This window comes from Flavobacterium gossypii, from assembly GCF_014138495.1.
Classification (GTDB): domain Bacteria; phylum Bacteroidota; class Bacteroidia; order Flavobacteriales; family Flavobacteriaceae; genus Flavobacterium; species Flavobacterium endophyticum.
The window spans coordinates 1834591-1892261 of record NZ_JACJIS010000001.1 but is presented as its reverse complement, the minus strand read 5'-3'; the positions used below and the strand labels follow the sequence as shown (position 1 = coordinate 1892261).

The following is a 57671-nucleotide window of genomic DNA, read 5'->3' as shown; positions in this document are numbered from 1 at the left end:
TTTTGGAGGCTACAACTATCCAGGAATGGAATGGGCTGTTGAAAACTGGGGTGTGAATCCTGCTAATGTGATCGGAATCATAGTATTGTTTATAAAAATCTGTTTCTTCATCTTCTTCTTCATGTGGGTAAGATGGACAATTCCGAGATTCCGTTATGACCAGTTGATGCGCTTGGGATGGAAAATTTTAATTCCGTTAGCGATTGCCAATATTGTAGTAACCGGAGTTGTAATTTTATTATTTGACAGCTAATTAGTTAAGATTAATATAAAGATTGACGGAAGTTTACTTCCACAAAATCTGAAACCATATATCAAAATGAGTATAGAGACTATATCATTATCGGGCAGAAAGAAAGAGGTTTCCAACAAAAAGATGACCTTTTTAGAAAGCCTTTATCTTGTAGCGATCGTGAAAGGATTGTTTATTACGATCAAACACTTGTTCACGAGAAAAGTAACCATTAAATATCCAGAGCAGGTTCGTCCAATGAGTCCAGTGTATCGCGGACAGCACATGCTGATGCGTGATGACGAAGGCCGTGAGCGTTGTACTGCTTGTGGTTTGTGCGCTCTTTCTTGTCCTGCCGAAGCTATTACGATGAAAGCAGAAGAAAGAAAACCAGACGAAAAACATCTTTATAGAGAAGAGAAATACGCTTCAATCTATGAAATCAACATGTTGCGTTGCATTTTCTGCGGTCTGTGCGAAGAAGCTTGTCCAAAACAAGCTATTTACCTGACTACATCTAAAAAGATTGTAAAAGCAGACTACGACAGAGGTGAATTCATTTATGGAAAAGATAAATTGGTGATGCCTTTAGAGCAGGCTTTGAATAACACTAAATTGAAAACGGCTAATTAATATGTTGACAACTGTATTTTATATTTTATCCGCGATTACTTTAGCAACAGCGTTCTTGACGATTTTGACAAAGAATCCTATTCATAGCGCTATTTATCTAGTAATCTGCTTCTTTTCGATAGCCGGACACTACCTGCTTTTTAACGCACAGTTCTTGGCGGTTGTACATATTATAGTATATTCTGGAGCCATCATGATCCTGTTGCTCTTTACGATAATGTTGATGAATCTCAACAAAGAAGATGAACGGCATAAGAGCGGGCTCACTATAATTGCTGCAGTGGCTTCCTTCTGTCTTGTAGCCTTTGTACTTTTGGCGGCTTTCTTAAAATCAATGCCGATCATAGAAGAATATTATGTTTCAGGCGAAGATTACCAATCCATCAAAGTCTTAGGCCAAGTCTTGCTTGACGAGAAAAATGGCTTTATGATTCCGTTTGAATTTGCTTCGGTATTATTACTAGTATCCATGATTGGAGCCGTATTGTTGTCTAAAAAAGAAGAAAAAATAAGCTTATAGTTATGCAGAATGTTTTACAACAAATAGGTATTGAAAACTACATTTATCTTTCTACACTCTTATTTTGTATCGGGATATTTGGTGTTTTGTTCAGAAGAAATGCCATCGTAATGTTTATGTCAATCGAAATCATGCTGAATGCAGTAAATCTTTTGCTGGTTGTTTTTTCGACCTATCATCAAGATGCTTCAGGACAAGTATTCGTATTTTTCTCTATGGCTGTTGCTGCCGCAGAAGTTGCTGTAGGATTAGCTATTTTGGTCGGAATCTACAGAAACATTCATTCGATTGATATTGATAAATTAAAAAATTTAAAAGGATAATCCCTAATGGAGACAAGCTTACTCTTACTTTTATTATTGGCCCCATTTGCAGGGTTTCTATTTAATGTATTTCTAGGAAAAAAGGTCAGCCGCAATGTTTCTGGAACAATTGGGACAATCGCTGTTGCCATTTCTTTTGCAGTTGCATTAAACTTTTTCTTTCAAATAAATAACACAAAGCAGCCTATACAAATTGATTTATTTCATTGGATGACCCTTGGAAATTTCAATGTTAATTTCAGCTTCCTATTAGATCAGCTTTCAATTCTTTGGTTGCTATTCGTAACAGGAATCGGAACGTTGATTCATATCTACTCTATAAGCTATATGCACGATGATGAAAATCTGCATAAGTTCTTTGCCTACCTTAACCTATTTATCTTCTTCATGATAACATTGGTTACAGGTTCTAACCTATTGATCATGTTTATCGGATGGGAAGGCGTTGGATTATGCTCTTACCTCCTAATCGGATTCTGGTATAAAAACCAAGACTATAACGATGCGGCTAAAAAAGCATTCATCATGAATAGAATTGGAGATTTAGGATTCTTAATCGGAATCTTCACGCTTGGATATTTATTCAGTTCTGTTGATTTCGCTACAATCAAAACCGCTGTCGCTACTGGAAAATCAGTTGATTTAGGATGGTTAGGTTTTGGAACATTATGTCTTTTCATTGGTGCATCTGGAAAATCAGCGCAAATTCCATTATACACTTGGTTACCTGATGCGATGGCCGGACCGACTCCTGTTTCTGCGTTAATCCACGCTGCAACCATGGTAACTGCCGGGATTTTCATGATTACTCGCTTAAACTTCTTATTCAATCTGACGCCAGATATCCAAATGGTTATTGCTATTATTGGTGCCGTGACTTCTTTGGTTGCCGCATTAATAGCTTTAGTACAGAATGATATTAAAAAAGTATTGGCCTACTCTACCGTTTCACAGCTTGGCTTGATGTTTTTGGCTTTAGGTCTAGGAGCTTATGAAATTGCCGTTTTCCACGTAATTACGCATGCTTTCTTCAAAGCTTGTCTGTTCTTAGGTTCTGGTTCTGTAATCCATGCCATGCACGGAGAACAAGACATGAGAAAAATGGGCGGCTTGAGAAAATACATGAAAGTGACTTACATTACTTTCTTGATTGCGACATTAGCGATTTCTGGTATTCCGATTTTTGCAGGTTTCTTCTCTAAAGACGAAATCTTGATGGTTGCTTTCCATGAAAATAAAGCCCTTTGGGTGATTGCTTCTTTAGCTTCGATCATGACGGCTTTCTATATGTTCCGTTTGTTGTATTTGACTTTCTTCAAAGAATTCAGAGGAACAGAAGAGCAAAAACACCATTTGCATGAATCTCCAAGCCTCATTACTTTTCCATTAATCATATTGGCAATTCTTTCGACGGTAGGAGGTTTTATCAGCTTCCCAGGACATAGCTGGTTGAACGAATATCTAAAACCAATTTTTATCGGAGCAAGAGAAGAGCATCATTTAGACGGTACCACTTATATGTTGATGGGAATCGCAGTTGTTGGTGCCTTGATCGGTATCGGAATTGCGTATTCAAATTACATCAAAAAATCTCAAGTGCCTAGCGAAGACAGCGAAATCACTGGATTTTCAAAAGTTTTATATAATAAATTTTATGTAGATGAAATTTATATGGCGGTAATCGTGAAGCCTATCTATGCTATAGCCAGCTTCTCGAAAAACTTTATTGAAACAGCCTTGTCTGGATTTATTTTCGGATTAGGAAAAGTGACAAATATGGTCGGGACACAAGGAAAAGTACTCCAAAACGGAAGCGTTGGGTTTTATCTTTTCGCTTTCGTAATCGGAACTGCTTCAATTATCGCTTATTTATTTTTAGCACAATAATTCATCACTAATGGACGTATCTTTATTATTAATTATTTTATTAGTCGGAGCAATTGCTACTTTTCTATCCGGAGACAAATGGGCTTCTAAAACAGCTTTGCTATTTAGCCTTGCCGCTTTCGGCGCCTCAATATATCTTTTGACCTTATATAATTCAGGACAAAACATCAGCTTGATGCTACAATGGGTAGCAATGCCTAAAATTTATCTGGCACTTGGTTCTGATGGCTTGTCTATGGCTTTGGTTCTTCTTACTACTGCCCTGACACCGCTGATTATATTTTCGTCTTTTGGAAATTCATACGCTAAATCCAAGAATTTTTACGCCTTGATCTTGTTCATGGTTTTTGCCATGGTCGGAACTTTCTTAAGTGCTGATGGATTCTTATACTATATTTTCTGGGAACTTTCTTTAATTCCTATTTACTTTATCGCCTTGATTTGGGGAGGCGGCAATCCGCAAAGCAGAAAAAAAGCAGTCGTGAAGTTCTTTATTTACACTTTCGCCGGATCTCTGTTCATGCTGGTTTCATTTATCTACCTCTATCAAAAAGCGGGAAGCTTCCTTTTGAGTGATTTGATCAACGTAAAATTGACTTCTCAAGAGCAGTTATGGATATTCTTAGGCTTCTTTTTAGCATATGCGATAAAGATTCCGCTTATTCCTTTCCATACATGGCAGGCAAAAGTATACCAAAAAGCACCAGCCGTCGGTACCATGCTTTTATCAGGTATTATGCTAAAAATGGCGCTGTATAGTATCATCAGATGGCAACTACCTCTTGCTCCAATTGCAGCAAAAGAATATTTATTCTATTTTGTAGGGTTGAGCGTAGCAGGCGTAGTATATGGTTCTATTGTTGCCTTGAAACAAAAAGACATCAAAAAACTATTGGCCTATTCTTCTTTAGCTCACGTTGGGTTAATTGCAGCCGGAACGTACACTTTGACTTTAGACGGTTTGAGAGGAGCGGTCCTTCAGATGCTTGCGCACGGTTTTGGAGTAGTCGGCTTGTTCTTTGCCGCAGAAATTATTTCTAGAAGATACACTACAGGAAAAATTTCCGAAATGGGAGGTATCAGAATACAAGCGCCAAAGTTCACTTCTATGTTTATGATATTAGTGTTGGCTTCTGTGGCATTGCCAGGGACCTTTAACTTTGTCGGAGAATTCGAATTGCTTTACAGCTTGGCACAAAGAAGTGTAACCATTTGTATTATTGGTGGAACAACAATCATCTTGGGAGCTTTTTATATGCTGAGAATGTTCCAAAAGGTAATGTTGGGAGATAAAAACGAAAAGTTTTTTGCAGATATCAATGTCAATGAAGGTATTGTAATGGTAATAATTATCGGTGTCTTATTATTTTTCGGATTGTACCCGAAACCGATTATCGATTTGATTACGCCAAGCCTTCAAGAGGTCATAAAAGTTATAAACAGAATTTAATTTAGTCAGATATAAAATGTATACATTAATAGCTATTGCCGTATTAGGGGTTTTATGCCTTATAGCTGAAATTTTCAACGTAAGAAAAGCAATTGTTCCTGTAACAATTATTGGCTTGCTTGCTACCTTGGGACTAACAGCGACTGGATTAAATGGATCAGCAGATACTTACAATAATATGATTGTTGATGATAACTTTTCAACTTCATTTTCTTGCCTGTTTATTTTATTGACAGTGTTTCTAATAGCCTTGACACCGAGCTTTCACGAGAAACAAATACACAAAATATCCGATTTCGTTTCTATAAAATTGTTCCTTTTGACAGGAGCCATTGCTATGGTTGCTTTCGGGAATCTCGCAATGTTCTTCCTTGGAATTGAAATCCTTTCCATCTCTTTATACGTTTTAGCAGCAAGCAATCGCTTGAGCTTAAAAAGTAACGAGGCCGGAATGAAATATTTCCTGATGGGAGCTTTCGCTTCAGGTTTCATTTTATTCGGAATTGCCTTAATTTATGGTGCTATCGGTTCATTTGACATGGCAGTTATTCAAGAAGCAGGAACTTCTGCTGATGTAGAAGACTGGTTTTATATTGGAGCCATCTTATTGAGTATTGGTATGCTTTTCAAAATCGCAGCAGTTCCATTCCACTTTTGGGCTCCTGACGTTTATGAAGGTTCGCCTGCCTTGACAACGGCTTTGATGAGTACGTTGGCAAAAGTGGTTGCAATGGCCGCTTTCTTCAAATTGGTACGAGCAATGAACGTCAACCTGCCAGAATCTTCACAAACAGCTTTGATGATTGTTTCTATCCTTTCGATGACTATCGGAAACATTATGGCATTAAAACAGACAAATGTGAAAAGAATGCTGGCTTTCTCAGGTATTTCACATGCAGGATTTATGTTGATGGCGCTTTTGGCCGTTTCCACTTCTGGAGGAATTCTTCTTTACTATACTTCAGCTTATGCCTTGGCAGGAATTGCAGCATTCTCAGTAGTGCTATATGTTACAAAAAACAAAGACAACGAAGATATTTTCAATTTCAACGGACTAGGAAAAACGAGTCCTTTATTAGCAGCAATCCTAACAGGAGCTTTGCTTTCTATGGCTGGAATTCCGATTTTTTCAGGATTCTTTGCTAAAGTTTTCTTGTTCGGACAAATGCTAAAAGCCGGGCACATCATCTTGGTAATCATCGCTGTCATAAACTCTATCATCAGCGTGGGCTACTATTTCAAATTGATTCTTGCCATGTATACTAAAGATGCCACAGAAAATGCAAAATCTGTTCCTTTTGTATATAGCGCTGTTGCTACAGTTGCTATCTTATTGAACATCGCATTAGGACTTTACCCTTCTTTCTTGCTAGATTTACTGACATAGAAGCTTAACAATACATTATACCGAAAACCATCAGTTAGTTCTGGTGGTTTTTTTTATATAATTTCTTACGATAATTTTTTCAACATTAACTTTTGTCAAACAGTAGTTCTTAGTCGTTTAGGTTAATTTTGTACTATGTATGCATTAGTCGACTGCAATAATTTTTATACTTCCTGCGAAAGGGTTTTCCAGCCACAATATAATGGAAAGCCAGTTGTCGTCTTGTCTAATAATGACGGGTGCATCATATCTCGAAGCGATGAAGCAAAAGCTTTAGGTATCCCCATGGCAGCTGCTGAATTTAAGATACGAGAAATGCTAGCTCAAAATAATGTAAAAGTATTTTCCTCTAATTATGCCTTATATGGAGACATGAGCCAGCGTGCCATGGATGTAATGAGAGAATTTACTCCGCATGTTGAAGTATATAGTATTGATGAAGCTTTCCTAAATTTCGAGGGGATGAATATCTCTGACTATGATGATTATGGAAAACAGATCAAAACTAAGCTTATGAAAGGCCTCAGCCTGCCCGTTTGTATTGGTTTTGCTGCAACTAAGGCATTATCAAAAGTCGCCAATAAAATTGCACGAAAATACCCAGAAAAAACCAATGGAGTGTATGTGATAGATACAGAAGAAAAACGTATCAAAGCACTAAAATGGACCAAAATAGAAGCTGTTTGGGGCATCGGTTATCGGATGAAGAAAAAAATGAAGGCCAAAAACATACTGACTGCTTATGATTTTACAGAACCATTTCATGAAAATTGGATAAAAAAAGAAATGGGCGTCATAGGCCTCCGCCTTAGAAAAGAACTATTGGGAGAATCGGTCTTAACGATAGAAGAACCTTCCGATAAGAAAAGTATCGCTATTACCCGAAGCTTTCCGAAACAGCTGACCGATTTTGATTCGTTGAGGGAACGGATTTCGACTTTTGCTTCAGTCTGTGCCGAAAAGCTGAGACAGCAGAATTCGTGTTGCCATACTATAATCGTTATGCTTTCAACCATGGAGCACAAAACGCCAACAACGAAGGAGTATTACCATCACGCTGTCACACTGCCTTTCGGGACCAATTCTACGCTCACAATAAACCAAGCGGCTCTGAGGATTCTAGAAAAGTTATACGAAGAAAACAAAGGACAGCGATTTCAAAAAGCCGGCGTAATCGTAACCCAGCTGATTAATACAAACGAGAAGCAGCTTCATCTATTTGAAGAAGAAAACCCAAAACACCACCTGTTGATGAAAGCGATTGACAACATAAACACCAAAATAGGAAGCCGCAAAGTCAAACTAGGGATACAAGATTCCCAAACATGGAACATGAAACAAAATATGCTTTCTCCGAAATACACGACCCAATTCGATCAAATTCTAGTAGTAAAATGCCATTAGAACCCAAACATACAGATAAGAAGCTCATTTTTTTTAAGCCTGATCTCGAAAGCGACATCAGAATACCTTATGTCTCTCAAGGAGTTTCAGCTGGATTCCCCTCTCCTGCATTAGATTTCCTAGAAACTTCTATCGACTTGAACAAAGAATTGATTGAAAATCCAACGACTACATTTTATATAAAAGTTGAAGGCCATTCCATGACGGATGCCGGAATAAATGACAAGGATATCTTAATCGTTGATCGAAGCCTAGAGCCGGCGGACAAAGAAATTGCAATTTGTTTTATCGACGGAGAATTTACGGTAAAAAGATTAAAGCTCGAAAAAGATTGCTTATATCTGATGCCTGAAAATCAGAAATACCAACCCATAAAAGTTTCGGAAGAAAATAATTTTATAATCTGGGGCATCGTTACTTACGTAATCAAGAAGATATAAAAAAAACCTCTGATTTCTCAGAGGTTTTACTTTAAAGTACCTGGAGTGGGAATCGAACCCACACACCTAAGTACACGAGTTTGAGTCGTGCGCGTCTACCAATTCCGCCATCCAGGCAATTGATGTGTTTCAATTGTGGGTGCAAATGTAAAAAAAATAATTTCATTTAAAACAAAAAATAGTTAAAAATATTCTTTCAGAGTTGGATTTTATTCCTAAATTTGCACCTCGTTTACACAACACAACACTAACTAACTACTAAACAACATTTTAAAATGCCGCACCAAGAACCAGAAGCAAAAATATTTGCATGTTCTCAAAGCGTACATTTAGCCGAACAGATAGCTAAGAGCTATGGCGTGGAGCTAGGTAAAGTAACGTTCTCTAAATATAGCGATGGCGAGTTCCAGCCGTCTTTCGAAGAATCAATCAGAGGATTGAGAGTCTTTTTAGTTTGTTCCACTTTTCCAAGTGCAGACAACCTGATGGAGCTTTTGTTGATGATTGATGCCGCTAAAAGAGCTTCAGCCCGTCATATTACGGCTGTAATTCCTTATTTTGGCTGGGCTAGACAAGACCGAAAAGACAAGCCACGTGTGCCGATTGGAGCGAAATTAGTTGCAAAACTATTAGAAGCTGCCGGAGCTACGAGAATCATGACAATGGATTTGCATGCCGACCAGATTCAAGGTTTCTTTGAAAAGCCAGTAGATCATTTGTTTGCATCGACTATCTTCTTGCCTTATGTTAAGAGCTTGAATTTAGAAAATCTTACGATTGCATCTCCTGACATGGGAGGTTCAAAAAGAGCCTATGCCTATTCTAAATTTTTAGAATCGGATGTTGTAATCTGCTACAAGCAGAGAAAAGCAGCAAACGTGATTGAAAGCATGGAATTGATTGGAGAAGTGACAGGAAGAAATATTATTCTTGTAGACGACATGATCGATACCGGAGGAACTTTGGCAAAAGCTGCGGATTTGATGATTGAAAAAGGAGCATTGAGCGTAAGGGCAATCTGTACTCACGCTATTTTATCAGGCGAGGCTTATGAGAAAATTGAAAACTCGCAATTAAGCGAGCTGATTGTTACCGATTCTATTCCGTTGAAGAAAGAATCGAAGAAAATCCGAGTGGTGAGCTGTGCGCCTCTTTTTGCAGAAGTAATGCAAATGGTACAACACAACAACTCTATCAGCGGTAAATTTTTGATGTAGAATTTTTTTATTAATTATATATATTTACAATGAAATCGATTACAATTAAAGGATCAGAAAGAGAAAGCGTGGGCAAAGTAGCTACTAAGGCCTTACGTAATGCTGGAATGGTTCCTTGCGTTTTATACGGAGGAGATCAACCAGTGCATTTTTCTGCAGAAGAAAAAGCATTCAAAAACTTGATTTACACTCCAAACGCTCACACAGTTGTGATCGAACTTGAAGGTGGTAAAACATTCAACGCAGTATTGCAAGACACTCAAGTGCACCCTGTTTCTGACAGAATCTTGCACCTTGACTTCTTCCAATTACACGATGACAAAGAAATCACTATGGAAGTTCCAGTGAAAGTAACTGGTGTTTCTCCAGGTGTACTTTTAGGAGGTGTATTGCGTTTGAACCAACGTAGACTGAAAGTAAAAGCGCTTCCAAAAAATCTTCCAGATTTCGTAGAAGCTGAAATTTCAGGTCTTGAAATGGGTAACAAATTATACGTTACTAAATTAGTTTCTGACAACTACAAATTGCTTCACCCAGACAACACAGTAGTTGCACAAGTGAGAATCTCACGTGCTGCTATGAAAGCTGCTCAGGAAGCTGCAAAAGCTGCAAAAGCTCCAGCAAAAGGAAAGAAAAAATAATTTTCACCTTAGATTATATCAAAAGCATCAGCCAAAAACTGATGCTTTTTTTATGTAATAGAAATTCGGATAGAAAAACTATTTTTACGAAATGAAAAATTGGATTTTCAACATCTTTAAAAAAGAACACAAAACAAATTCAGACCCAATGAAAAAATTTCTAATCGTTGGCCTTGGTAATATTGGCGCAGAATATGTAAACACAAGACACAACATCGGATTTAAAGCAGTGGATCATTTGGCCAGAAAGGAAGGTCTTGATTTTCAAACCGTAAAACTTGGTGCAATGGCCGAATACAAACTCAAAGGAAGGACGATTTTTCTTTTAAAGCCAAATACCTACATGAACCTCAGCGGCAAGGCTGTCAAGTATTGGATGGACAAAGAAAACATTCCAGCTTCCAATATTTTAGTAATCACCGATGATTTGAATCTTGCATTTGGAACCGTACGAATCAAGCCTAAAGGAAGCGATGGCGGGCACAACGGACTGAAAAGCATACAACAGACGTTAAATTCATCAGACTATCCAAGATTCCGATTCGGAATTAGCGACGAATTTAAAAAAGGAAAACAAGTAGATTATGTGCTCGGAGAATGGAACGAGGAAGAAAAAGCAAAGCTCACGGAAAGACTTGACCTTGCGGCAGAAATCATCCAATCGTTTGCTTTGTCAGGGCTCGACAATACCATGAATTCTTTTAACGGAAAATAATGGCTTTCTTTTTGCTATCTTTAATACAATAAAACAAAACACCATGAAAAAATCCATACTTTTCCCGATGATGATACTGACAATCTCATGTTGCAGTACAAAATCTACTACAACTATGGCAAACGGTAATGAAAAGACAAAAATAGAAAGTCCTTGTCCCGAAAATGGAATTTGTACTTTTGAGATACTTCAAAACAAAAGCATGAATGTAAAAACGGACGGCATTGGCAAGACCTATTACGAACTGGTAGAAAATCCAGATAAAGTTGTTTTTCTTTACAAGTATCGAGAAAAAATAGAAGACACCACGTTGCAAGACGCAGGCTATAGAGAAGAAATTGTTTTTGAAATGAATAAAGATTATTCCGATTTTACTTTCTCAAATAAACAACTTCAAAATACCAAAATGCTTTTTGGAGTGTTCTGCTTCTGCAAGGGCAAGGCTGGAAATTACAAAGTAACCGAAGGCAGTCTCACTAAAAAGAATTCTACATTGCAAATCGATTTGCCGAAAATTGTAGATAATCAGATAATTCGAAACGTAAAAATAAGTTTATAAAAAAAAGGGAACTCAATGAGTTCCCTTTTTAATTTTAGCAGTATAAGAAAATTATTCAATAACGATTTTCTTAACTTCTTTTTTATCTCCGTCTTGAACAGTTACAAGATAAATACCTGCTTGTGTATTATTCAACTCAAGGCTTTGAGAGAATAATCCTGAATTTTGATATGATTTTTCAAAGATTTGTCTTCCTCTCATATCGTGTACTCCTACTTTAATTTCGTTGCTTGAATCTGAATCAAACTGAATATTGAAAGTACCATTGTTTGGATTTGGATAAATTTTGAAATCTTTTAATCCGAAATTTGGAGCATTTAAGACAGCTGTTTGTCTACATACTTCAACTGACCACGAGTTTAGGTTTCCTGTATCGCCTAGGAAGAAATCATTTATCTTCAATTGCCATTCGCCGGCCATTGGTTTTCCATTCAACGTAGAAAGCGCTCCAGTTGGCCTGAATGTTCCAGAAGTAATAGGTGCTGCACATACAATATTTGGCGACCCATCGTTAAAAAGGATATTATATCCAAGTTGACCATTACAAATTCTACCTCCAAGAATTACTTCTGTCCCGTCAGGATGTCTTACAAGAGAAACCAAGTCTCTAATCCATGTATGAGTTACATTAACCCTAACATTCACATCAGTTATATTTCCCGTATCCGCAATAGTAATTGGAGAAGTTACGTATGGACCAGGCGTTGAAACATCTGGATTTGGTCCATCAGGTATAGGCATTACAGTACTGTTTGTATATGTCGTACAAACGTTTTCTATCGTATATCCAATAGCAAAAGGTCTAGCATTTAGTGCATAATAAATATTACCTACAGCTTCAACCATAATTCTACAGAAAGGAGCTGCAGTATTAGGAACTGTAATAGCCTCACTTCCATCATTAGGAGTATTAGCTAATAATGTAGAGTATGTCTGTCCGCCATCGGTAGAAAGCAAGATATTTACATTTGCTGTATTAAATGGAGCAGCAGTAGTTGCTCCTACATTCCAAGTAATCGTTTGTGTTTGACCTTGCGTCCAAGAAACTCCATCTACATTTTGTGATGTTACAGTAAAAGGAGCAGATGCTGTACTCGTTGTAACGGTCATGTTACGTCTTGCTGTCTGTCCTCCATTTGGAGTTCTGTTATCTCTAACAGTTAATGCAAAACTCATTGTTTTAGCAACTGTCGGAAGTACTTCCCAAGTTCCGTAAGTATTCAACAAAGAAGGGAAATACCTGTTTGGTGATGTGGTCGGCGATAATGACCTAAAGTTTGGATTCGCAGTTGAAGTCGCATTAGGTACGTCTGTAGTTGATCCAGCATTTGTTTGTTCCCAGCAGTAAGTAAGCGCGTCACCATCAGCATCTGTTGCTGATCCTCTCAAAACGAAAGGAGTTCCGGCTGGAATCGTATAGTTTGTCAAAACTGGAATTACAGGAGCCGCGTTATTATTTGGCACATTTACTGAACATGTTCCTCCTGTAGTCACAAAAGAAAACATCTGAGTCAAACTTACTGTATGGAAATAAGCATCAGAGTTATTTTGAACATCAGGAGCACAAATTCCTGCATACCCCATGATCGTACTAGCACTACCTGGTTCAACCGCAGTAGTTGCTGTTCTATTACAATCGTTATTTTGAGTATGTGTAGCTCCAAATTGGTGACCCATTTCGTGGATTACATAATCAATATCAAATTGATCGCCCACTGGATTTGGTTGTCCTGTTACACCTCTTGCTTTATTAGCACCACAAACAGAACCTAATTGAGCAATTCCATTATCAGAAGTACAAACACCGTGACCAATATCATAATTAGCTGCTCCAATATTTGCATCCACAATCGCCTGCATTTCATTAATCATTACAGGAGGATTGTTAGTAAAACTATCAGCATCAACGAAAATTACGTTTTCATTAGTTGCAACCAAAACTAATTTTAAAGACATATCACGCTCAAAAACAGAGTTAACTCTTGTTACCGTAATTGCCATTGCTGCTAAAACCGCAGCTTTCTTTTGGGCTAATGTTGCTGTTGGGCTCAAAGTTCCTGCTGCTACTGCTGCATTGACATGAAAAGCGGCATACTCGATTGTACACGCCATAGCAAGTCTATACGTTCTAAATGTTCCGTCGTTTGCAAATGCTGCATTCGAAAATTCATGTCCTCTGCCTTCTAAAGCATCTTCTGTAGTTCCGCACTCAAAGCTTCTAGTTGAGCTAACACTAGATCTGTTGTAAACAATATAATTATTCAAATCCTTTGTATAAGGATCGATATATTTTGTTCCTTTATCAGACATAATCATAGCATGTACTCCAAAAATTGTCGTACTGAGATGAATGGTAGCATTAGGATTATCTATTCCTTGTCCAACATACGATTGGATTTCAGAATGTCTTGCTGCTAATTCTTTTTCCATTACAGAAGATTGATAAATTCTGTAATTTTCGAATTTACCTTCAGCATTTGGAAAAGCAATCACAACATCGGATGTTCCCATGTTTTCTCTAGATGGAGCCGCTTGAAGCTGTGTTTTCAATCTGGATACATCCAACTTATAGATCTGATATTCTTTTGGCATGGTGCTTCTGTCAGCCTTTTCTAAAGCATTCAAGCTCCCTGCAGAGGCTTTTGTCCAAAGCGGTGACTGTGCATAGCCCACAGAAAACGCAAAGACAAAAATGAGTAAGAGTAGATTTTTTTTCATAATATATTATTGGTTATCAAACAAAAATAATGATTTATATGTATAATCTAATTATTTAACAATAAAAAAAGGAGACACTTAACAGCGTCTCCTTTTTATCTAACAGTTTAGAGTTCTACTCTATAACTATTTTTTTCACTTCTTTTTTGTCACCATCTATTACATTGACAAGATAAACGCCAGACTGAACATTATTCAACTGAAGGTTTTCAGAAAATAATCCAGTGTTTTGGTAGGATTTATTGAAAATCTGTCTACCGCTTATGTCATAAATCGCAATCTTGATCTCATTGTTTGATTCAGAATTAAACTGAACATTAAAGTTTCCTTTATTTGGATTCGGATAAATCTTGAAATCAGCAAGGCCAAAGTTTTGAGTACTCAAAACCATAGTCTGCGAACAAACTTGAATCGACCAAGAGTTTATTGTTCCTGTTTTGGTTGCAAAACCATCACCTACAAGCAATCTCCAGTTTCCGTTAGCAGTCTTACCGATAAATGGAGCCAAAGGCTGTAAAGGCTTATAGGTTCCAACCGTTGGATTAGTACAAGCTAATGCTGGAGCACCATCTTTAAATGTAACATTCATAGCGCCAACAAAATTTGTCGGAACATAGCAGTTATATCCCCATACGATTGACTGTGTTGCATCAGGGTGGTTCAATGCAATAATCCAATCTGAAACGTCTGGATGAGTTCCGTTTACAGTTACTGTTACTTCAGAAATCGTTACCGCACTTGGAACGTTAATTATAGAAGATGAAATAGGACCATTACCCGCATCGGTAGTTCCGCTTCCGTCAGCAACATTAAAAGGAGTATTATTTGTATATGTATTACATGTAGTAGTTACTGTATAACCAATAGCAAAAGTTTTAGCGTTAACTGCATAATAGATATTGTTTGCAGCCTCAACCATAATTCTACAGAAAGGAGCCGCAACATTAGGAACTGTAATAGGTTCGCTTCCATCGTTTGGAGTATTGGCTAATAATGTAGAGAACGTAAGACCTCCGTCAGTAGACAATAAGATATTTACGTTAGATGTATTAATCGGAGCTCCTGTAGTTCCAGCCACATCCCACGTAATCGTTTCTGTTTGACCTTGAGTCCAAGAAATTCCATCTGTGTTTTGAGATGTAACTTTGAAAGGACCTGTTGCGTCGTTAAACGTAACCGTCATGTTTTGTCTTGCTGTCTGTCCTCCATTTGGAGTCCTGTTATCTCTAACTGTTAATGCAAAGCTCATTACTCTCGCTACAGAAGGAATGACTTCCCATGTAGGAGTCAAATTTCCGCTAAGCACGCTTGGCAATGCAGGCATGTATCTGTTAGGAGAAGTAGATGGAGATACCGATCTAAAGTTAGGGTTTGAATCTGTTGAAGTAGCACTAGGATTTACAGCAGTAGCTCCTACAGTAGTCTGTTCCCAGCAATACGTCAATGCATCACCATTAACGTCAGTTCCGTTCCCTTTTAATACGAAAGCAGTCCCTTTTGGAATTGTATAACTTGTCAGTGGGCTAATTACCGGCGGATTATTTCCATTATTTACACCCGCAACACAATTTCCAGTTCCTGCTATATGAGCCACCATTTGACTTATGCTCACCGCATGGAAATAATCATCAGAATGATCTTGAACATTTACCGCGTCGCAAATTCCGGCATACGCCATTACAGTAGTTCCACTACCTGGCTCAACAGCAGTAGCCGCATTACGAGTACCTGGATCACCAATACTTGGGTCTGGAAGTGTACAGTTTCCTCCTTCACCGTTAAATGTATGAGCAGCTCCAAACTGGTGGCCCATTTCGTGCGCCACAAAATCAATATCATAAGCATCAGCTACTGGTTCTGGCGAACCTGTAATTCCTCTTGCTTTTTGACCTGTAACACAAACAACTCCTAATCCTGCAAGACCTCCACCACCTGTACTTACAGTATGCCCGATATCATAATTCGCGTTACCTATTGCAGTATTGATTACGCTTTGACTTTGTGTTATTAACTGTCCCGCAACATCATTAGTGAAATTATCTGAATCTACGAAAATAATACTCTCATTGTTTGCAACTAGTTGCATTCTCAAAGACATATCTCTTTCATAAACACTATTTACACGAGCAACTGTCACGTTCATAGCCGCCAAAACAGCTGCTTTCTTTTGAGCAAGTGTTGCTGTTGGGCTTAAAGTTCCTGCTGTAACCGCGGCATTGATATGAAAAGCGGCATATTCAATCGTACAAGCCATTGCCAAACGATAGGTTCTAAATTTTCCATCGCTAGCCGCTGTAGAAGGAGGAGGCACCATTGCATCATTATCCTCTACATGACATTCAAAAGCTTGTCTTTTAGGCAAGCTAGACTTATTGTAAACGATATAATTTTTAGAATCGCTGGTGTAAGGATCTATAAAAGAAGTTCCTTTTCCTGACAAAGTCATCGTATGCAGACCAAAAAGCGTGGTCGTAAAATGAATTTTGGCAGTCGGGTCATCAATTCCTTGTCCAATATAAGATTGGATTTCAGGATGTTTTGCCGCCAATTCTGGCTCCATTACAGAAGATTCATAAATTCTGTAGTTTTCCAATTTTCCTTCAGCATTTGGAAAAGCAATCACAACACCAGAAGACTGTGTATTTTCCCCAGAAGGAGCATACTCAAGTTGTGTTTTCAATTTAGAATAATCAAGCTGATATAGCTGATATTCTTTTGGCATAGAGGTTCTAGTCGCTTTTCTCATAGCGTCTAGGCTCTGTGCAGATGTTTTTGTCCATAGCGGCGATGACTGCGAATAGCCCGCAGAAAACGCAAAGACAAAAACGATTAAGAGTAAAATTCGTTTCATAATATATTTAGTTTATAATCCAAAATTAATCATTTATGCGTATATTCTAATTATTTAACAATAAAAAAAGGAGATACTCAAAAGCACCTCCTTCTTATCTAGTTGAATTTAGATTTTTATTCTATGACAATTTTTTTCACTTCTTTTCTGTCGCCATCGATTACGTTGACAAGATAAACTCCAGATTGGACGTTATTCAATTGCAGCTTTTCAGAAAACAATCCTGTATTTTGGTAGGATTTATTAAAAATCTGTCTGCCGCTTATATCATGAACACTAATCTTGATCTCATTACCTGATTCAGAATTAAACTGAACGTTAAAGTTTCCTTTGTTTGGATTTGGATAAATCTTGAAATCAGCAAGACCGAAATGATCAGTCCCCAACATCATGGTTTGCGTACATATAGTAACTGAAAATGAATTCATGGTACCTGTATCTTGAGCGCCTAAATCAACAACTCCTAATATCCAGTTTCCTTGCGAGTTTTGCCCATTGAAAGAAGACAAAACATCTTCTGGCAATACATTTCCAAGAATGGTAGTCGAGCAAACAGCGCTAGCTCCATCTTCGTCAAATACAGCATTGAGGTTGTCTGTAACTCCGTTATTGGAGCAGCCTTGGTTGAACAAAGTAACGACAGTTCCTGCTGGGCTCACTACGGCAATATTTAAATCTGAAAGCCAAGTATGCGTAGCATTCACTGCAACTTTAACGTCTGCTATTTCTCCCGTAACAGGTACATTTAACTGTCTTGTCGTATAGCTGTTCCCGTTATCTGGAATCGCAAAAGGAGTCGTAAAACTATACGTCTGGCATGAAGTCGTAACATCATATCCTATTGCAAACGGCTTCGAATTAACCGCATAAAATTTATTATTCGTAGGCTCGATTAGCAACCTGCACTTTGGCACAGAAGTCCACGGAGCTGTAACAGTTGCTGTACCGTTATTAGGAACATTTGATGCCAAAATAACCGGAAAGGTCAATCCACCGTCGGTAGAAAGTTTTATGTTAACATTTTGGGCTCCCGGCAATGTATTCGTATTGTTTACTGCCCAAGTAATGGTTTGTGTAGAACCTAATGTCCAAGATTGACCAACCGTGTTTTGTGATGTAAATTTAAAGGGACCTATGGAATCGTCAAAAGAAACAACCATATCATCACTCTTATTTGCCGCTCCGCCAATCTCGTTATCTCTAACCGTAAACCTGAAAGTTAAATCACGAGAAACTTCCGGAACCTTTTGCCATTTATCGCGCTGGATTCCTTTTTGAACAACAGACTCAAGACTAGGGAAATAGGTAGTCGGAGATGCTGATGGAGAAAAGGACCTAAACATTGGTCCTTCTACACTTGTAGCTTCTGGAAACATCTGGCTTTCATCAGTTGCAGAATCCATCTGTTCCCAAACATATGTCAGTCCATCAGAATCCGTATCTGTACCAGCTCCTGTCAAATAAAATGCCGTTCCTATCGGAAGAGGAATATCCGCACCTGCATTTGCTGTCGGTACAGCATTGTTGATTATTGTCGTCGTCGGACACGTTTTTGTCTTTATATTGGCTGTCACTTGCTGAATGCTTGCCGCATGAAAATACGGATCGCTATGCGGCTGAACATCTGTAGCAGGACCTGTAATTCCTGCATAGCCCATGATGGTCGTTCCGCTTCCAGGCTCCACATTTACATTTGTCCCTTCTATAGCAATAGAATACGTATGATTAGCCCCAAATTGGTGCCCCATCTCATGCACGACAAAATCAATATCGAAATTATCTCCTGTTGGAGTGACACTGGTAGTAAAACCAGTTCCTTTATTGCTGTTGCAAACACAGCCGATACATCCTGCATTTCCGTTATTTCCAATGGCGCTCATCAAATGTCCAATATCATAATTAGCAAGGCCTATGTTGGCATTTAACGTATTTCTCAATGCCGTTGCCCAAGTATTCTGTGCATTGTATGGATCTGTAGCTGCGTTTAAAAAAATAACTGAATCATTGTTGGCAACCAATACCATATTAAGCTTGAAATCATTTTCAAACACGCCATTGACCCTTGTCAGTGTTGCATTCATGGCGGCATTTACCATTGCTAGCGTTCCTCCGTGAAAAGTAGAATACTCGCCACTAACAGAAAGTGCCAATCTGAATGTTCTTAACATATTATCATCAGCGTCCAACAACTGGTTTTCTTCAGAAAAACTTCTTCCCAAATCCATAGCCTCATCTTCGGTAAGGCATGTAAATGCTTCGCCGCCTCGTATCGATTTGGATTTATTAAAAACCAGATAAAAATTGTTGTCAGAAGTATACGGATCAATGATGGTTACTCCATTACTACCTGAACGGATCATAGCGCTCAATCCCTTTTCAGGCGAAACACTAAATCGAATAATGTTTGTAGGATTCTTAATGGCTTTGGCGACATACGAACGGATTTCAGGATACATGGCCTGAAGTTCTTTTTCCATTACTGGAGCTTCTAGAACTCTATAGTCTTCCATCTTTCCTTCATGATCTGGAAACGAGACTATAGTAGCAGAAACACCATTAAACTCGCTTCGCAAAGGAGCATCTTGCAATTTAGCTCTAAGTCCTTCTAAGTCTAATTTATAAATTTTGAATTCTGAAGGAAGCGAAGATCGCTGCACTTTTTTAAATACCGCCGTGCTGGCGTCGTTTGAAATTGCCCATAAATCTTTGGACTGGGCAAAACTGCCTAAGCTTGTCAGCAAGGTCAGTGCTAAGAGTAGTATTCTTTTCATGGTTGTGTTGGGTAAATTTTCCCAAATTTACTATATAAAGTTTTAGGACGGAAGTTTTTCTACTTAAATCACAGATACTCTAAATTTTACCATAAAAACAATCTATCCAAGAAGTTTTTTTTATTGCCCATATACCTTAATTTTGCAGAAAAGATAATCCCACCATTTTGAATATTTTCCACAACATACAGGATTTCAACCCTGACAAACATACCATCGCGACCTTAGGCACTTTTGACGGTGTTCATTTAGGGCACAAAAAAATAATCGAACGTCTGACTCAAGATGCCAAAAAAAGCAATAATGAAAGTCTCGTACTGACTTTCTTTCCGCATCCGCGAATGGTACTCCAAGGCAATTCCGAAATACAGCTTTTAAACACCATAAAAGAAAAAGCAGAGTTATTGGAATGCATCGGCTTAGAAAACCTCATCATCCATCCTTTCGACCAAAGCTTTTCACAATTAAGCGCAGAAGAATTTGTCAAGACCATCTTAGTAGACCGATTCAACATCAAGAAAATAGTCATCGGGCATGACCATCGCTTTGGAAAAAATCGTTCTGCCGACATCCATGACCTGATTGCTTACGGAAAAAAATATGGCTTTGAAGTAGAACAGATTTCTGCAGAAGAAATTGACGAAGTTTCGATAAGTTCTACAAAAATCAGAAAGGCCTTGGCAAGCGGAGACATTCAATTGGCGAATGATTATCTGGGCTATAACTATTTTCTTTCCGGAATTGTTGTTAAGGGAAGGCAGTTAGGACGTACGATCGGCTTTCCTACTGCGAATCTGAAAATTGAAGAAAACTACAAGCTTATTCCTCTAGATGGCGTCTATATCGTAAAAAGCTATCTAGATGGGAAAGAAGTTTTTGGGATGATGAACATCGGCACGAATCCAACTGTCGACGGAAAAGAAAGAACCATAGAAACCTACTTTTTAGATTTTGAAGGCGATTTATACGATAAGGAAATCCGAATCCATTTTCTGCATAGAATTCGTCCTGAAGAAAAGTTCGACTCGCTCGATGCTTTAAAAGAGGAAATCAAAAATGACGAAATCATCACCCGAAATTTTATAAAAGATTTGAAATGAAAAAGCTTTTCCTGCCAATAGACAATTCTCCGTTGATTATTTTTCGGATTTTTTTCGGATTTCTTCTGGCAGCAGAAACTTTTGGAGCAATTCTTACCGGTTGGGTAAAAGAAAATTTCATCAAGCCACAATTTACTTTCAGCCATATCGGAATGGAATGGCTGCAGCCGCTTCCGGGTTATGGAATGTATTTTTATTTCGCCACCATGGGAGTTCTTGGCATCCTCGTGATGCTGGGCTGGAAATACCGATGGAGCCTTTCTGCCTTTACGTTATTGTGGACAATCACTTATTGGATGCAAAAAACATCCTACAACAATCATTATTACATGCTTATTTTGGTCTGCCTGATAATGATTTTCCTTCCTGCTAACAGATATGCTTCGATTGATGCAAAACAGCATCCCGAAATGAAGACTTTGAGCATGCCTTGCTGGTGTTCGGGAGTGATGATCCTTCAGATTGCCATTGTCTATTTGTTTGCTACCCTATCTAAGTTTTATCCTGACTGGCTAGACGGGACTTTCACCAAAAATCTTTTGACCAACAAATCACCTTATCCTTTTATTCAGGAAATTTTCAACCAAAAATGGTTTTATCTTTTTATTGCCTATTCTGGAATTGCATTCGACATGCTTATCGTTCCGATGCTGTTGTGGAAAAAAACAAGAACCATCGCATTTATTGCTTCCTTGATCTTTCACCTTTTTAATGCCATAACCTTACAGATAGGCATCTTTCCGTTCTTTGCTCTGAGTTTTGCCGTATTCTTTTATCCTCCTGAAAAAATAAGAGCGTTGTTTTTCAAAAAGAAGCCTGTACTTGAAGAAAGCGAGCCGATTTACCAAAACAGATCCGTACTGTTCTATTTTTTTATTCCTTATTTCCTAATCCAGATTCTCTTGCCGATCCGTCACTGGTTCATCAAAGGCGATGTGCTTTGGACGGAAGAAGGCCATCGCTTGAGCTGGAGGATGATGCTTCGTTCGAGATCGGGCTATTCTAATTTCAAGATTATTGACAAAAAAACAAAGCAGCCTATTCCTTATAATATTAATTCAAAATTGACGGACAAGCAATTTAAAATGGTTGCTGACAAGCCGGATGCTATTTGGCAATTGTCACAAAGAATCAAAAAAGAATTTGCCGCTCAAGGCAAAGATGTCAGCGTTTTTGTGAACTGCCATGTATCAATCAACCAAAAACCGTACAAGCAACTTATCAATCCAGATGTGGATATGGCATCTGCAGAATGGAATTACTTCTTACATAACGACTGGATCCTGCTCTATGACAATGAAGGCCATCTCGTCAAATAATCAACTTCTTCATTAATCAGAAAAAACTTAATTTATTAAAATTTTACTAAAAATTCAATTATAAAATAAATAGCCTGCGAAAACTCAGATAATATTTGTAATTTTAATATATAAATCGAATTGAAGCATTCCAATCAAATCGTTTTATAGCATTCAAAACAGTATAAACTACAAAACCGAATATTATGAAATTTTCCAGATTATTCATCAACGGACTGATTATTTTTATAGGGCTAGGATTATACTTCTTGCTCATCGAAGCACTAGACCTAAAAGACCATATTTATCTAAGACTCGTCAATTTTGTCTTTGTGATTTATGGCGTAAACAAAACCATAAAGTCCAATTATCATGATGGCATAAACGGCTATCTGACCAATCTTCTTTCTGGTTTCCTGACCGCTATGGTCGGACTCATTTTAGGACTGGTCGCATTTATGGTGTATGTCGAATATAAAGGTGGCAATGCCTATCTGGAAACTTTTGCAGACAGTTATATCTTCGGCGGCGGAGATCCATCGCTCTATCAGTTCTGTTTCGGATTATTCATAGAAGGATCGGCAGCATCCATGATTGTTTCTTTTGCCATGATGCAGTATTGGAAAGACAAAGTAGAAAAAATCAACCATGTAGATTAACCTTACAATATAACTTTTAAAAAAAAGGGATTGGCAAACTGTCAGTCCCTTTTTGATTTAATCAACAATCATATGTTTCTAACTTTAGAGAAAAGATTTTTCAACTTATAGCGGAATTACCTACTTTTGAAGCAAAACAAATAAGACTAACCATTATGAGTACAATAAGACACGATTGGACCAAAGAAGAAATCATTGCGGTATACAACAAGCCGATGATGGACTTGTTATTTGAAGCCGCATCGGTTCACAGAAAAAACCACGATCCAAATGTGGTCCAAGTATCTACTCTCCTTTCTATAAAAACAGGCGGATGTCCGGAAGATTGCGGTTATTGTCCGCAAGCCGCACGCTATCATACCGGAGTCGAAGGCAATGACCTGATGACCGTTCAACAAGTAAAAGCCCAAGCTTTAAGAGCCAAATCTAGCGGTTCTTCTAGAGTTTGTATGGGTGCTGCTTGGAGAAACGTCAAAGACGGCCCAGAATTCGACCAAGTTTTGGAAATGGTACGAACCATCAACAAGCTAGACATGGAAGTATGCTGCACGTTAGGGATGATTACCGAAAACCAAGCACATCGTCTAGCAGAAGCAGGATTGTATGCCTACAATCACAATCTAGACACTTCTGAAGAATATTATAAAGAAGTAATCTCAACGCGCGGCTACGAAGACCGTCTTCAGACAATCGAAAACGTCCGCAAGACCAACGTAACCGTATGTAGCGGCGGAATCATCGGAATGGGCGAAAGTGTTGAAGACAGAGCCGGAATGCTTGTGGCTTTGGCTTCCTTAAGTCCACAGCCAGAATCAGTACCCATCAATGCGCTCGTTGCTGTTGAAGGTACACCGCTAGAAGAAGAAAAGCCAGTTGAAATCTGGGAAATGATACGAATGGTTGCTACGACAAGAATCGTAATGCCAAATACGCAAGTGCGACTTTCTGCAGGAAGAACCAATATGAGCCGCGAAGGACAAGCAATGTGCTTTTTTGCAGGCGCTAATTCTATCTTTGCAGGCGATAAATTGCTGACTACTCCAAATCCAGACGTAAACGAAGACATGAAAATGTTCGAAATGCTCGGCTTGAATCCGCAAAAGCCATTCACAAAAGTTTCGCAACCTAAAACTGTTGAAGCGGAAGATTCTCAATACCAAGCTTTAGGAGAAAAACCGAAATGGACACGTCCATCGCATAAAATTGAAAGAAACCTTGAAGCTTCAGGCAAAAAGGCATAATCAAAAAATATAAAACAAGACCAAAAGCTTTTCCCTAACCGGAAAAGCTTTTTTTATTGCTTTTTCTCTATCCTGTCACGCAACCATTTGTGCAATACTTATTCTTATATTTGAATAAAAAATCTTCCCCGATGCCTAAAAAAGTCTGCCGAATCAAGTCCGCTTATCTCACGTTCTTGCTATGCCTTCTTTTTATGCCTAAAATTCAGGCCAATACGCAGGCCCATTGCGATTCTCTTATCGTTTCCGGAATTAATTACATGTGGAAAAAAGACCATGTCAAATCGCTTGAACTGCTTACCCAGGCTAAAAATCTTGCCGACAAAAACAGATGGTACAAGCAGCTATTTCTCGCGACAAATAATATCGGAGCCAACTATTATACCATGCTCGATTATGGCGAAGCCTTAAATCATTATCTCGAAAGCTATACGATTGCCGTAAAACATCTGGAGCCTAAATACGAAATGGTCGTCTTGAACAACATTGCTATTTTATATTCTAAAGAAAAAAATTACGAGAAAGCGAATGAATACTTCAAGAAGGCTTATGATATAGCCCAAGAAAACAACGACAAGCTTAAGGTCGGCCTCTACGCCATGAATCTCGGGAATGTCGCCAACGAAACAAACAACCTAAAGGAAGCACGAGCCTATTTTAACGAAGCGCTGCCTTTATTAGAATCACAGCCGCAGCTTCATATCTTGGCCAGGATAGCGATTGCAGAAAATGAAAACCTGCAAGGAAATTCAACACAAGCGCGAACCGTAGCCGAAGAACTCTACAAAACAACCAAAGACTTAGAGTATAACGATATCGGCATTTCCCTGCTGATGATTATTTCCAAAAGCTATCTGAACGAAAACAACCTCGATCTGGCGAGCCATTATGCCAATAAGATTTTTGAAAGAAAGCCCAACCTCGAAACAAAAATCAATATTTTCAGGCTTTTGTCTGATATCAATTTCAAGAAAGAAAAATACGGTCTCGCTTTAAATTATAGAGATTCCATCATAAAAACTGAAGGAGAACTCAACGAAATCAAAAACGGAAAAGTTTTCGAAAACAGCAGAGTCAAGTTTGAGATTGAAAATTACAAGAAAAAAATAGCCGAAAACGAATCGAAGATAGCCGACGAGCGCAAGCTTTTTTATTCGATAATCGCGGTCATCTTTATAATCGTAGCCTTTATAGTTTGGGCATTGAGAAATCTATCCATCAAGTACAAACAGAGAAAACTGATTGCCGAAAGAAACGAACAAATCGTGCTTTTGGAACTTGAAAAAGAAAAAAGCGACAATCTTTTGCTCGAAAAAATGTTCAAGGAAAAAGAAACCAGCGCCCTGCTCGAGCAAGAACGCCTAAAGAACGAAATCGAACTTAAAAACCGAAAACTTTCTGCAAAAGCACTTTATCTTTCTGGACGGAATGAACTTATAGAAGAAACGCTACAATCCTTATCAAAACTTCCTGAAATTTCCAAAGACCCCGCTTTGGTGAATCATATAAAAACCTTGAAAGAACATCTCAAGACAGATGATGAATGGGACAGCTTTATCACGCATTTCGAAGAAATCAACCAAACTTTCCTAAACAACCTAAAAGAAAAGCATCCAAAGCTGAATTCAAACGATATCCGCTTTATAACTTACATCTACATGAACCTGAGCACCAAAGAAATTTCTTCCATGCTGAACATCACCGCCGATGCCTGCAGGAAAAGAAAGGAGCGAATTGCTGCCCGAATGGAACTACCGCACGATATTCATCTATACGATTATTTATCAACACTTTAGGATACTAAATCACACTTTGTCCTAAAGAGTGTCACACTATGTCCGCGTGATTTTTTTGATTTAGCATTTGTTTTTTTGAAAATTTAGAAAAACAAAAAATGTCTATTATGAAAAAAATTACCATTGCTTTACTGCTTCTTTGGAGCTTTGCAGGCCAAGCCCAAATCAGTTATGAAGCTTCCACGAATTTCGGAAAACTAGAAGACCTGACGTATGATGCGACCGTCGAAAATAGAATCTATGCCCTTACGCAAGGAAACCATATCGTAACTTCTATAGATAATGGATTGACTTGGAGCGTAAAATATGCTTTCCCTGACCCAAGCGCCACAATAACAGATATGAAACTATTTGGCCAATCGGCATTGAGTTTTGTAATCATAAATGGCGGCACGCAAGACGGTGTTTATCTTTTTGATATTGCTACAAATGCCATTACCCGTTTTTATCCTATCCCGAATCCGATGGATAATGCGCAAATCATGTCGTATTCTTTCTATGATACGACAGGTACTGATTTGATCGTACATACTTCCTATTCCGAAGGATTTACGGCAAGAACAAAAGTTTTTCACACGAACAACGTAGGGTCGACATGGAATATGATTTATTTCAGCGCAGATCACGACGATGTGCATATCAATAATGTTGCCTTCAGTCCTATCTCAAAATCTAAATTTTATATGGGAAGATCGCTTGGGCCGAACGGAATTAACGGAGGCTTGTATATTACAGAAGATTTCGGCACTACTTGGACCGAAAGACTGCCTGGCTTTACCTTCAGCGAAATCACTTTCAATCCACAAAACGGCAATGACATCTTGATCGGAACCAGCATCGGCTTCGGAATTCATGCCGAACGTGTCTATCGTTCTACAGACGGCGGAACTACTTGGACAAATCTTCCTATTACTTGGACTGACCAGACGTTGAATAATATTACCAAAATCGCATTCCACCCGACAAATCCAAACTACATCATCTTGCTGGAAGAAAACGAAATCGTGAAATCTACCGATGGCGGATTGACATGGACGAATACTTTTTATCCAGAAGGCTCTACTTCTTATTATTACGGACTGAATGCTTCGTACAATCCATTCAACCTAAATCAAGTGGCTATTACTACCGATTTGTTTCCGCAATTCTCTAATGACGGCGGTACTACCTTGACTCAAATCAGAGCGCCTTATTATAATGTAATAAGCGTTACGCATGCCAAATATGCTACCAACAAGCATTTGTTTTATGGTTCCCAAGGCGGAAGGCTGCACAAAAACTTAGGAACAGGAGTTGCTTCTATTTATGATATCGAGCCGCCAACGTCTTTTAATCCAAAAAGAAATTACATGATAGCCGATCCTGTAGTAGCCGGTCGTGTTTTCACCTATGCCTCAATGGGCTTTTTCGGAAGCACTCTAAATGTAAGCACTGATTATGGCGCAACAGCGACTTCTTTGATGAGTGCTTTTGCAGACGACATGCAAGACTTGATTGTTGATCCTAGCAACACGAATATTATCTACGTTTCATTGAGATCGGGAGAAGGCGGCAATCTTACCAAAATCAACTTCACCGATTTAGAAAATATTGTTACGGAAGAAATCACAACTCCAGAAGTAAGCGAATTCGGCTACGGAGTCGTTACAGGAATCTCTGTTTCTGCAGCCAATTCAAACGAAATGTATATCGCAAAAGGATCTAAGTTCTTTAAATCTACAGACGGCGGAGTTACGTGGGTTGAAAAGATAAACGGACTTACCATCACCCAAGGCAACGATTTGATTTGGGATATGGCTAGAAATCCTCTCGATCCAAATCATTTTACAGTAACAACCAACTTAGGTGTGTTTACAACACCCGATGCCGGCGAAAACTGGACACAAGTCTTAAGCGGTGTTGATGCCAAAAGAATCAAATATTCTCCTCTAAATAACGGCGTGATGGTGGCAGCTGTACATAGCGCTCAATTTTCTGATGCCTCTATTTATTATACGGTAGACAACGGCACAACCTGGACGCCTATAACATCACAGCAATTAAACTATGTTCAGTCGTATTCTATGGATTTTGACTTTGATGGTACCACAATCAACGCTTATCTGGCCACAACCGATTTAGGTGTTATCAAATATCCGATACTGAATCTATCATTAGGAACGCATACGCCAGAAATCGCTCAGAATCCGATTTTTATTTATCCAAATCCGGCAAAAGACATCCTGAACATAGGCGTTTCTGGAAATGAATTCGAAATAAAAAGCACTTCTATCTATTCTATCACAGGACAAAAAGTTTTAGAAAGCACGAGCACTGCCCTAGACATATCAAAACTAAGCAACGGCGTTTATGTCGTAAACGTAGCTGTACAAAACGGAACAATATTTTCTCATAAATTGATTAAGAGGTAATTTTTTCAATGTTCCTATTTTAAGATGCTGCAGGTCACTTTTAGGCCTGCGGCATTTTTTTATGGCAAAATTTAAGACATTGCCCTTTACAGTTTCATAATCCTTTAGTAACTTTGTTATAAACCATTATCTCAAACCATCTATTGTATGCCGTTGCATTTGACAGAAATTGAGCGAGTAAAAACGATCTCAAAAGAAGATTTTTATACTAATTATGTAAAAAAACAAAAACCTTTGGTCATTGAAAGGCTAACGGAAGATTGGCCAGCATACGAAAAATGGAGGCTCAATTATATTAAGGATATTGCCGGAGAAAAAACGGTACCGCTGTATGATGACCGTCCGGTAAACCACGAAGACGGCTTCAATGAGGCACATGCCAAGATGAAAATGGCAGATTATATTGACTTATTGCAGTCTAAGCCGACGAACTACAGAATCTTTCTTTATAACCTGATGAAAGAAGTGCCATCTCTAAAATCAGACTTTAAATGGCCTGACATTGGGCTTAAGCTGGTGAAACAGCTTCCGATGCTCTTTTTCGGCGGAGAAAACTCCAAAGTATTTATCCACTACGACATTGACTATTCCAATATTCTGCATTTCCATTTCCACGGAAAAAAGCAATGCATTCTTTTTGCGCCCGACCAGACCCCTTATCTGTATAAAGTGCCGCATGCTCTAATCTCTAGAGAAGATATCGACTTCGATAATCCGGATCTAGAAAAATGGCCGGCGCTAAAAAAAGCAAAAGGATTGATCTGCAATCTAGAACATGGTGAAATGCTCTACATGCCCGAAGGCTATTGGCATTATATGAAATATATGACTCCGGGATTCTCGATGAGCCTTCGCGCCTTTCCAAGAAAAATAACCAATCTGGGGAAAGCGGCGTATAACATCTTTATCATGAGAAACTTTGACAACCTGATGCGTAAGTGGAAAGGACAAGCTTGGATCGATTATAAAAACGAACAGGCAATTGTTAGGACACATAAAAATTTGAAGATTTCAAGCTAAACCAGCAGAGAGCTGGTTTTTTTTATGCTTTTTGACGTTTATACTAGCGAAGAGCAATTTTACGAATGCTTATTATTATGATTATAGCCGTTTGAAAACGGAAATTTCTATTTATTCAAATGCTCCAAAATTTGAATTATCTCCACCACATAATTTATTTCTAAATTCAGGCTGCTATTGCCATTGCATTTAATTTCTACGGCGTCTTCCGTTTCGTTATAGTGTAATAGAAGCTGTGAAGTCTCAATTTCCCAGTAATATTCGTTTCCGTTTTTTTTATAAAGCGGATTGGTATAGGGTTTTCTTTTATAATCAGGGTCTTCCCAAATCTGTTTTGAAATATTGGTTAACAATTCAATTATTTCGTCTGTATCAGAAGGCGTTAGTAGGCAATAGTCTCCCTTCTCGTAGTCCAATTGCAGCGCAATACAATATCCGTTTCTTTGAATACGAATAGTTCCTTTTTTCACCAACCAATTATAAACCTGATTTTCCATTTTTTAGTTGTTTTGAGGTGTCCACATTTTTAGGTATTTAAATTTTTTGGGATATTCCTCTCTTGGGCAAAAAGCTAAGCAGACTTCCTTGTTGTCAAGTGAAGATTCCGTCAATAAAACAGAATCGGCCTCGTTTTTAAAACTGTCAAAACTAATTTCATCGACAACACAAACTACTTTTTTAAATATTCCATTGATCCATTTTATCATATCCTCATTGTTTTCGAATCTTTTATAACATGCCAATGAAGCGTGCGCGCTTATTACCGGAACTAATTTGTCTGGAATAGTGTCTTTTATGATAATGTACATTTTCATACGATGTTATCAATATTGCATTTAACATTCCTGCACAAGCACCTGCTTGGGGCTATATGTAGTTATTAGCACGGGCGCAAATCCGCGTCATCCAGATTAATGAAAATATTTAAGTCCAATTAGGTTCAAGATATTGTTTATTATTTGTTTTGTCAATAAATACAAAATTGCAATAATAATAACTCGAATAATTAATTTGTATTTTTTTAAACCAAAAACAGAAAAGTACTGATAATAGAAAATCAGTACATACAAAAAGGTTAGTCCAGCAGCAAGATAGTTTACAGAAATTAGAAAATCTTTGTTATCAGTAAGAATCAAACTAGTTGTTAGTAAAAGACTTATTGTTAATGTCCCGCATAACAAATACATATTGAGGACTAGATTTTCTGTATAATTCTGCTTGCTTTTTCTAAAAAACAAGTAACTCACAATAGAAATAATGGGTACGGTCAGAAAAACTGTAATTTTTGAATAATCCTTTAGTACTTTTAAAAGTCCTTCTACTGTTTTTTTATCGTCATATAAAACAGTAGCATCAACTTTTGCCCATTTTTTCATAAAATAACCTATGGTTATCAGAATAATTATGGTTGAAAAATAATTAAAGTGCTTTACTCTTTTTCCTTGTACATATTCTCTGATACTGTGTCCGGGTCTGGTAAATAACTCTTTTATTGTATAGAAAAAGCCTTTGTCAAAGTGAAATATTCCGTGAATAAAATCGTGTTGAAAAACGTGAGTTAACGAAAATCTATGAGTAGATGCTGATTGGCTACAGTTATCACAAAATTTTCCTGTTATTACTTTATTACAATTTAAACAGTTATGGGTCATTAGTCAGTTAAAATAGAGAGTCAGATTTATATTCTTTGTTATCGTCTGTTGGTAATGCTCATTTTGCACGAGCATTATGCTCGCCAGCGGGGACTAAATTACCAAAATTCCTTTTCAATTTTGAATTCGAACTCAATATTATCCGAAGTTTATTATTAAAATAAGCCTTTTGCAAACGGCTTATTTCTATTTAGCCATAAGCTTTTAGATTTCCATTATTTATTCTACCATAATCTTTTTAGTCACCTCTCCTTTATCTGTCTTTACTTGAAGGAAATAAACGCCTTTAGAAAGTCCAGAAACTGAAATTGAATTTTCTTTTGTAGTGCGTAAAAGCTGTCCAAGCAAGTCGTAAAGCAATAATTCCGATAGGTGGGCAGCTGCACCGGTACGCACAAAAACGCGTTCTGAAGCGGGATTAGGATAGACACTCACACTTTTAGATAAAAAATCGTCTGTACCCAAAGGATTTGCGAGCTTTACCACCCAATAATCAAAACCGCCGTGATTGCCGGAAACATCGCCATCATTCGATTTTGAATATCCCGCAAATATATATCCCAAATCTGTTGTTTGCTGAATTGAATGCGCGCCATCTACTGCATCGGGAATAGCGTTAAATCCTTCTTGACCACTGCCTCCTAATGCTTTTTGCCACTCGATACTTCCCTGACTGTTGAGTTTTACGATCCAATAATTCATATATCCGTTATTTCCAGAAACATTGCCATCATTACTTGTTACAAATCCAAATACTATGTAGCCTCCATCTGCTGTCTGCTGGACCGATTGGGCAAGATCATTGCCAAAGCCTCCTAAGGCTTTCTTCCACTGTATTGCTCCTGTGCTGGATAGTTTCACTACCCAATAATCATCAAAAAGAGGCCCATGGAAACCGGAACCTGCAATATCTCCGTCTTGCGAATATACATGCCCTGCTATAATATAGCCCCCATCTGTGGTTTGAACCATAGAAGTAAGTATATCCGAACCGGTACCTCCTAATGTTTTTTTCCATTGGACTTCTTCTATATTATCCAGTTTCACCACCCAATAATCATAACTGCCGTGATTTCCAGAAACATCGCCGTCAACAGACATAGTATAGCCGCCCATGACATAACCTCCATCTGCTGTTTGTTGTACAGTGCGGGCAAATTCCTCGCTTCGTCCGCCTAAACACAGGCTCCAGGCTATGCTGCCTGTTGAAGTCAGCTTTACGATCCAGCAATCGGTCCCTCCGTTGTTTCCGATAATATCGCCTGTATTTTCAGATATCGTATAGCATCCCACAATATACCCTCCATCTGGCATTTGCTGCACAGAAGTGGCCGCATCAATATGACCTCCGCCAAATGTTTTCTGCCATTGGATAGTACCTGCATTATCAAGCTTTATTACCCAGGCATCGCTATTGCCTTGGTTTCTTGTAACATCTCCGTCATTAGAATAGGTAGTTCCTGCAATAACATATCCTAAATCTGCTGTTTGCACAACATAAGAAGCCACCTCGTTGCGAGAGCCGCCAAACGTTTTGCTCCATTCTTTGTTACCCGCTGCAGTCAATTTTACGACCCAGATATCGTCGCCTCCGTGATTGCCCGAAACATCACCATCATTAGAAGAAGTGTATCCTGCAACAATATAACCTCCGTCTGCCGTTTGGTGAACGGAGTTGGCATAATCATTACCAGAGCCGCCTAATGATTTTTGCCACTCAATAATTGGCGCTTGCGCCATTCCGAAAAAAGGAAGTAATAGAAAAAAATAGAAGTGTTTCATAAGCCTGCTGTTTTAAAAGGTTCTATTGTTTTGTCCAATAAATTGCATTAGGTTCTTGAGGCTGCGAGTGTTTTATTTAGTCTGCTATTATGATTTTATGATTTGAAATTAGTTTTCCGTTTTGCATTAGTTGAGCAAAATATATCCCACTAGTTAAGTTGTCTCTTTTAATAATTATATTTTCTCCATATAAATTATTTACTTCTTTTGCCAACTGTCCGATTGAATTAAATAGTTTTAGCGTTGCATTTTCAAAATTAGATTTTGTGGCTATTAGAAGTTCTGTTTTGAAAGGATTAGGATAGAAGTTAATTTCATGAGTGAAATAGTTTATGTCCTCTGTACTTAACATAGAACAATCGGTGGGTGTTGATTGCCCATTAGCTATTCCGTGGTTATATATATTTATGCCATTTTGTGCACTACAAGTCAAATAGATATAGGGATCGCTCATAAACATTTCATATTTCGGTTTTAAAGGATGTCCGTTACTACCAACACCTTCAATCCAAGTTTCGCTATTTCCAGGAAAAGTTCCAATATAATGGATTAAATAAAACATTCTTCTTGTTCCGCCATTTACATTTATGTTTGTAATAGACTGAACCGTATAATTCTTGCCATCACTTAAAATTATATTATCAGAAACTTGCAGGCTAAAGTCATAAAGCAATTGATCTACACCTCCAACATTTCTGTATACTCTTTTGGCAGCAACATCTTCTCTTATGTAATTATCAGAGCTATAAACACTTGGATCCGTAAATTTTTTATAAGTATAAGAGCCTATAACAACATCTGTTCCTGGGCCAATAACTAAATTTTGACTGCCCCCAAAGCTAGCACTAGCAATATTCCAAGAAGAATTGTTTAACAATGGAATATACGCTTGAGAAAAAGAGTTTTCAACTAAAAAGATTAAAAAGACAAATGCAAAAAGTAATTTTGTTTTCATAGTTAGTTTATTAAACTTTCTGTTTTAGTTTTCTTTTGGTGGCAATTCTGCCAGCTCTTAAATATGCGAAAGCCTATTATTATTTTCCTTCAATCAACTTCTCCAACCTTACTATCATCTCATCCTTCTCCTTCAACATACGCTCATACAAAGCAATCTTTTATTCATGATGAAATGATACAGGTTCTTTATGTCCTTGTTTTAAGAGTTTATTGTCAACCAAATATTGCATCCAATAATTCGCACGATCTTGCGAGTCGCAGCCATAAATTCCATTTGAGTTACATATTTTTTTCGGATAACCTAAAGTTGTTTTATGAGTTAGCTCTAATAACTTGACAATAGAATAAACCTCGTTATCCTTTTTTCCACCTCCCCCTCCTACAAATGCTACAACTACATTGTATTTAAGAGCATCATAAATTTTATCATAATCCAATAAATTGTTTTTCATAAAGTAATTTAATCCTGCTTTCATTAGCATATTTTTATAAAAATCAAATTCTGAAAATTTATTGTAATCAACAATAAATTCTTTTCTTGTAGTAATCGTATCAAAGTTGTCGTAAATAAAAAATCCAAAATCTCTTTCAAGAAATGAATATTTTTTCCATTCAGACTCCAGAAATTTAATATTCTCTATTTCTTTCATTGCTTTTCCAATTTGCTTATAATTAATTTGTGACAGCAACTCGGTTAAAGAATCTTCCATTTTTTTTTGATTTTTCATCTTGTGAATTCCACGAATAATCTTTTTTAAATTGCCAACATGAAAATCTTTGTTTGCATCGTTAATTTTTTTAGTGTCATTCGGAACTTTTATAGATGTGTTGCAAAAAGACTTAGCTTTTTCAATTTGTGTTTTTATTTCTTGGTCAGACGTTTCTAAAGAGTTTAATTTCTCTAACCCTATCTCTTTAAGGTTAGTGAATTTTTTTAGGTAATTATTGCATACTCCAATAATTCCTAGATGGTTAAATAATGAAGATTTTTTCAAGTATATATTCAACTGTTGGGAATTGTTGAGTATTTCAATAAAATGATTTGAATAAAATATATCCAAAATTCTACCTGATGAATATGTGCAATTCCAAGAGCTCTCATTTATTAAAGCCCAATATTCAAATGAAGAAATGTCGTTTAATGTTAGTTGATTGATAATTTCATTTTCCAAGCTTCTTCTTTCCTTAAATGACAAATCAGCTTTCAAACTATCTATATATTGCTTTACTTTAGGATTAGTATTATAATTTATTCCGTATTGTTTGTATATTGAAACTAACTGAACTAATTGCATTAAAAATTTATAAGGAAAGATTCCTATAGCATAATTATGCTTTATACCTGCTTCATTATACTCCTTCGCAAGTTTTATAACATTTACAGGATCACAATTAGTCAATTGAGTAAAAGCATCTAATGCAATTGCGTCATCTGTATTATTTAATAGTTGGAAAAGCGCAGTCTCTTTGTCTGTTTTAGATACTCTGATTTTAGGATTTACAAAAATCTCTTTTTGAGTATCCCATGCAAAGTCTTTATAATTAGAAGCAAAGTAAATTAGCAAATTTAATGAGGATTCAGGGTAAAAGTCTTTATTAATATGCCAACTAATTGTTTGCGTATCATTTGGAACTCCAATTTCTATATGAGTTAGTAAGCTCAATAAATCAATATATTCGTCTTTGTTAAAATGGTATACATTAAAACGATAACGTATCTTGAAAAGCTCTGAAGCAATTGTAAGTAAGCATTTAGAATCTTTATGTTGTAATTGTGATTTAATGCCCGCAGAATTAACCCATTCTTGATTTAAAAGCTCAGACTTGTTGTTGCTTAATTCTTGTTGTTTGACATCAGTTACTTCTCTAAATTCTGTTTTTACTGCTCTTTCCTCAAGTGGTGTAATGAGAAATGCTTCTGCCAAAGTTGAAAAATTTATTCTCTCATAGTTTTGATTTATAAATTTCAAAAAGTGATTTTTTGAAGTGTTATCATCAATGTTTATCTCCTTTTCCGTAAATAAGCAATTTTCAAGAACAATTCTTTTTGCAACTTGTCTTTCTACTGTCTCGATTCGATGATAACCTAAATATTCAACTAATTGTTTCTCGCTGTCAAAGTAATCAGCAATTTCTTTTAACGCATTTTTGTCACCTTGCATTAATTTTCTTTCAATATCATAAATAGGGTGTTCTTGACTAAATATTTTATTACCTGTCAATCCTAAAATCAGAAGGAATGCTATTTTAATGTAGGTACTCATAAAATTTCACTAATTCATAAATATGCTATACTTTTATTATTACAAATATTTATAACCATTTGCAAACGACTAGCTTGTTAGCGGTAGGTTTTTCTTTCTTATAATTCCAATAAGTAAATTTGTAATATAAACTGGAATTCCAATTAGAACTATTAAAAGGAATATAATTACCAAAGTTTTATTTATAATTTCATAATCATCAAACAAAGGAAAAGATTTGTTTGTATTTAACTCACTATATGCATATACTATCCAATAAGTTACAAATCCTCCAATTAAAATTATGGAATGAATAAGTGTTAAAGATTTTATCAAGCTTCTTTTCAGCTTTTTTTGCACAAACCAATAACCAAACCCATTAAGAAAATATAAAAAGCTTAACAATAAAGCTAAATCAAGGCTTGAGATTACAAAATAAGTATCATGTATATTGAAATCAAAAGTTGAATTCTCGATTGAACTGTTTTTAAAGATCCCAATTATTAAAATTAAGATTGAGGTGATCCAAAAATAATGATAAACTTTTATGTCTTTTAAATTCATATTTTTGTTTATAACGATTTTTTTAGCTTCCCATTAATTCTCAAATATGCGAAAGCCTATTATTATTTTCCTTCAATCAACTTCTCCAACCGCACCATCATCTCATCCTTCTCCTTCAACATACGCTCATACAAAGCAATCTTTTCTTCATGAAGTTGAATCAATTTGTCAATAGGATGAACATGCATTGTACCATAATTAAATGAGTTATTGAACGCATTTTCACCGAACGTATTCGCAATAATATTCACAGCCTGTTCTTCATCAAAATTCTCAAAAGCTTCTACAGGCACTTTTAATATTTTAGCCACCTGCGCCAATATGTTGGCTTCTACGGTTTCTTTCTGTTCTAGCAAAGATATTTTCTTTTGGTTCCAGTCGTCACCAAGCTCAAAAGCCAAAGCTTCTTGCTTGATACCCAGCATTTCGCGAAAGCGCTTGATGTTTCTTCCTTGGTGTATTTTTTTGTGTGGCATGTCGTTGTGTATCATAATCGTAAGTATAAAATTTTTGTTAAATATAGAAAAATTAGTTGATAGTGGATAGTTTATAGTTGGCAGCGGATAGTGGATAGTGGATAGTTTATAGTGGATAGTTGAAAGTTGAAAAGTCATAAAGGAGTGAACTAGAAGCTGCAAAACAGAATAAGCAACCTACAAAACCAAAAACATCTTCAAAGCAACAACCCACTATAAACTATCCACTATCCACTCTAAACTATAAACTATAAAATATAACTGCTCAGCACCTCGCTATATGTCTTTTCGGTCGAACTGCCTACGGGAGCAACCCTAAATTCATACTGCTGCCCGCTTTGTAGATCAGTAAGCACGAGTGTGGTTTTGGTATACACCATAATCTCCCACACTTCTTCGCCCTTTTTGCGGTATTCATACAAGTAGCTTTTTGCGCCGCGAACAGGCTTTAGGCTTAGCTTTATCTTGCCTACGTTTTCTGCATGCAGCGCAAAGTTTTGCGGTTTCGGCAAAGCGCCTACTATATTCCGAATCTTGCTGAGCGAAAAGCCAGAGCTGGCCAAGGCAGCATCGTTTCCGTCACCTTTCATCTGCACATACAGCGCCAGCTTATCTAAGATGACAATCAGTTCTTCTCTTTTGAGTTCTCGGATCAGCTTTTCTGTCTTGCCGCCCTCTTTGGCTTTAATAATAGCCGTATCAAAAGCGGTAGTGGCGGCCTGCAAGACAGAAATTGCGGGCTCCGGGCTTTCGAAATTGGCATTGTTGGTCATACTGTCTGCAATCAGCTCTGCTTTTTGCTCCAAGTCAGCATCACTATATCTGCTGAACGAGGTAATAATTTTAATTTTAGACATACTTTTAAAGTTTTAAATTAATTAATATTGAGATGGGTATAAAAGCCTGAAATTCCACAAAGTATTGATATCATGTTATACAACAATAAGCTGTTGCTCATAACATCAGACCTATGTTGCATAACATGGGTGTGGTGTTGTATACCATAGACTTCCTGTTATACAACATCAAACCTCTGTTATAGTACACCAGCTGGATGTTGTATGACATCAAACCGGTGTTATAGAGCTACAGCTTATTGTTGTATAACACCAGCTTGGTGTTATTCTAAAAGAACGTTGTGTTATAATACATCCGCTCCATGCAGAGCTCAACCAGCGTGGTGCCGTTTTCATTCTTCTGTATACTAGAGTTAATAGCTTTACACATAGTTTCTTTAATGATGAAGCAAACCAAAGTCGGGTTACTTCTGTTTTCTTGATACAATACTAAAAGTTCGATGCTAAAAACGCAACCGAAAAGTAATAAGTGGTCAAATACAGGCGTAAGTGGTCAGTTTTTGGGTGTAACTGTTTTTTTGACTTGGGTAAAATTTGGTGAAATTTGGGCAAGATTTGTTAGAATGCCTAAAAACCAAAACAGCACATAAGAGCTGCTGCTTGGTTTTTTATGCTTTTCTAAAGCACCTTTTTTATACTTTTATAGCCAGCTAAACTAATTTTCGTAATGCGCCAAAAACCCGAACAGAAAAGCTTCTCTCTAGAAGAAATCACCAAAAAGGCAGAAATTTATTGTGCCTATCAGGAGCGCTGTCACGAAGAAGTTATCCAAAAGCTAAAAACATTTACTACGTCACAGACCGTACTCGACTCTGTCATTGTACACCTGATCGAGAACAATTTCTTGAACGAAGAGCGTTTTGCGTGCAGTTTTGCCCGCGGAAAACACCGCATCAAACATTGGGGAAAAATCAGGATTGTTAATGAGCTGAAGTCAAGACACATATCTAAATACAATATCGATACCGCGCTTAAAGAAATACAAGACGAATATTTCGACACTTTTGATTTGGCTGCCGAAAAATTATGGGATACGATTTCTGAAAAAAATACCTTAAAAAAGCGCAAAAAGTTCTGCGATTTTTTCCTTCGAAAAGGTTTTGAAAGCAATCTGATTTATGAAAAAGCCATCGAATTAGAAAAATTGGGCTAGAGCTTAGCACACCATTTCTATACCTTTTTTTTAAAAAAAACACTTTTTTCCTACAATTTTTACGAAAACGTTTTCGTTGATTTCTGCATTTCGCCGATGAAAAAATACACGTCATCGAAAACCTGAAAAATAGGCACTTAAAAGCTTCTTTTGATGCATAGGGTGGATATACATTTGCCTCACCCTATCAGAATAAAGACACTTAACCTATGAAAAAATTGTTATTGTTACTCGTTTTATTACTACCTGTTTTTGGTTTCTCACAAGTATCATTAGTGCGTTGGGATGGAGCAAATAAACAAGCCAATCCTTATCTAATTGCTTCTAATATTACAGCTGGAAACATTACTGGATCATCTAACGTAAATTTCTTCGTTGACAACTGGGGAAGCAATGGAAATGCTTTTAATGCAGATTCATGGCCTACTAGTACTTCTCCTGACTACTCAAGATACATTCAAGTATCAATGACAGCAAACAGCGGACAAAAGGTTGACTTAAGCCAATATAATTTTGAATATCAAAATTATGATAATGGCGGTCCGTCAAGAATGCAAGTGTACTACTCAAAAGACGCAAGCTTTCCTTCTAACGGAACAGTGCTTTATACTAACACTAACTTAAACACTAGCAATACCAACTTCAACAGCGTATCAGTTCCTTTAACGGGTATCAGCGTATTAGCTAATGAGACAATATACATCAGAATAACATTTTACGGAAGAACAAACGGATGGTCTGGACCTAGAATCAGAATAAGACACGGTTACAACGATAGTGCACCAGCATCTCACAATGCTTCTGGACCAATAATTACAGGAACAGTTACTACAGCTTGTACACCACAAGGAAACCCTGCGCTTTCACCAACTGATTTCTGGAGAGGTTATGTGTATTCTTATTCTGGAACGCCAGCAGCTACAACTTATTTAGGGTATGTTACAGAAAACGCAACATTCAACAGAAATGTAGGTAGCGGTGCTGTATCTGGACTAACAACTGTTCTTTGCCAACAGCCAACAGACAATTTCTATACTTCTTATAAAATGACCAAAAGCTTCCCAGCAGGTACATATACTTTTACAGTGGGTGGTGACGACGGTTATAGATTAAAAATTAACGGCGAATCTGGATATTCAATCAGCGACTGGTCAGATCACGGATATACAACAGGATCAACAACAAAAACGTTTGCTTCTACTACGAATGTTACTTTTGTTTTGGAATATTATGAAAGAGGTGCAGATTCTCAAGTGTCTTTTGATTACACTTGTGCGAACTCTCCAACAGCTCCAACAACATTAACTTCAAACGCAACAAGCAATACAATCTGTTCTGGCAATTCTGTTACATTAACAGCAGGAGGCGGTTCAGCCAATACAAGTACCTACGAGTGGGGAACTGGAACTGTTGTAGGTTCAAACGTAATCTCTGGAACTACGGCTTCAATTACTGTTTCTCCAACCGCTACAACAACGTACTGGGTAAGAAGAGTAGGTGCTGCTCCATGTAACTTTACAACAACAGGAATCACATTACAAATTACGGTAGCTACTGCAACAGCAACAGCTCCAACATCAATCAGCGGACCAACAACATTATGTGGCGGAGGTTCGGTAACATTAACAGCTACTGGCGGTACAGGATCAACGTACCAATGGGGAACTGGAACTGTAGGTTCTAACATACTTTCTGGAACTGGTGCTTCAATCACTGTTTCTCCAACAGCTACAACAACCTACTGGGTAAGAAGAATCAATGCAACGCCATGTTCGACTCCAACTGCAGCTGCTACGACAACGGTAACAATAACTACGCCTTCTGGAGATCCGACAGCTTTCGGAAACAACACATGGAACGTATACGGTTATAATACAGGCAGCATGACTCCCGCTTTATCTTACTATGCTGGATACTATGTACAAAACACTTTAGGCGTAAACACACAAGATACGGCAAACAATGGATGGAATAAAGAAACTTCTCCATCATATTCTGCAGGATGGGTAGGATGTGCTGTTCAAGTTGACGATTTCACAATGGTTCACAAAAGAAAAGGTTTCCCTTGCGGAAAATACCAAATCAACATGGACAATTGGGATGATGAAACTAGAGTATACATCAACGGAACATCTGTTTTCTACAACGCAGGATGGAGCGGTGAAAACCCTACTCCAACATCTGTAGGAATCTTTGCTCTTGACAGCAATTCGACTATCGAAGTAGTAACAAGAGAAGTAGGCGGTTATGCTAACGTAAAAGTATCTTTAACTGCTGTCAATGCAACCTATAACGGAACTTCTTGGAGTACTTCTCCTGAAGGTGCTGCAATTGTAATCAACGGCGATTTGCAATTAAGCGAAAGCGTAACGGTTTGTTCTTGCACAGTTAGCGCAAACAAAAACTTGAAAATAAACTCAGGCGTAAACCTGATCATTAAAAATGAATTAGTAGTAGCTCCTACTGCTAATGTAGTAGTAGAAAATAACGCAAGCATCGTTCAAGTTAATGACAACGCTGCTAACAGTGGAAAGATAATCGTAAAAAGAAACACGACTCCTGTGACTCGTTATGACTTTACGTACTGGTCTTCTCCTGTTGCTGCTGCAGACTGGACATTGCATGATCTTTCTCCAAACACATTAGCTGATAAATACCTAAGCTATAATGCTGCCGGAAACGGATGGGTTACAGAAATGAACGGAGCGGCTCAAATGCAGACTGGAAAAGGTTATATCGTTAGAGCGCCTCAACAATATTCAACTACAGCTCCTGCTGTTTTCCAAACGCAATTTGCTGGCGCGCCAAACAACGGACAAAAAACACTTGATATCAAGATCGGTGCGACATTAAAATCAAACTTGATCGGAAATCCATATCCATCGGCTATCAGCGCTGATAAGTTTTATGAAGCAAACAAAGGCGTAATTAAAGGAACATTCTATTTCTGGACACATAATATTGCGGTAAGCTCTACTCCAGATGCAAACGGAGTGTACAACTACAATCCTGCAAGCTACATTTCGTATAATGCGACTGGAGCAACAGGAATTGGAGAAACAAACAACTGTACGACTTGTGGAAACACTTCTGCAAACAAACACAAAGGAAACATTGCTTCTGGCCAAGGATTCTTTGTTGAAGGAAAAGTAAACGGTACTATCGTTTTCAATAACGCAATGAGAGTAACTCAAACCGGAACTAACGATCAATTCTTAAGAACGAGCAACCCAACACGTCCTGTGACACAAAGCAGCGAAGAAGAAGCTGGCGAAGAACAACCAACAGCAATCGAAAAACACAGATTGTGGTTGAACATTACGAATGCAGCTGGTGCTTATAATGAGATTTTGGTAGGCTATATCGACGGAGCTACAAACAACCTTGATGATGCTTACGACGGAATGACGTATGCTTCTGGAACTGCGCTATACTCTATGCTTGATGCAAACAAATTGGTTATCCAAGGAAGAGCATTGCCTTTCAGCAATACAGATGTGGTGCCATTAGGATTCATGGCGGCTACGGCAGGTGATTACAGCATCGGTATCGAAAGTGTTGACGGTTTGTTTGAAGACCAAAAAGTATTCTTAGTAGACAGACTTACAGGAACGGTACACAACATCAAGAATGACAGATATACATTCACGACAGCAGCAGGAACATTCAACTCAAGATTTGAAATCCGCTATGTTAATGAGTCTCTAGGTGTAGATACTCCGGTTGTAGATGCAAATGATATCGTAGTATACAAAAACGGCGGTCAGATTGCTATCAAAGCAGATCACTTTACAATCGACAACGTTCAAGTATTTGACTTGACTGGAAAAGAAATCTTTACTAAAAAAGGAATCAACAGCAACGAATTCACAACTACAGGAATTAATGTAGGAACTCAAGTTGTAGTAGCAAAAATAACTTTGGATAACAATGTAACGGTATCTAAAAAAGTAATCATGAATTAAGACTAGTTAATTCACTTCAAATCCCATAAGCAATAATCTTGTTTATGGGATTTTTTTTATGTCTACGGTTTTGCCAGTACTATGCTGACTGCATTGCCGCCAAAACCGACAGCATTGATCAATACCTTGCGGATGGATTTTCGTTCTTGTTGCGCCTCCGCGAAAGGAACTCTGATAAATTTCTGATGCTGCATCATCAAGATGGCCAGCTCTACATTTAACATGCCCGAAGCGCCAAACGTGTGCCCTATCTTCCATTTGTTGGTAGTCAGCATCGGAAGGTTGTCACCGAACAGCAATTCGATAGCTTTCAGTTCCGACGAATCCCCTTTTATAGTTCCCGGCGCATGCATCACGATAGCATCAATCTCGCTAGGATCTATTTCCCCCAAAGCCATTTTCATGGACTTCTGGAAGCATTGCGCTTCTGCAGAAATAGAAATGCTGTGTTCTAAAATTTCGGTTGCAAAACCAATTCCTTCTATATAGGTCAAGGCATTTTGGCTTTCGCCTACTTCCAAACAAGCCACAGAAGCTCCTTCTCCCAATACCATTGAGTTTTGAGTTTTCTGCCTGTCAAACGCGCGGCACGGAAACGGATCTGTGCTTTTGGAATAGATCTTTAAAGCATTCATCTGTGCAATTGTAAAAGGAGTCAGCGGCGCTTCGCTGCCGCCTACTAAAAACTTAGCTGCCATTCCGGAACGCAGCCATGCAATGCCGTTCAGCAAAGCATGCAAAGCGGTCGAGCAAGTGATGGAATGTGAAATTTCTGGTCCCTGGCTGTTTAAGTCGTGGGCGACCCATGATGAGATATTGCCCAACGTAGTGGTCGGAGAAGCCAGCGTATGCGTCTTTCCTGTTTCTAAAAACTCTTGAAAATGCTTTTCGAATAATTGGGTAGCCCCTCTGGAAGAACCGATATTGATTCCGAAATCATCTCCTTCTTTCCATCCGGCATTTTCTATCGCCTTTCGGGAAGCAAGAATAGCATATAAGACAGAATCGTCTAGGTTCTTGTATTTGCTTTCGGAATTCCGCAAGGCTTCTACCTGATCTTTCAGATCGTCGGGCAATCGAGAAGCTAAAGCAGCTGTTTCTCCTATAGTAGTATTAGAAATCAAAGTCTCCTCTTTTAGATACTGCTCCCAAATACGTTCTGGGGCATTTCCTAAGGGCGAAATGGAGGATATAGATGTTATGGCAATTTTTTGAAGCAAAATAGAAGCATTAAAACCTTGTAAAAGTTGAGTCCTTACAAGATTGTTTTCGAAACAAATTTAAACTATTTCCAAAGCTTGTTCGACAACAGCATATACTTTTTCCAGCTGCTTGTCTGAAATGATATACGGAGGCAAAATATAGACGATGTTTCCAACCGGACGGAGGATGATTCCGTTTTCAATAAAAAAATCATAGAGCTTGTTTCGGAAATCTCCGTAGTAGCTTTCTGCTGCATCTCTTTGTATCTCTAAGGCAAAAATTACTCCCAGCGTTCGGGTTTCCTTCACTCTTGGATGGCTGTTGATCTTTTCTTGAAATCTAAGATGGTTTTGATGTATTCTTTGGATGTTCTTTTGCATTTCAACAGTCTGAAGCAGTTCCAGGCTGGCAAGCGCTGCGGCACATCCGGTTGGGTTTGCAGTAAAAGTATGTCCGTGGAATAATGCTTTGTTGACATCATCATCATAAAAACCTTCAAACAATTCTTGAGTAAATGTCGTGATTGCCATAGGAATCGTTCCTCCAGTCAAGGCTTTCGACAGGCACATCATATCGGGTTCGTTTTCAAGATAATCACAGGCAAAATGCTGTCCGGTCTTTCCAAATCCGGTCATGACTTCGTCTGCAATCGTAAAGACAGCATTCTCTTTGCAGATTGCCATAAGCTTGTCAAGCGCAAAAGTTTCATACATGACCATACCCGCCGCGCCTTGCACCAGCGGCTCAAAAATAAAAGCGGCAAACTCATTCGTCTTGGTCAATTGTGCTAAAGCTTCAAAAGACTCTTTCTCCTTTCCTTTTGTCGGAACCGGAATACGCACCACTTCAATCAGCGAGCCTCGGAAAGCTTCGGTAAAGAAAGAAATTCCGCTGGCCGCCATTGCCGCAAACGTATCGCCGTGAAAGGCATTTTCGAAAGCAATGATTTTGGTACGTTTCTCTCCTTTATTATAGTAATATTGCAGGGCTACTTTCAAGGCAATCTCTACAGCTGTCGACCCGTTGTCTGAATAAAACAGCTTCTTTTGGTTGCTTGGCAGGATTTCCATTAATTTTTCCGAAAGCAATACAGCAGGTTCGTGCGTAAAGCCGCCAAACAAAACGTGTTCTAGGGAAGTAAGCTGCGCATAAATGGCATCTGCAATAAATTTATTGCTATGCCCGTACGGATTTACCCACCACGAAGCAATCGCATCAATATATTCTTTTCCATTCTCATCCCATAACAGAGCGCCTTCGCCTTTTGAGATCGCAATAGCGGGTTTCGCCAGTTTATGTTGTGTATAGGGATGCCAGTTGTGTTTTTGGTCTCTTTCAGAAAGGGTCATGTTGTTGTTTCTTAGTTCTTAAAGGCTTTTCAGATTCTCGGCAAACAGGTAGGCATATTCGCGGATCACGTTTTTATCAAAATACGGCTCGTCGTCTATTCTTCCTATACATTTTAATCCGGTCTTGCTCAATATGATTTCTTCGGTCGCTTTATTTTCGTTGCCGTTAAAGACAATTCCTGCAATATCCAATTTCTTGCTTTGCAGGGCAGCAATCGTCAGCAATGTATGATTGATGCTTCCCAGATAATGTCTGGAAACTACAATCACTTTATAGTCGTCTTGAATCAAGTCGATGATAGTATCTTTATCATTGAGAGGCACGAAAATACCGCCAGCGCCTTCAATTACAAGATGGTTTTTGGTTTTCGGTTCTTTTATTTTCTTACTATCTATCGTAATTCCATCAAGTAAAGCTGCCAGATGCGGGCTTGCAGGCGTTTGCAACAAGTAACTGTTCGGATGGATTTTAGTCTTTGGATTAGAAAGCAGCAATGCTATTTTATGGCTGTCGGAATTGTCGGCATCACCAGCTTGGATCGGTTTCCAGTAATCAGCCTCAAGGCTTTCGGTAATAATCGCTGAAGCAATTGTTTTTCCTACATCAGTTCCTATTCCTGTAATGAAAATTTTCATGTTTGTATACTCTGCAGATTGAATATTTCAAAGGTACGATTTGGAATTGATACTGCAGGAGCCGCTGAATTATAATTTTTATGGAAGTCTCATGAATACTGCCCTAACGCTTAAAAACATGTGAATTTCGTAAGATTTTATTGTAGTCTTTGAACGTAACCGTTGTTTTAATTGCTAAATTTGATAGAACCATCCCTTTAATTTAACACTCTAGACCAAATGACAATAGCAAAAGTACCATCTTACATGAAGGCCGTTTATATTTCATTGCTTATTATCATTATCATCTTTTTTATGATCATGGCTAAGGCAATATTAGTTCCTCTGCTTGTTTCGGGTTATATCGCAATGCTGATGACTTCTTTCTGCAATCGCTTAGAACAATGGAAAATCCCAAGATCGTTGAGTGCTTTTATCGCGCTTCTTATTATTATTTTGCTGACGCTGGGGCTCATATACTTTATTGTCACGCAGCTGCAGACCTTCACAAACGATGTGGAGATGAATATGGAGGAAAGCCTGAACAAGTTTGCCATAAAAATAAATACGAGCATCGAGCAATTCATAGGGCTTGATATGGGTATGGGAAATGGTTTCGAAATAAAGAAAATAATGGCGCTCATTCAATCAGGAAATACAAATATCTCTGAAATGCTTTTTACGACAATCGGTACGTTATCTAACATTATCCTTCTGCCTGTTTTTATCTTTTTCTTATTGATTTATAGAGATCATCTGGCTGTTTTTGTCACGAAAGTATTCGAAAAACAACGAAATAAAGTGCTTATAGAACATATGGTTTCGATCCGAAGGATTGTTCATGCTTATATTATCGGGGCCGGAAAAGTAATGATTATTTTAGGAATCGTGAATACGGCCGTATTATTTGCTTTAGGAATCAAGCATGCTATCTTTTTTGGTATGATTGCCGGACTCTTGAACATCATTCCGTATGTAGGCCCTTTTGTAGGGGCGCTGATGCCTTTTACTTTTGCTTTACTGACCAAAGACAGTCTGTTCTATCCTCTTGCGGTAGTCGTCGCCTTTACGTTAATCCAGTTTATGGAAAGCAGTTTTCTAACACCAAAAATTACGGGAGCGAATGTAAACCTGAATGCCTTTGTTACCTTTTTAGGATTATTGATCGGAGGTGCCATTTGGGGAGTAGTAGGAATGATCTTAATCATCCCGACAATTGCTATCTTGAAAAAGCTATTTGAATTGAGTCCCGATACGGAGCCCTACGCTTATTTGTTTGGTGAAGAAGATACGCATTGGTTCAAGCCTCGAAGGCCTAGAATAAAAACCTAGCAAGCATTTCTAAAACATTGGTAATTTCTTCTTTGGAATTAAAACTATGCAAGCAGAAACGCAGTCGTTCTTGATTTTCTGGAACTGTCGGCGAAAGGATTGCCTTTACGTCAAATCCGTTTTCTTGCAGTTTTTTAGCAATCGCTTTTACTTTTTCATTGCCGGGCAGTATAGCGGATTGGATCGCTGATTTATTTCGGACAAAGATTTGTTTTAATCCTATCCGCTGCTTTTCTTGATTGAAATAAAGAATGTTTTCTTTCAGATTTTGGATTTCTGATTTCTGGGCTTCTAGATTTTTATAGGCGGTTAAAATTCCTGCTACAGAATGCGGCGATAGAGCTGTCGTATAAATAAAACTTCTGGCAAAGTTGACAAGATAGTCTTTCAAATCCTGCGTGCCTAAAATGGCGGCGCCATGGCAGCCCAATCCTTTTCCGAAAGTCATTAGTCTGGCAAAAATTTTGTCCTGTAGGTTGAGATCCTGAATCAGTCCTTGTCCTTTTTCTCCGAAAACGCCTAACGCATGAGCTTCATCAATAACCAAATAACAGCCATTATTTTCTGATAATGCAGCGAGCTTTTCGAGATCAGGCGAATCGCCGTCCATAGAAAAAACAGATTCCGTCACAATATAAATTTCGGATTTGTCGGACTTGTATTTAAAAACCAAAGCTTCTAAATCTTCTAGATCGTTATGCTGAAATTTAAAGGATTTCGCATTAGAAAGCCGAATGCCATCACGGATGGAAGCATGGCTGTATTCGTCATATAAGATAACATCATTGCGTTGCGGCACAGCACTAAAAAAACCGACATTGGCATCGTATCCAGAATTAAACAGGAGCGCTGTTTCTGCTTCATGGAATTGGGCAATATATTCTTCCGATTCTTTGTAAACGATGTGATTTCCAGATAAGAGACGAGAACCTGTAGCGCCGTTTTTGATTATTCCATGATTCAAAAGGTATTGATGCGTCTGATTAAAGATGGCCTCAGATTTTGAGAATCCTAAATAATCATTCGAGGCAAAATCAACTAAATCATTTGGTTCTGGCAATATCCTAAACGAATTGCTTTGTACTCGCTGCTCGATTTTGTGTGATAAAGAGGGTGGAAATCGTTTCATATGGGGCAAATGTAAGCAACTTTTATTTTTGTTTGAAAGAAGGTTCCAATACAAAATAAAAAAGCCCAGCATTACTGCCAGGCTTTTTTTATCGGAATAAAATCAGACTACTCTACTAGAATGTTGATTTTATTGTCGTTCATTTCTAAAGTTCCCGATTCGATAGGCAAATGATATTTTTTGTCATCTCCTAAAAAGAACTTGCCTTCTGCTTCTTTTGGAAAAGTAAAGCTGTCAGCAGCAATCTTGATATCCCCTTTTGCCAAGATGGAAATAATTGCGGCGTGATGGTTCAGCATTTGGAATTCTCCGTCAATTCCTGGAACAGTAACCGAAGTTACAGGTCCTGAAAATAATTTTGCTTCTGGCGATATAATTTCTAAATACATTTTTTTTTGCTTTAGGCTTTAAGCTTTAGGCTTTAAGCTATTAAATATTAAGCTTCAGCTAACATTTTTTGTCCAGCTTCGATAGCATCTTCGATAGTTCCTTTCAAGTTGAAAGCCGCTTCTGGAAGGTGGTCTAATTCTCCATCAATGATCATGTTGAATCCTTTGATAGTATCTTTAATATCAACCAAAACTCCAGGAATACCTGTAAACTGCTCTGCTACGTGGAATGGCTGAGACAAGAAACGTTGTACACGACGAGCTCTAGAAACTGATAGTTTATCTTCTTCAGAAAGCTCTTCCATACCAAGGATCGCGATGATATCTTGTAATTGTTTGTATTTTTGAAGAATTTCTTTTACTCTTTGTGCACAGTTGTAGTGCTCATCACCTAAGATATGTGGTGTCAAGATTCTTGAAGTAGAATCCAATGGATCTACTGCAGGATAGATACCCAACTCAGCGATTTTACGAGACAATACTGTTGTTGCATCTAAGTGGGCAAATGTTGTTGCCGGTGCTGGATCCGTTAAGTCATCCGCAGGAACATAAACCGCCTGTACCGATGTAATAGATCCTTTATTTGTTGATGTGATACGCTCTTGCATCGCACCCATTTCTGTTGCTAATGTTGGTTGGTAACCTACCGCAGATGGCATACGTCCTAAAAGTGCAGATACCTCAGAACCAGCTTGTGTAAAACGGAAGATGTTATCAACGAAGAAAAGAACGTCTTTTCCTTGATCAGAACCAGCTCCATCACGGAAATATTCAGCGATAGAAAGTCCAGAAAGTGCTACACGAGCACGAGCTCCTGGTGGCTCATTCATCTGACCGAAAACGAAAGTAGCTTTAGACTCTCTCATTCCTAATTTATCAACTTTAGACAAATCCCATCCTCCATTTTCCATAGAGTGCATGAATTCTTCTCCGTATTTGATAATTCCTGACTCTAACATCTCACGAAGCAAGTCATTTCCTTCACGTGTTCTTTCACCTACTCCTGCGAATACAGAAAGACCACCGTGACCTTTTGCAATATTGTTAATCAACTCCTGAATCAATACTGTTTTACCAACACCAGCACCACCGAATAATCCAATTTTTCCTCCTTTTGCATAAGGCTCGATCAAATCGATTACTTTGATACCTGTGAATAAAACTTCAGAAGATGTAGATAAATCTTCGAATTTTGGTGCTTGACGGTGAATAGACAATCCGTTTTCACCAGTTTTTGGCAAATCTCCTAAACCATCGATAGCATCTCCGATTACGTTGAATAAACGACCGTAAACATCTGGACCGATTGGCATTTTGATTGGGTTTCCTGTACCAACAACTTCATAGCCTCTGCTTAAACCATCTGTAGAGTCCATTGAGATTGTACGAACAGTGTTTTCTCCAATGTGAGATTGTACTTCAAGTACTAATAATGTACCGTCTTTTTTAGTGATTTCTAATGAATCATAAATTTTTGGAAGTTCAACATCCTTACCGTTGAAAACTACGTCAACTACTGGACCAATGATTTGAGCAACTTTTCCTATTACTTTTGACATTACTTATGTATTTATTAAATAGCTATTTAGGTTTATGAAAAACACCTCTTTTTTCAGAGCGCAAAGATAGTTTTAAAAATGAAAATTTAATAATGTTTTTATAAAAAAATACGAAAAAAATATAGGATTGTCTGTTTAATGAGCAGCAAGACAATAAGTATGCAGAATTATTAAAAACAAAAAAAGCCATTATGCTTTCACATAATGGCTTTTTTTATGAGTATAATCTTAATTTAAAGATTGCGGATATTGGATCGGGTAGTTTCCTATATTAATAGCCGGCATAGAAGAACCATAGGTCGCGCTTATTGATTTTAGGAATTCATTCGCTATAAAAGCATAACCTCTTGCTGAAGGATGGATACCATCTAGAGAGAAAGCACCACCGGTCACATAAGTAGCCGTTAAATGGTGGTTCCCGAAACGGATTCCTCCGTTCAACAACTGGCTCATTATTGCTTTTGTATCTACCAACGCCAAGCCTTTTGCATTTGCTGCGTTTTGGATCGTAATATTGTAAGCATCAGTGGCCACTCTTACTTCTCCTACTTCAGCATTTGTCAACACAGAACCATCTTGCAGCGGATAGGTAACTCCAATTGTATTAAAAGGAGCTGGAACTCCTGCTTGTGGTGTTCCGATAATCGTACGTGTCGGCAATAGGATGTAATCTACAAAGCTTCCGTTGGCTAGCTTTTTGGCATGTCGTGCTTGTCCGTACAAGCTGCCCATTAGGCCTGCCTGTGGAGCCGGAACACCAGCACCAATTAAAGCGCCCGTGATTTGAGCAGAATAGTCTACTAAAGATTCATCTTTAATCAGCAACGGATTTGAGGTTCCTGCTGTTAAAGTTGTCAAACGATCTCCTTGCCCAAGAGCAGTCAATATTTGTTTTACCGGACCTAACAATTGCGTATTCAATTGATTTGCAGTAGCTGCATCAAGCGGAACCGGATTGTAAGGAACTGTCGTGAAATATGGAAGCGTGTTGATATAAGGAAGATTAGCAACAACTCCTTTAGCGCCATTCGCCGTCAAAGCCGTAACAAGACCATTATATACATTATCAAAAACCGTAGGGTCTGTGATATCATTAGAACCATACGTAGAAGGATCCATGTTTCCTGTGCGATTAACACCAACACCTCCAGAAATAGCATAGCTCAATACATCATTTCCTCCAATCCATAAGGAGAAAAATGTCGGATTCTGAGCAACCGCATCGCCTATAACAGAAGCTGCTGCTGATGAATCAAATCTTCCAAAATAAGGATTTGCCGCACCGTATCCAGCTATAGTCAGGTGGAAGCTTTTCGATCCCGGAACCCCCATATTGTTATACGTTCCTGTTAATTGATCTGTTATTGACGTGCCCGAAACACCTGAAACATTTACAGGTCCCACTCCGTTAAAATACAACCTTGTAGGAAATTGAGGCACTTGGTTTCCGCCTAATGAAAATCCTCCAACATTATCAACCATGTAAGGCACGGTGAAATCTCCACCTCCTACTAATGCGAATTGCTGCGCTAAAAAGCTAGGATATGAATTTTCTTGGCCTCTTTTGAAAAGAGCGTTATCACTATAACCAGCCGCAAATGAATCTCCTAAGGCAACATATTTTGAAAAATCAGCAGATCCTGGCGATACCGGAATTTCTGTAGACTCCGAATCATCATCTGAACAGGCAATACTCAAGCTTAAAGAAGCAAAGAGCAACCATTTGAAATTTTTTATCATAATATTATTTTTATAACGTTAGTCTTAATTTAAGGATTGATAATCCAAGAAACTAGATATTGCTGTCCAATTCTTCCTGCTCCGATAACTTGAAGGTAATCGTTTCCGAAAAGATTCGATGCGCTTATTTTGAATACAGATTTCATAGACGGAACTGCATAATTCATCTGAGCATCAAAAACAGTTACTGCTGGAATCATACCATCAGCAAAAGAAGACTGCCATAGATATTCATCGCTCCATCTTGCATTAAAGTTAAATCCAAAATTCTTGAACAAATTTTGATTACCAAGAGATGCTTTCACTCTATGTTTAGGCGTATTGAAACCTGCTATGAAAGAAGGATCTTTTGCTTGGTCAAAATCAAATTGTGCATGGTTATAATTGATTCCGAATTCGAAATCTTTGTAGATTTTTTTAGACAATCCTACACCGAATCCGAAAGAAGTTACATCTTCAGTCGTGTTCGTGTAAACTTGGTATACTCTACGGTCTCCGTTTGACAAAGCTTGCAATCCTAAAAGGACGTTTGGATTTGCCAAATCAGCTCCAACTTCTCCATAATAAGGTCTGATTACACGAGAAGTGCTCATGAAATCATTATAAATATTATAGTAAGCATTCAAATCGACTGCAATTCCATTTTCCGTAACTGATTTATATCCTACTTCGAAAGCCTTAACTTGTTCCGGCTTTACTAGCTTGATGTTCACGATTTCTAAATCGGCAGGATTTTGAGATAATGAGAACGCTTGAACTGAAGGTACAGAATATACAGCAGAATTGTATGCATCTCTTCCTGATAAAGTAACAGTAGCTGGAGCTCCTAAAGCTTGTCCCGCCGCACTTACGTTCATCGTCTCTACGTAACGGTCAAGGTTGTCTTCAGCAGAACCTACTAAAGCAAATGGCCCTAAATCCAAACCAATGTATTGATCTTGAGTGGTTGGGTTTCTGAAACCTGTTTGGAATGACACTCTGAAATTGTGATTTTTTCTTTCGCCGGCAGAATACACAAATGATATTCTTGGAGAATACTGTCCGTCGAAGTTTTGTGATTTATCATAACGGATAGATCCTGTAAATTTCAACCTGTCTTCCATGAATTTCTTTTGAACTTGAGTATAGATACCATATTCGTCATATTTGATAGGCCCGTCAAAATCTGTAAAGATTGTTCCTTGAGAATCTAACTTATATTTTCTGAAAGATCCACCTACTTGGATTTCTGCAATATCAATAAGTTCTTTGAAGTTATAGTTTGCATCCGCATGGTATAATTGTGATTGGTCAATAAATCTTGCTCCTTTAGTCAAGTCAGGATTTTGAATAACTGTTGCCAAAGCATTGTTGAATTCAGGTGAACCTGGCATAAATCGTGGACCTCCTGTTGGCTGAACTGCAAATTGTGGCAAGCCAGCAAGCGCAGCAGGCAATTGATTATAGTCTGCAAATTGTCTTGCAATTCCAGCAGCCTGAGTTGTATTTGCGCCCATAACAGCACTTGAAAGCTGGTAAGCTGTTGCATAGTTTGTAAACCATTCTTGATCGGTTTTCCATGCTCTGTTAACATTCCACGCTGCAAAACGCATATCATAAGAATTACCAGCATCTTCAGTTGTCATGTAAGCACGTACAAAGAAGTTTCTGTTTTTAATTTCTATTTTGCTTTGTTGCATGATAAAGTCTTCCAGCCTGTATCTGTTCGCCCCTTGGTAGATGGTGCTTCCGATACCTACTTTATGTTGCAGGATTACTTCGAAATCATCTTTCATTGGCTTAAAATGTAAAGAGAAATCGGCTTTTACGCTTTCAATAGAGTTATCATTGATATCTTCTTCATAATAACCTGTTCTGCTCACTTGTCCTACGTTTGGAATAAACGTAGTCACCTCATCACCATAAATATTCAAACCGTCATAGTTCTGGTTGATTCCATGGCCAAGCCCACCATTAGTCATACTTCTTTCATCACCAGCAATCCATTCGGTCGCTTTTAAATATGTAAAATTCGCTTTGGCTGCAAAAACATCAGAGAATTTGTGAGCTACGCGAATACCAAAATCATAATAATCATTTGTTCCGGCCAGCTTTTGGTTGGTCTTACCATATCTTGCATAGAAACTGATGCCTTCATGGTCAAAAGGGCTTCTACTGTTCATAAACAAGATTCCGTTGAAGGCATTGGCACCGTACAAAGCTGAAGAAGCTCCTGGAAGCAACTCAACACTCTGAACATCCAGTTCAGAAAGTCCGATCAAGTTTCCTAAAACAAAATTCAATGCTGGCGAAGAGTTGTCCATTCCATCAACCAGCTGCATGAAACGCGTGTTAGCCACCGTAGCAAATCCTCTAGTATTGATGGATTTGAACGACAAGCTGCTGGTGTTGAAGTGAACCTCTTTAAGATTTTCCAAACCATCATAGAAAGTTGCCGAAGAAGTGTTTTTTACATCCTTGATTCCCATTCTTTCAATGGTTACGGGAGATTCAAGAATTCTTTCCGGTGTTCTAGAAGCCGACACTACGATTTCGTCAAGATTAATATCTTGGCTTAAAAGCTGTACTTCTAATTTTTGTCCTGATGTTTTGACTTCAATCGATTGCGTAGCATAACCAACGCTTGAAATCTCAACATTGTACGGGGGTTGCTTTGTTGGCTTCAGAAGGAACTTTCCTTCAACATCTGTCACTGTAGATGTTGACTCTCCAACTACCTTAATGCTTACTCCAGGAAGGGGCTGATTCGTTTCATCAGTAACGACTCCTGAAATTGAATTCTGGGCAAAGGCGGCTCCACAGAATAGCAATGACAAAATAATAAAATACACTCTCATGGTTTGAATTTGTTAGTTTATATAGCCAAAGTACAAATAAATTTGATATCAATAAAAAAAGCGAGAAAATTTCTCGCTTTTAATAATATTTTTTATAAAATACTGTCTATTCTACAGTCACAGATTTTGCTAAGTTCCTAGGCTGGTCGACATTACATCCTCTCATGACAGCAATGTGGTAAGATAATAGCTGCAACGGAATTGTAGTCAATAACGGAGTCAGCGCCTCTGCAGTATCTGGAATTTCGATAACATGATCGGCCAATTCTCTTACTTGCGTATCGCCTTTTGTTACCACAGCGATAATTTTACCGCTTCTTGATTTAATTTCCTGAATATTGCTGACAACTTTATCATAGTGTCCTTGTTTTGGAGCAATTACAATAACTGGCATTTTTTCGTCAATCAAGGCAATCGGACCGTGTTTCATTTCTGCCGCAGGATAGCCTTCAGCATGGATATATGATATCTCTTTTAGTTTTAACGCGCCTTCTAATGCCACTGGGAAATTATAACCTCTTCCTAGATAAAGACAGTTTGGAGCGTCTTTATAAATAGAAGCAATAGTCTTTGCAATATCATTTGTAGCAAGCGCTTCGGCTACTTTTTCAGGAATGACCTCTAATTCTTGAAGGTATCTGTGGAAATCTGAATTAGATAAAGTTCCTTTTGCTTTAGCCAAACGAAGCGATATCAATGTCAGAATTGTAATTTGAGTCGTAAATGCTTTTGTTGATGCTACGCCGATTTCCGGACCAGCGTGCGTGTAAGCACCTGCATGCGTCTCGCGCGAAATAGACGAACCCACTACATTACATACTCCAAATACAAAAGCTCCTCTTTCTTTCGCCAACTTAATCGCTGCAAGCGTATCTGCCGTTTCACCTGATTGCGAAATAGCGATAACTACATCTTTTGGGTTGATGATCGGGTTTCTGTATCTAAATTCTGAGGCATATTCTACTTCAACCGGGATTCTTGCAAATTCTTCAAAAATATACTCTGCAACCAAACCAGCATGCCATGAAGTTCCACAAGCTACAATGATAATTCTTTCTGCATTGAGGAATTTTTCAAGATTATCTTCAATACCGGCCATCTGGATAATTCCTTTGTTGGCCAAAAGTCTTCCTCTATAGGTATCCTTGATTACGCTTGGCTGCTCATAGATTTCTTTCAACATAAAATGCTCGTAGCCTCCTTTTTCAATCTGCTCAAGATTCATCTGAAGCTCTTGAACATAAGGATCTACCAAAGAATCATCTTTGATTTTTCTTACTTTGATGGATTTGTTCTTTCTAACAATGGCCATCTCTTCGTCTTCCAAATAAATAGCATTGGAAGTATATTCGATAAATGGAGAAGCATCAGAAGCGATAAAGAATTCATCTTCACCTATTCCGATAGCCAAAGGGCTTCCCAAACGGGCCACAACGATTTCGTCTGGTTTTTTTACATCAAAAACAGCTATCGCATAGGCTCCTACTACCTGGTTCAAGGCAATCTGAACTGCTTTTCCTAATTTTAGTTTGTCTTTTTTCTGAACGTCTTCGATAAGATTTACCAAGACTTCTGTATCGGTGTCCGATTTGAAAACATAGCCTCTCTTGATCAGCTCTTTTTTTAACGGCTCATAATTTTCGATGATTCCGTTATGGATGATTGCCAAATCTCCTGAATTGGAAAGATGCGGATGTGAATTCACATCATTCGGGACACCATGTGTCGCCCAACGCGTATGGCCGATTCCGATATTTCCGTTTGTGGAAATTTCTTTTGCTTTTTCTTCAAGGTCAGACACTTTTCCTTTTGTCTTCGATACTTTCATGGACTCGCCATCATATAGCATAATCCCTGCACTATCGTAACCTCTGTATTCTAATCTTTTTAGTCCTTTTATGATAATAGGATATGCATCTCTATGACCAATATATCCAACGATTCCACACATAATTTTATCGTATTAGTTAGGCTTAGTGTAATAAATTTCAAGCTTTAATCTCTTGTTTTCATTAGATGGTACTGGAGCACTTCCAAAAAGAACTGTTCCAAGCGGACTCATTACTGAAGAGAAAGGCACTTTTTTGAAAGCCGGTGAAGGCGTTCGCAATGCCACGCTAGTTGATTTAACAATATCTTCGGTTACAGAAACACCCAATCTTACGTTGGTAGAGTCTTTAAGCAATACTCTTTTAATGTGTTCTGTAATTCTGACCTTATATTGAATTCCTTTTCTATTTGTATCGTCAGCATTTCCTGTCAGCTTGACAATTCCGCCAAAAGTTACTTTCGAATATTTAGTTTTTCCTCCGCCATTTGACGTATCAAAAAGATAATCTACCAATGGAATGTTATCTTTTGCGTTATACACATAAATCCTATTCGGATCCGTATTATTCGTCATTGTAGGCTGATCGACATAAAAAACCAAGTTGGCTTCATTGATAAGCCAGTTATTCGAAATTGCTTCAGTTCTCAGCGCTTCTAATTCAGCAGATTCGCCACCTCCGAACAAATCAATCATCCCTACAGAACCATTTCCGCCTTTTAAATATAATTTTTGATCTCCTGTTACCGGATTACCTACTATATTATC

45 protein-coding genes, 1 tRNA gene and 1 pseudogene (2 of these 47 only partly in view) are annotated in these 57671 nt (G+C 38.0%); 23 read left to right on the top strand and 24 right to left on the bottom strand.

Annotation, left to right across the window (positions count from 1 at the left end; all coding sequences use genetic code 11):
- From nuoH to GGR22_RS08540, 9 genes are all read left to right on the top strand, one after another.
- Window positions 1-253, top strand: the end of a protein-coding gene (gene nuoH, locus GGR22_RS08580; RefSeq protein ID WP_182493300.1) for an NADH-quinone oxidoreductase subunit NuoH. Its footprint begins 782 nt before the window's first position; 253 of the gene's 1035 nt are visible here — the last part of the coding sequence; its start codon lies off the left edge, out of view; it ends in the stop codon at window positions 251-253.
- A 66-nt stretch (window positions 254-319) separates the two neighbouring features.
- Window positions 320-865, top strand: a complete 546-nt coding sequence (nuoI, locus tag GGR22_RS08575; RefSeq protein ID WP_121375922.1) for an NADH-quinone oxidoreductase subunit NuoI — start codon at window positions 320-322, stop codon at window positions 863-865.
- Window position 866: 1 nt separating this feature from the next.
- Window positions 867-1385 carry an NADH-quinone oxidoreductase subunit J family protein gene (locus GGR22_RS08570; protein WP_121375921.1) on the top strand — a complete coding sequence of 173 codons (519 nt, stop codon included), beginning with the start codon at window positions 867-869 and terminating at the stop codon, window positions 1383-1385.
- 2 nt (window positions 1386-1387) lie between these two features.
- Complete coding sequence (gene nuoK, locus GGR22_RS08565; RefSeq protein ID WP_121375920.1) at window positions 1388-1708, top strand: NADH-quinone oxidoreductase subunit NuoK; 321 nt, start codon at window positions 1388-1390, stop codon at window positions 1706-1708.
- Between the two features lie 6 nt (window positions 1709-1714).
- Entirely contained in the window at window positions 1715-3595 is a 1881-nt protein-coding gene (gene nuoL, locus GGR22_RS08560; RefSeq protein WP_182493299.1) for an NADH-quinone oxidoreductase subunit L, read from the top strand.
- A gap of 10 nt (window positions 3596-3605) precedes the next feature.
- On the top strand, window positions 3606-5045 hold the full coding sequence (locus GGR22_RS08555; protein ID WP_182493298.1) for a complex I subunit 4 family protein: 1440 nt from the start codon (window positions 3606-3608) through the stop codon (window positions 5043-5045).
- 16 nt (window positions 5046-5061) lie between these two features.
- Complete coding sequence (locus GGR22_RS08550) at window positions 5062-6432, top strand: NADH-quinone oxidoreductase subunit N (protein WP_182493297.1); 1371 nt, start codon at window positions 5062-5064, stop codon at window positions 6430-6432.
- A 135-nt stretch (window positions 6433-6567) separates the two neighbouring features.
- The gene (locus tag GGR22_RS08545; protein WP_182493296.1) at window positions 6568-7836 is read left to right on the top strand and encodes a Y-family DNA polymerase; all 1269 of its coding nucleotides are present in this window, start codon (window positions 6568-6570) and stop codon (window positions 7834-7836) included.
- Window positions 7827-8276: a LexA family protein gene (locus GGR22_RS08540; protein ID WP_182493295.1), complete on the top strand. Its 450-nt coding sequence runs from the start codon at window positions 7827-7829 to the stop codon at window positions 8274-8276. The genes GGR22_RS08545 and GGR22_RS08540 overlap by 10 nt, the downstream gene beginning before the upstream one ends.
- Before the next feature lie 37 nt (window positions 8277-8313).
- On the opposite strand, the gene GGR22_RS08535 is transcribed toward GGR22_RS08540, so the two are convergent.
- Window positions 8314-8393: transfer RNA gene (locus GGR22_RS08535), tRNA-Leu, on the bottom strand.
- A 158-nt stretch (window positions 8394-8551) separates the two neighbouring features.
- Between GGR22_RS08535 and GGR22_RS08530 the strand changes: the two genes are divergently transcribed.
- From GGR22_RS08530 to GGR22_RS08515, 4 genes are all read left to right on the top strand, one after another.
- Complete coding sequence (locus tag GGR22_RS08530; protein WP_121375914.1) at window positions 8552-9493, top strand: ribose-phosphate pyrophosphokinase; 942 nt, start codon at window positions 8552-8554, stop codon at window positions 9491-9493.
- A 29-nt stretch (window positions 9494-9522) separates the two neighbouring features.
- Window positions 9523-10134, top strand: coding sequence for a 50S ribosomal protein L25/general stress protein Ctc (locus tag GGR22_RS08525; protein ID WP_121375913.1), 612 nt, complete (start codon window positions 9523-9525; stop codon window positions 10132-10134).
- A 91-nt stretch (window positions 10135-10225) separates the two neighbouring features.
- On the top strand, window positions 10226-10849 hold the full coding sequence (gene pth, locus GGR22_RS08520) for an aminoacyl-tRNA hydrolase (RefSeq protein WP_182493294.1): 624 nt from the start codon (window positions 10226-10228) through the stop codon (window positions 10847-10849).
- 43 nt (window positions 10850-10892) lie between these two features.
- Window positions 10893-11408, top strand: a complete 516-nt coding sequence (locus GGR22_RS08515; RefSeq protein WP_182493293.1) for a hypothetical protein — start codon at window positions 10893-10895, stop codon at window positions 11406-11408.
- A gap of 51 nt (window positions 11409-11459) precedes the next feature.
- Here GGR22_RS08515 and GGR22_RS08510 read toward each other — a convergent pair whose 3' ends face one another.
- The 3 genes from GGR22_RS08510 to GGR22_RS08500 all read right to left on the bottom strand — a co-directional run bounded on the left by GGR22_RS08510 (window position 11460) and on the right by GGR22_RS08500 (window position 19748).
- Window positions 11460-14126 carry a zinc-dependent metalloprotease gene (locus GGR22_RS08510; protein WP_182493292.1) on the bottom strand — a complete coding sequence of 889 codons (2667 nt, stop codon included), beginning with the start codon at window positions 14124-14126 and terminating at the stop codon, window positions 11460-11462.
- 115 nt (window positions 14127-14241) lie between these two features.
- Window positions 14242-16977, bottom strand: a complete 2736-nt coding sequence (locus tag GGR22_RS08505) for a reprolysin-like metallopeptidase (RefSeq protein WP_182493291.1) — start codon at window positions 16975-16977, stop codon at window positions 14242-14244.
- A gap of 116 nt (window positions 16978-17093) precedes the next feature.
- Complete coding sequence (locus GGR22_RS08500) at window positions 17094-19748, bottom strand: zinc-dependent metalloprotease (protein ID WP_182493290.1); 2655 nt, start codon at window positions 19746-19748, stop codon at window positions 17094-17096.
- Window positions 19749-19915: 167 nt separating this feature from the next.
- Here GGR22_RS08500 and GGR22_RS08495 point away from each other — a divergent pair, with 167 nt between their 5' ends.
- From GGR22_RS08495 to GGR22_RS08465, 7 genes are all read left to right on the top strand, one after another.
- Complete coding sequence (locus GGR22_RS08495; protein ID WP_182493289.1) at window positions 19916-20848, top strand: bifunctional riboflavin kinase/FAD synthetase; 933 nt, start codon at window positions 19916-19918, stop codon at window positions 20846-20848.
- Entirely contained in the window at window positions 20845-22167 is a 1323-nt protein-coding gene (locus GGR22_RS08490) for an HTTM domain-containing protein (protein WP_182493288.1), read from the top strand. The genes GGR22_RS08495 and GGR22_RS08490 overlap by 4 nt, the downstream gene beginning before the upstream one ends.
- Before the next feature lie 185 nt (window positions 22168-22352).
- Window positions 22353-22805, top strand: coding sequence for a hypothetical protein (locus tag GGR22_RS08485; RefSeq protein ID WP_121375905.1), 453 nt, complete (start codon window positions 22353-22355; stop codon window positions 22803-22805).
- Window positions 22806-22960: 155 nt separating this feature from the next.
- Window positions 22961-24046, top strand: a complete 1086-nt coding sequence (gene bioB / locus GGR22_RS08480; protein ID WP_182493287.1) for a biotin synthase BioB — start codon at window positions 22961-22963, stop codon at window positions 24044-24046.
- A gap of 131 nt (window positions 24047-24177) precedes the next feature.
- A complete protein-coding gene (locus tag GGR22_RS08475; protein ID WP_182493286.1) occupies window positions 24178-25842 on the top strand; it encodes a tetratricopeptide repeat protein in 1665 nt (554 codons plus the stop codon).
- Between the two features lie 107 nt (window positions 25843-25949).
- A complete protein-coding gene (locus GGR22_RS08470; RefSeq protein WP_182493285.1) occupies window positions 25950-28253 on the top strand; it encodes a VPS10 domain-containing protein in 2304 nt (767 codons plus the stop codon).
- Between the two features lie 147 nt (window positions 28254-28400).
- Entirely contained in the window at window positions 28401-29273 is an 873-nt protein-coding gene (locus tag GGR22_RS08465) for a cupin-like domain-containing protein (RefSeq protein WP_182493284.1), read from the top strand.
- Between the two features lie 107 nt (window positions 29274-29380).
- On the opposite strand, the gene GGR22_RS08460 is transcribed toward GGR22_RS08465, so the two are convergent.
- The 10 genes and pseudogenes from GGR22_RS08460 to GGR22_RS08415 all read right to left on the bottom strand — a co-directional run bounded on the left by GGR22_RS08460 (window position 29381) and on the right by GGR22_RS08415 (window position 37804).
- Window positions 29381-29770: a hypothetical protein gene (locus GGR22_RS08460; RefSeq protein WP_182493283.1), complete on the bottom strand. Its 390-nt coding sequence runs from the start codon at window positions 29768-29770 to the stop codon at window positions 29381-29383.
- A gap of 3 nt (window positions 29771-29773) precedes the next feature.
- Window positions 29774-30088, bottom strand: a complete 315-nt coding sequence (locus GGR22_RS08455; RefSeq protein WP_182493282.1) for an aminoacyl-tRNA hydrolase — start codon at window positions 30086-30088, stop codon at window positions 29774-29776.
- Window positions 30089-30184: 96 nt separating this feature from the next.
- A complete protein-coding gene (locus GGR22_RS08450) occupies window positions 30185-30925 on the bottom strand; it encodes a DUF3667 domain-containing protein (RefSeq protein WP_182493281.1) in 741 nt (246 codons plus the stop codon).
- Window positions 30926-31144: 219 nt separating this feature from the next.
- Window positions 31145-32707, bottom strand: a complete 1563-nt coding sequence (locus GGR22_RS08445; protein WP_182493280.1) for a T9SS type A sorting domain-containing protein — start codon at window positions 32705-32707, stop codon at window positions 31145-31147.
- A 76-nt stretch (window positions 32708-32783) separates the two neighbouring features.
- Window positions 32784-33662: a T9SS type A sorting domain-containing protein gene (locus GGR22_RS08440; protein WP_182493279.1), complete on the bottom strand. Its 879-nt coding sequence runs from the start codon at window positions 33660-33662 to the stop codon at window positions 32784-32786.
- A 79-nt stretch (window positions 33663-33741) separates the two neighbouring features.
- A pseudogene (locus tag GGR22_RS08435) lies at window positions 33742-33822 on the bottom strand (XRE family transcriptional regulator); the annotation flags it as partial.
- A complete protein-coding gene (locus GGR22_RS08430; protein WP_182493539.1) occupies window positions 33823-35928 on the bottom strand; it encodes a hypothetical protein in 2106 nt (701 codons plus the stop codon). It abuts the pseudogene before it with no gap.
- A gap of 69 nt (window positions 35929-35997) precedes the next feature.
- Window positions 35998-36471, bottom strand: a complete 474-nt coding sequence (locus tag GGR22_RS08425; RefSeq protein WP_182493278.1) for a hypothetical protein — start codon at window positions 36469-36471, stop codon at window positions 35998-36000.
- Window positions 36472-36533: 62 nt separating this feature from the next.
- Window positions 36534-36962 (bottom strand): helix-turn-helix domain-containing protein, encoded by a 429-nt coding sequence (locus GGR22_RS08420; protein ID WP_246336931.1) that lies wholly within the window; start codon window positions 36960-36962, stop codon window positions 36534-36536.
- Window positions 36963-37195: 233 nt separating this feature from the next.
- Window positions 37196-37804 carry a fibronectin type III domain-containing protein gene (locus tag GGR22_RS08415; protein WP_182493277.1) on the bottom strand — a complete coding sequence of 203 codons (609 nt, stop codon included), beginning with the start codon at window positions 37802-37804 and terminating at the stop codon, window positions 37196-37198.
- 667 nt (window positions 37805-38471) lie between these two features.
- On the opposite strand from GGR22_RS08415, the gene GGR22_RS08410 reads away from it, so the two are divergent.
- The gene (locus GGR22_RS08410) at window positions 38472-38957 is read left to right on the top strand and encodes a regulatory protein RecX (protein WP_182493276.1); all 486 of its coding nucleotides are present in this window, start codon (window positions 38472-38474) and stop codon (window positions 38955-38957) included.
- Between the two features lie 209 nt (window positions 38958-39166).
- Complete coding sequence (locus GGR22_RS08405) at window positions 39167-42922, top strand: Ig-like domain-containing protein (RefSeq protein ID WP_182493275.1); 3756 nt, start codon at window positions 39167-39169, stop codon at window positions 42920-42922.
- A gap of 62 nt (window positions 42923-42984) precedes the next feature.
- Here the strand turns inward: GGR22_RS08405 and GGR22_RS08400 are convergent, their stop codons facing one another.
- From GGR22_RS08400 to bioD, 3 genes are read right to left on the bottom strand one after another with little or no spacing between them, the layout of a single operon-like run.
- Window positions 42985-44142: a beta-ketoacyl synthase N-terminal-like domain-containing protein gene (locus GGR22_RS08400; RefSeq protein WP_182493274.1), complete on the bottom strand. Its 1158-nt coding sequence runs from the start codon at window positions 44140-44142 to the stop codon at window positions 42985-42987.
- A gap of 60 nt (window positions 44143-44202) precedes the next feature.
- Complete coding sequence (bioA, locus tag GGR22_RS08395) at window positions 44203-45474, bottom strand: adenosylmethionine--8-amino-7-oxononanoate transaminase (RefSeq protein WP_121375886.1); 1272 nt, start codon at window positions 45472-45474, stop codon at window positions 44203-44205.
- An 18-nt stretch (window positions 45475-45492) separates the two neighbouring features.
- Window positions 45493-46110 carry a dethiobiotin synthase gene (gene bioD, locus GGR22_RS08390; protein ID WP_182493273.1) on the bottom strand — a complete coding sequence of 206 codons (618 nt, stop codon included), beginning with the start codon at window positions 46108-46110 and terminating at the stop codon, window positions 45493-45495.
- Between the two features lie 219 nt (window positions 46111-46329).
- Between bioD and GGR22_RS08385 the strand changes: the two genes are divergently transcribed.
- Entirely contained in the window at window positions 46330-47421 is a 1092-nt protein-coding gene (locus GGR22_RS08385; RefSeq protein ID WP_182493272.1) for an AI-2E family transporter, read from the top strand.
- Here the strand turns inward: GGR22_RS08385 and GGR22_RS08380 are convergent.
- The 7 genes from GGR22_RS08380 to GGR22_RS08350 form a co-directional block, all read right to left on the bottom strand.
- The gene (locus tag GGR22_RS08380; protein ID WP_182493271.1) at window positions 47405-48550 is read right to left on the bottom strand and encodes an aminotransferase class I/II-fold pyridoxal phosphate-dependent enzyme; all 1146 of its coding nucleotides are present in this window, start codon (window positions 48548-48550) and stop codon (window positions 47405-47407) included. The genes GGR22_RS08385 and GGR22_RS08380 overlap by 17 nt on opposite strands.
- A 107-nt stretch (window positions 48551-48657) precedes the next feature.
- Window positions 48658-48939 carry a FoF1 ATP synthase subunit delta/epsilon gene (locus GGR22_RS08375; protein WP_121375882.1) on the bottom strand — a complete coding sequence of 94 codons (282 nt, stop codon included), beginning with the start codon at window positions 48937-48939 and terminating at the stop codon, window positions 48658-48660.
- Window positions 48940-48986: 47 nt separating this feature from the next.
- Window positions 48987-50498, bottom strand: a complete 1512-nt coding sequence (gene atpD / locus GGR22_RS08370; protein ID WP_121375881.1) for a F0F1 ATP synthase subunit beta — start codon at window positions 50496-50498, stop codon at window positions 48987-48989.
- Window positions 50499-50726: 228 nt separating this feature from the next.
- Window positions 50727-52238: an SGNH/GDSL hydrolase family protein gene (locus tag GGR22_RS08365; RefSeq protein WP_182493270.1), complete on the bottom strand. Its 1512-nt coding sequence runs from the start codon at window positions 52236-52238 to the stop codon at window positions 50727-50729.
- Between the two features lie 29 nt (window positions 52239-52267).
- Window positions 52268-55075: a carboxypeptidase-like regulatory domain-containing protein gene (locus tag GGR22_RS08360; protein ID WP_182493269.1), complete on the bottom strand. Its 2808-nt coding sequence runs from the start codon at window positions 55073-55075 to the stop codon at window positions 52268-52270.
- 106 nt (window positions 55076-55181) lie between these two features.
- Complete coding sequence (gene glmS / locus GGR22_RS08355) at window positions 55182-57026, bottom strand: glutamine--fructose-6-phosphate transaminase (isomerizing) (protein ID WP_121375878.1); 1845 nt, start codon at window positions 57024-57026, stop codon at window positions 55182-55184.
- A gap of 12 nt (window positions 57027-57038) precedes the next feature.
- Window positions 57039-57671, bottom strand: partial view of a DUF4270 domain-containing protein gene (locus GGR22_RS08350; RefSeq protein ID WP_182493268.1) — the end only. The gene runs 984 nt beyond the window's last position; only the last 633 of its 1617 coding nucleotides appear in the window; the start codon falls outside the window, past its right edge; its stop codon occupies window positions 57039-57041.

Coding starts and splice junctions, on each gene's coding strand:
- GGR22_RS08490 (WP_182493288.1), top strand. CDS start 20,845: ATGAAAAAGCTTTTCCTGCCAATAGACAATTCTCCGTTGATTATTTTT.
- GGR22_RS08540 (WP_182493295.1), top strand. CDS start 7,827: ATGCCATTAGAACCCAAACATACAGATAAGAAGCTCATTTTTTTTAAG.
- GGR22_RS08555 (WP_182493298.1), top strand. CDS start 3,606: ATGGACGTATCTTTATTATTAATTATTTTATTAGTCGGAGCAATTGCT.
- GGR22_RS08440 (WP_182493279.1), bottom strand. CDS start 33,662: ATGAAAACAAAATTACTTTTTGCATTTGTCTTTTTAATCTTTTTAGTT.
- GGR22_RS08485 (WP_121375905.1), top strand. CDS start 22,353: ATGAAATTTTCCAGATTATTCATCAACGGACTGATTATTTTTATAGGG.
- GGR22_RS08470 (WP_182493285.1), top strand. CDS start 25,950: ATGAAAAAAATTACCATTGCTTTACTGCTTCTTTGGAGCTTTGCAGGC.
- GGR22_RS08515 (WP_182493293.1), top strand. CDS start 10,893: ATGAAAAAATCCATACTTTTCCCGATGATGATACTGACAATCTCATGT.
- GGR22_RS08450 (WP_182493281.1), bottom strand. CDS start 30,925: ATGACCCATAACTGTTTAAATTGTAATAAAGTAATAACAGGAAAATTT.
- bioB (WP_182493287.1), top strand. CDS start 22,961: ATGAGTACAATAAGACACGATTGGACCAAAGAAGAAATCATTGCGGTA.
- GGR22_RS08460 (WP_182493283.1), bottom strand. CDS start 29,770: ATGGAAAATCAGGTTTATAATTGGTTGGTGAAAAAAGGAACTATTCGT.
- GGR22_RS08570 (WP_121375921.1), top strand. CDS start 867: ATGTTGACAACTGTATTTTATATTTTATCCGCGATTACTTTAGCAACA.
- GGR22_RS08360 (WP_182493269.1), bottom strand. CDS start 55,075: ATGAGAGTGTATTTTATTATTTTGTCATTGCTATTCTGTGGAGCCGCC.
- GGR22_RS08455 (WP_182493282.1), bottom strand. CDS start 30,088: ATGAAAATGTACATTATCATAAAAGACACTATTCCAGACAAATTAGTT.
- nuoK (WP_121375920.1), top strand. CDS start 1,388: ATGCAGAATGTTTTACAACAAATAGGTATTGAAAACTACATTTATCTT.
- pth (WP_182493294.1), top strand. CDS start 10,226: ATGAAAAATTGGATTTTCAACATCTTTAAAAAAGAACACAAAACAAAT.
- bioD (WP_182493273.1), bottom strand. CDS start 46,110: ATGAAAATTTTCATTACAGGAATAGGAACTGATGTAGGAAAAACAATT.
- GGR22_RS08430 (WP_182493539.1), bottom strand. CDS start 35,928: ATGAGTACCTACATTAAAATAGCATTCCTTCTGATTTTAGGATTGACA.
- GGR22_RS08375 (WP_121375882.1), bottom strand. CDS start 48,939: ATGTATTTAGAAATTATATCGCCAGAAGCAAAATTATTTTCAGGACCT.
- GGR22_RS08550 (WP_182493297.1), top strand. CDS start 5,062: ATGTATACATTAATAGCTATTGCCGTATTAGGGGTTTTATGCCTTATA.
- GGR22_RS08505 (WP_182493291.1), bottom strand. CDS start 16,977: ATGAAACGAATTTTACTCTTAATCGTTTTTGTCTTTGCGTTTTCTGCG.
- GGR22_RS08410 (WP_182493276.1), top strand. CDS start 38,472: ATGCGCCAAAAACCCGAACAGAAAAGCTTCTCTCTAGAAGAAATCACC.
- GGR22_RS08525 (WP_121375913.1), top strand. CDS start 9,523: ATGAAATCGATTACAATTAAAGGATCAGAAAGAGAAAGCGTGGGCAAA.
- GGR22_RS08425 (WP_182493278.1), bottom strand. CDS start 36,471: ATGAATTTAAAAGACATAAAAGTTTATCATTATTTTTGGATCACCTCA.
- GGR22_RS08365 (WP_182493270.1), bottom strand. CDS start 52,238: ATGATAAAAAATTTCAAATGGTTGCTCTTTGCTTCTTTAAGCTTGAGT.
- nuoL (WP_182493299.1), top strand. CDS start 1,715: ATGGAGACAAGCTTACTCTTACTTTTATTATTGGCCCCATTTGCAGGG.
- GGR22_RS08420 (WP_246336931.1), bottom strand. CDS start 36,962: ATGATACACAACGACATGCCACACAAAAAAATACACCAAGGAAGAAAC.
- GGR22_RS08405 (WP_182493275.1), top strand. CDS start 39,167: ATGAAAAAATTGTTATTGTTACTCGTTTTATTACTACCTGTTTTTGGT.
- GGR22_RS08380 (WP_182493271.1), bottom strand. CDS start 48,550: ATGAAACGATTTCCACCCTCTTTATCACACAAAATCGAGCAGCGAGTA.
- atpD (WP_121375881.1), bottom strand. CDS start 50,498: ATGTCAAAAGTAATAGGAAAAGTTGCTCAAATCATTGGTCCAGTAGTT.
- GGR22_RS08475 (WP_182493286.1), top strand. CDS start 24,178: ATGCCTAAAAAAGTCTGCCGAATCAAGTCCGCTTATCTCACGTTCTTG.
- GGR22_RS08500 (WP_182493290.1), bottom strand. CDS start 19,748: ATGAAAAGAATACTACTCTTAGCACTGACCTTGCTGACAAGCTTAGGC.
- GGR22_RS08530 (WP_121375914.1), top strand. CDS start 8,552: ATGCCGCACCAAGAACCAGAAGCAAAAATATTTGCATGTTCTCAAAGC.
- bioA (WP_121375886.1), bottom strand. CDS start 45,474: ATGACCCTTTCTGAAAGAGACCAAAAACACAACTGGCATCCCTATACA.
- GGR22_RS08445 (WP_182493280.1), bottom strand. CDS start 32,707: ATGAAACACTTCTATTTTTTTCTATTACTTCCTTTTTTCGGAATGGCG.
- GGR22_RS08545 (WP_182493296.1), top strand. CDS start 6,568: ATGTATGCATTAGTCGACTGCAATAATTTTTATACTTCCTGCGAAAGG.
- glmS (WP_121375878.1), bottom strand. CDS start 57,026: ATGTGTGGAATCGTTGGATATATTGGTCATAGAGATGCATATCCTATT.
- nuoI (WP_121375922.1), top strand. CDS start 320: ATGAGTATAGAGACTATATCATTATCGGGCAGAAAGAAAGAGGTTTCC.
- GGR22_RS08385 (WP_182493272.1), top strand. CDS start 46,330: ATGACAATAGCAAAAGTACCATCTTACATGAAGGCCGTTTATATTTCA.
- GGR22_RS08510 (WP_182493292.1), bottom strand. CDS start 14,126: ATGAAAAAAAATCTACTCTTACTCATTTTTGTCTTTGCGTTTTCTGTG.
- GGR22_RS08465 (WP_182493284.1), top strand. CDS start 28,401: ATGCCGTTGCATTTGACAGAAATTGAGCGAGTAAAAACGATCTCAAAA.
- GGR22_RS08415 (WP_182493277.1), bottom strand. CDS start 37,804: ATGTCTAAAATTAAAATTATTACCTCGTTCAGCAGATATAGTGATGCT.